Origin of the sequence: Aeromicrobium sp. 9AM, assembly GCF_902506105.1 — a bacterium.
GTDB lineage: Bacteria > Actinomycetota > Actinomycetes > Propionibacteriales > Nocardioidaceae > Aeromicrobium.
Window position 1 is genome coordinate 2,930,874 of sequence record NZ_LR733304.1, and the last position, 52,686, is coordinate 2,983,559.

At 68.7% G+C, this 52,686-nt stretch carries 57 protein-coding genes and 2 tRNA genes (1 of these 59 cut by a window edge); 30 read left to right on the forward strand and 29 right to left on the reverse strand.

Translation table 11 applies throughout. The annotated features are described in order from the left end of the window. Positions 1-744, reverse strand: the 5' end (the start) of a protein-coding gene (locus BOSE46_RS20985; RefSeq protein WP_159542425.1) for a hypothetical protein. Its footprint begins 1,131 nt before the window's first position; the window shows 744 of its 1,875 coding nt (coding positions 1-744); the start codon lies at positions 742-744; the stop codon falls past the left edge of the window. A gap of 144 nt (positions 745-888) precedes the next feature. Here BOSE46_RS20985 and BOSE46_RS20990 point away from each other — a divergent pair. Continuing rightward, positions 889-964, forward strand: a tRNA-Arg gene (locus tag BOSE46_RS20990). 64 nt (positions 965-1,028) lie between these two features. Here BOSE46_RS20990 and lepB read toward each other — a convergent pair. From lepB to BOSE46_RS21010, 4 genes are all read right to left on the reverse strand, one after another. Further along, positions 1,029-1,700 carry a signal peptidase I gene (gene lepB / locus BOSE46_RS20995; RefSeq protein WP_159542427.1) on the reverse strand — a complete coding sequence of 224 codons (672 nt, stop codon included), beginning with the start codon at positions 1,698-1,700 and terminating at the stop codon, positions 1,029-1,031. A 66-nt stretch (positions 1,701-1,766) separates the two neighbouring features. After that, the gene (locus BOSE46_RS21000) at positions 1,767-2,138 is read right to left on the reverse strand and encodes a TraR/DksA C4-type zinc finger protein (RefSeq protein ID WP_159542429.1); all 372 of its coding nucleotides are present in this window, start codon (positions 2,136-2,138) and stop codon (positions 1,767-1,769) included. 111 nt (positions 2,139-2,249) lie between these two features. Beyond that, entirely contained in the window at positions 2,250-2,681 is a 432-nt protein-coding gene (locus BOSE46_RS21005) for a hypothetical protein (RefSeq protein WP_159542431.1), read from the reverse strand. Between the two features lie 43 nt (positions 2,682-2,724). After that, entirely contained in the window at positions 2,725-5,109 is a 2,385-nt protein-coding gene (locus BOSE46_RS21010; protein WP_159542433.1) for an ATP-dependent DNA ligase, read from the reverse strand. A 213-nt stretch (positions 5,110-5,322) separates the two neighbouring features. Here BOSE46_RS21010 and BOSE46_RS21015 point away from each other — a divergent pair, with 213 nt between their 5' ends. Together BOSE46_RS21015 and BOSE46_RS21020 are read left to right on the forward strand one after the other, a co-directional pair. Then, entirely contained in the window at positions 5,323-6,090 is a 768-nt protein-coding gene (locus tag BOSE46_RS21015) for a sigma-70 family RNA polymerase sigma factor (RefSeq protein WP_159542435.1), read from the forward strand. A gap of 118 nt (positions 6,091-6,208) precedes the next feature. Next, entirely contained in the window at positions 6,209-6,427 is a 219-nt protein-coding gene (locus tag BOSE46_RS21020) for a hypothetical protein (RefSeq protein ID WP_159542437.1), read from the forward strand. Here the strand turns inward: BOSE46_RS21020 and BOSE46_RS21025 are convergent. Continuing rightward, positions 6,421-6,906: a hypothetical protein gene (locus tag BOSE46_RS21025; protein WP_159542439.1), complete on the reverse strand. Its 486-nt coding sequence runs from the start codon at positions 6,904-6,906 to the stop codon at positions 6,421-6,423. The two genes, BOSE46_RS21020 and BOSE46_RS21025, sit on opposite strands and share 7 nt — an antisense overlap. Positions 6,907-7,067: 161 nt before the next feature. Between BOSE46_RS21025 and BOSE46_RS21030 the strand changes: the two genes are divergently transcribed. Further along, a complete protein-coding gene (locus tag BOSE46_RS21030) occupies positions 7,068-7,784 on the forward strand; it encodes a GAF and ANTAR domain-containing protein (protein ID WP_159542441.1) in 717 nt (238 codons plus the stop codon). Here the strand turns inward: BOSE46_RS21030 and BOSE46_RS21035 are convergent. Next, a complete protein-coding gene (locus tag BOSE46_RS21035; protein WP_159542443.1) occupies positions 7,781-8,629 on the reverse strand; it encodes a Ku protein in 849 nt (282 codons plus the stop codon). The two genes, BOSE46_RS21030 and BOSE46_RS21035, sit on opposite strands and share 4 nt — an antisense overlap. Positions 8,630-8,706: 77 nt before the next feature. On the opposite strand from BOSE46_RS21035, the gene BOSE46_RS21040 reads away from it, so the two are divergent. The 4 genes from BOSE46_RS21040 to BOSE46_RS21055 all read left to right on the forward strand — a co-directional run bounded on the left by BOSE46_RS21040 (position 8,707) and on the right by BOSE46_RS21055 (position 11,085). Continuing rightward, positions 8,707-9,573: an SDR family oxidoreductase gene (locus tag BOSE46_RS21040; RefSeq protein WP_159542445.1), complete on the forward strand. Its 867-nt coding sequence runs from the start codon at positions 8,707-8,709 to the stop codon at positions 9,571-9,573. A 23-nt stretch (positions 9,574-9,596) separates the two neighbouring features. Then, positions 9,597-9,902, forward strand: coding sequence for an SAP domain-containing protein (locus BOSE46_RS21045; RefSeq protein ID WP_159542447.1), 306 nt, complete (start codon positions 9,597-9,599; stop codon positions 9,900-9,902). A 1-nt stretch (position 9,903) separates the two neighbouring features. Next, positions 9,904-10,362, forward strand: coding sequence for a DUF6328 family protein (locus tag BOSE46_RS21050; protein ID WP_159542449.1), 459 nt, complete (start codon positions 9,904-9,906; stop codon positions 10,360-10,362). A 78-nt stretch (positions 10,363-10,440) separates the two neighbouring features. Continuing rightward, positions 10,441-11,085 carry a methyltransferase gene (locus tag BOSE46_RS21055; protein ID WP_159542451.1) on the forward strand — a complete coding sequence of 215 codons (645 nt, stop codon included), beginning with the start codon at positions 10,441-10,443 and terminating at the stop codon, positions 11,083-11,085. On the opposite strand, the gene BOSE46_RS21060 is transcribed toward BOSE46_RS21055, so the two are convergent. The 3 genes from BOSE46_RS21060 to BOSE46_RS21070 are packed head-to-tail and all read right to left on the reverse strand — an operon-like array spanning position 11,078 to position 13,294. Further along, a complete protein-coding gene (locus BOSE46_RS21060; RefSeq protein ID WP_159542453.1) occupies positions 11,078-11,779 on the reverse strand; it encodes a GAF and ANTAR domain-containing protein in 702 nt (233 codons plus the stop codon). The two genes, BOSE46_RS21055 and BOSE46_RS21060, sit on opposite strands and share 8 nt — an antisense overlap. A gap of 2 nt (positions 11,780-11,781) precedes the next feature. Further along, positions 11,782-12,495 carry a GAF and ANTAR domain-containing protein gene (locus tag BOSE46_RS21065; RefSeq protein ID WP_159542455.1) on the reverse strand — a complete coding sequence of 238 codons (714 nt, stop codon included), beginning with the start codon at positions 12,493-12,495 and terminating at the stop codon, positions 11,782-11,784. A gap of 40 nt (positions 12,496-12,535) precedes the next feature. Further along, positions 12,536-13,294: an SDR family oxidoreductase gene (locus tag BOSE46_RS21070; protein ID WP_236551831.1), complete on the reverse strand. Its 759-nt coding sequence runs from the start codon at positions 13,292-13,294 to the stop codon at positions 12,536-12,538. 209 nt (positions 13,295-13,503) lie between these two features. Between BOSE46_RS21070 and BOSE46_RS21075 the strand changes: the two genes are divergently transcribed. Beyond that, the gene (locus BOSE46_RS21075; RefSeq protein WP_159542459.1) at positions 13,504-14,670 is read left to right on the forward strand and encodes a glycosyltransferase; all 1,167 of its coding nucleotides are present in this window, start codon (positions 13,504-13,506) and stop codon (positions 14,668-14,670) included. Here BOSE46_RS21075 and BOSE46_RS21080 read toward each other — a convergent pair whose 3' ends face one another. Next, positions 14,671-15,399, reverse strand: a complete 729-nt coding sequence (locus tag BOSE46_RS21080; RefSeq protein WP_201299703.1) for a CatB-related O-acetyltransferase — start codon at positions 15,397-15,399, stop codon at positions 14,671-14,673. A 70-nt stretch (positions 15,400-15,469) separates the two neighbouring features. Between BOSE46_RS21080 and BOSE46_RS21085 the strand changes: the two genes are divergently transcribed. From BOSE46_RS21085 to BOSE46_RS21095, 3 genes are read left to right on the forward strand one after another with little or no spacing between them, the layout of a single operon-like run. After that, positions 15,470-16,717 carry an FAD-binding oxidoreductase gene (locus BOSE46_RS21085; protein ID WP_159542461.1) on the forward strand — a complete coding sequence of 416 codons (1,248 nt, stop codon included), beginning with the start codon at positions 15,470-15,472 and terminating at the stop codon, positions 16,715-16,717. A 30-nt stretch (positions 16,718-16,747) separates the two neighbouring features. After that, entirely contained in the window at positions 16,748-17,326 is a 579-nt protein-coding gene (locus BOSE46_RS21090) for a hypothetical protein (RefSeq protein WP_159542463.1), read from the forward strand. Between the two features lie 25 nt (positions 17,327-17,351). Then, complete coding sequence (locus BOSE46_RS21095) at positions 17,352-17,966, forward strand: Pr6Pr family membrane protein (RefSeq protein WP_159542465.1); 615 nt, start codon at positions 17,352-17,354, stop codon at positions 17,964-17,966. Here the strand turns inward: BOSE46_RS21095 and BOSE46_RS21100 are convergent. Genes BOSE46_RS21100 through gabT form a run of 3 tightly spaced genes read right to left on the reverse strand, consistent with a single transcriptional unit; the run spans position 17,953 to position 22,088 of the window. Beyond that, positions 17,953-19,314, reverse strand: coding sequence for an NAD-dependent succinate-semialdehyde dehydrogenase (locus BOSE46_RS21100; protein ID WP_159542467.1), 1,362 nt, complete (start codon positions 19,312-19,314; stop codon positions 17,953-17,955). The two genes, BOSE46_RS21095 and BOSE46_RS21100, sit on opposite strands and share 14 nt — an antisense overlap. Positions 19,315-19,338: 24 nt before the next feature. After that, a complete protein-coding gene (locus BOSE46_RS21105) occupies positions 19,339-20,760 on the reverse strand; it encodes an NAD-dependent succinate-semialdehyde dehydrogenase (RefSeq protein WP_159542469.1) in 1,422 nt (473 codons plus the stop codon). Further along, the gene (gabT, locus tag BOSE46_RS21110; RefSeq protein WP_159542471.1) at positions 20,757-22,088 is read right to left on the reverse strand and encodes a 4-aminobutyrate--2-oxoglutarate transaminase; all 1,332 of its coding nucleotides are present in this window, start codon (positions 22,086-22,088) and stop codon (positions 20,757-20,759) included. Before gabT ends, BOSE46_RS21105 begins: the two co-directional genes overlap by 4 nt. A gap of 71 nt (positions 22,089-22,159) precedes the next feature. On the opposite strand from gabT, the gene BOSE46_RS21115 reads away from it, so the two are divergent. Beyond that, a complete protein-coding gene (locus tag BOSE46_RS21115) occupies positions 22,160-23,053 on the forward strand; it encodes a LysR family transcriptional regulator (RefSeq protein WP_159542473.1) in 894 nt (297 codons plus the stop codon). Positions 23,054-23,260: 207 nt separating this feature from the next. Here BOSE46_RS21115 and BOSE46_RS21120 read toward each other — a convergent pair whose 3' ends face one another. Beyond that, complete coding sequence (locus BOSE46_RS21120) at positions 23,261-23,605, reverse strand: DUF3817 domain-containing protein (protein WP_159542475.1); 345 nt, start codon at positions 23,603-23,605, stop codon at positions 23,261-23,263. 55 nt (positions 23,606-23,660) lie between these two features. On the opposite strand from BOSE46_RS21120, the gene BOSE46_RS21125 reads away from it, so the two are divergent. Further along, on the forward strand, positions 23,661-24,305 hold the full coding sequence (locus tag BOSE46_RS21125) for an amino acid-binding protein (RefSeq protein WP_159542477.1): 645 nt from the start codon (positions 23,661-23,663) through the stop codon (positions 24,303-24,305). An 89-nt stretch (positions 24,306-24,394) separates the two neighbouring features. On the opposite strand, the gene BOSE46_RS21130 is transcribed toward BOSE46_RS21125, so the two are convergent. Both BOSE46_RS21130 and BOSE46_RS21135 read right to left on the reverse strand, forming a co-directional pair. Further along, the gene (locus BOSE46_RS21130) at positions 24,395-25,276 is read right to left on the reverse strand and encodes an SDR family oxidoreductase (protein WP_159542479.1); all 882 of its coding nucleotides are present in this window, start codon (positions 25,274-25,276) and stop codon (positions 24,395-24,397) included. 58 nt (positions 25,277-25,334) lie between these two features. After that, positions 25,335-25,703, reverse strand: a complete 369-nt coding sequence (locus tag BOSE46_RS21135) for a DUF4180 domain-containing protein (RefSeq protein WP_159542481.1) — start codon at positions 25,701-25,703, stop codon at positions 25,335-25,337. Between the two features lie 44 nt (positions 25,704-25,747). On the opposite strand from BOSE46_RS21135, the gene BOSE46_RS21140 reads away from it, so the two are divergent. The 4 genes from BOSE46_RS21140 to pntB all read left to right on the forward strand — a co-directional run bounded on the left by BOSE46_RS21140 (position 25,748) and on the right by pntB (position 30,557). Further along, positions 25,748-26,653 carry a 1,4-dihydroxy-2-naphthoyl-CoA synthase gene (locus BOSE46_RS21140; RefSeq protein ID WP_159542483.1) on the forward strand — a complete coding sequence of 302 codons (906 nt, stop codon included), beginning with the start codon at positions 25,748-25,750 and terminating at the stop codon, positions 26,651-26,653. A gap of 245 nt (positions 26,654-26,898) precedes the next feature. After that, positions 26,899-27,501 (forward strand): VC0807 family protein, encoded by a 603-nt coding sequence (locus BOSE46_RS21145; RefSeq protein ID WP_159542485.1) that lies wholly within the window; start codon positions 26,899-26,901, stop codon positions 27,499-27,501. Positions 27,502-27,585: 84 nt separating this feature from the next. Further along, entirely contained in the window at positions 27,586-29,160 is a 1,575-nt protein-coding gene (locus BOSE46_RS21150) for a Re/Si-specific NAD(P)(+) transhydrogenase subunit alpha (protein ID WP_159542487.1), read from the forward strand. A gap of 5 nt (positions 29,161-29,165) precedes the next feature. Continuing rightward, positions 29,166-30,557 carry a Re/Si-specific NAD(P)(+) transhydrogenase subunit beta gene (pntB, locus tag BOSE46_RS21155; protein WP_159542489.1) on the forward strand — a complete coding sequence of 464 codons (1,392 nt, stop codon included), beginning with the start codon at positions 29,166-29,168 and terminating at the stop codon, positions 30,555-30,557. Positions 30,558-30,895: 338 nt separating this feature from the next. On the opposite strand, the gene upp is transcribed toward pntB, so the two are convergent. Then, complete coding sequence (gene upp / locus BOSE46_RS21160) at positions 30,896-31,537, reverse strand: uracil phosphoribosyltransferase (RefSeq protein ID WP_159542491.1); 642 nt, start codon at positions 31,535-31,537, stop codon at positions 30,896-30,898. A gap of 73 nt (positions 31,538-31,610) precedes the next feature. Between upp and BOSE46_RS21165 the strand changes: the two genes are divergently transcribed. The 5 genes from BOSE46_RS21165 to BOSE46_RS21185 all read left to right on the forward strand — a co-directional run bounded on the left by BOSE46_RS21165 (position 31,611) and on the right by BOSE46_RS21185 (position 35,429). Continuing rightward, a complete protein-coding gene (locus BOSE46_RS21165) occupies positions 31,611-32,078 on the forward strand; it encodes a tRNA adenosine deaminase-associated protein (protein WP_159542493.1) in 468 nt (155 codons plus the stop codon). Beyond that, entirely contained in the window at positions 32,075-32,530 is a 456-nt protein-coding gene (gene tadA, locus BOSE46_RS21170) for a tRNA adenosine(34) deaminase TadA (RefSeq protein ID WP_256366734.1), read from the forward strand. Before BOSE46_RS21165 ends, tadA begins: the two co-directional genes overlap by 4 nt. After that, positions 32,527-33,606: a GNAT family N-acetyltransferase gene (locus tag BOSE46_RS21175; protein WP_159542495.1), complete on the forward strand. Its 1,080-nt coding sequence runs from the start codon at positions 32,527-32,529 to the stop codon at positions 33,604-33,606. Before tadA ends, BOSE46_RS21175 begins: the two co-directional genes overlap by 4 nt. Before the next feature lie 84 nt (positions 33,607-33,690). Further along, positions 33,691-34,827 (forward strand): CE1758 family FMN-dependent luciferase-like monooxygenase, encoded by a 1,137-nt coding sequence (locus BOSE46_RS21180; RefSeq protein ID WP_159543054.1) that lies wholly within the window; start codon positions 33,691-33,693, stop codon positions 34,825-34,827. Beyond that, complete coding sequence (locus tag BOSE46_RS21185) at positions 34,824-35,429, forward strand: FMN reductase (RefSeq protein WP_159542497.1); 606 nt, start codon at positions 34,824-34,826, stop codon at positions 35,427-35,429. The genes BOSE46_RS21180 and BOSE46_RS21185 overlap by 4 nt, the downstream gene beginning before the upstream one ends. 142 nt (positions 35,430-35,571) lie before the next feature. Here the strand turns inward: BOSE46_RS21185 and BOSE46_RS21190 are convergent, their stop codons facing one another. Genes BOSE46_RS21190 through BOSE46_RS21230 form a run of 9 tightly spaced genes read right to left on the reverse strand, consistent with a single transcriptional unit; the run spans position 35,572 to position 44,938 of the window. Next, positions 35,572-36,210, reverse strand: coding sequence for a nucleoside/nucleotide kinase family protein (locus BOSE46_RS21190; RefSeq protein WP_159542499.1), 639 nt, complete (start codon positions 36,208-36,210; stop codon positions 35,572-35,574). Further along, positions 36,210-36,875, reverse strand: coding sequence for a bifunctional 2-polyprenyl-6-hydroxyphenol methylase/3-demethylubiquinol 3-O-methyltransferase UbiG (locus BOSE46_RS21195; RefSeq protein ID WP_159542501.1), 666 nt, complete (start codon positions 36,873-36,875; stop codon positions 36,210-36,212). Before BOSE46_RS21195 ends, BOSE46_RS21190 begins: the two co-directional genes overlap by 1 nt. Next, a complete protein-coding gene (locus BOSE46_RS21200) occupies positions 36,875-37,939 on the reverse strand; it encodes a dipeptidase (RefSeq protein ID WP_159542503.1) in 1,065 nt (354 codons plus the stop codon). The genes BOSE46_RS21195 and BOSE46_RS21200 overlap by 1 nt, the downstream gene beginning before the upstream one ends. Next, positions 37,932-38,585, reverse strand: coding sequence for a MurR/RpiR family transcriptional regulator (locus BOSE46_RS21205; RefSeq protein WP_159542505.1), 654 nt, complete (start codon positions 38,583-38,585; stop codon positions 37,932-37,934). Before BOSE46_RS21205 ends, BOSE46_RS21200 begins: the two co-directional genes overlap by 8 nt. Continuing rightward, on the reverse strand, positions 38,582-39,526 hold the full coding sequence (locus BOSE46_RS21210; RefSeq protein ID WP_159542507.1) for an LD-carboxypeptidase: 945 nt from the start codon (positions 39,524-39,526) through the stop codon (positions 38,582-38,584). The genes BOSE46_RS21205 and BOSE46_RS21210 overlap by 4 nt, the downstream gene beginning before the upstream one ends. Beyond that, positions 39,523-41,217, reverse strand: a complete 1,695-nt coding sequence (locus BOSE46_RS21215) for an ABC transporter ATP-binding protein (RefSeq protein ID WP_159542509.1) — start codon at positions 41,215-41,217, stop codon at positions 39,523-39,525. The genes BOSE46_RS21210 and BOSE46_RS21215 overlap by 4 nt, the downstream gene beginning before the upstream one ends. Beyond that, positions 41,217-42,110, reverse strand: a complete 894-nt coding sequence (locus BOSE46_RS21220; RefSeq protein ID WP_159542511.1) for an ABC transporter permease — start codon at positions 42,108-42,110, stop codon at positions 41,217-41,219. Before BOSE46_RS21220 ends, BOSE46_RS21215 begins: the two co-directional genes overlap by 1 nt. Continuing rightward, entirely contained in the window at positions 42,107-43,126 is a 1,020-nt protein-coding gene (locus BOSE46_RS21225; protein WP_159542513.1) for an ABC transporter permease, read from the reverse strand. The genes BOSE46_RS21220 and BOSE46_RS21225 overlap by 4 nt, the downstream gene beginning before the upstream one ends. Positions 43,127-43,129: 3 nt before the next feature. Then, on the reverse strand, positions 43,130-44,938 hold the full coding sequence (locus BOSE46_RS21230) for an ABC transporter substrate-binding protein (protein ID WP_159542515.1): 1,809 nt from the start codon (positions 44,936-44,938) through the stop codon (positions 43,130-43,132). Positions 44,939-45,138: 200 nt separating this feature from the next. On the opposite strand from BOSE46_RS21230, the gene BOSE46_RS21235 reads away from it, so the two are divergent. The 3 genes from BOSE46_RS21235 (at position 45,139) to BOSE46_RS21245 (ending at position 47,448) form a co-directional block, all read left to right on the forward strand. Next, entirely contained in the window at positions 45,139-46,497 is a 1,359-nt protein-coding gene (locus BOSE46_RS21235) for a M20/M25/M40 family metallo-hydrolase (RefSeq protein WP_256366742.1), read from the forward strand. 2 nt (positions 46,498-46,499) lie between these two features. Next, positions 46,500-47,306, forward strand: coding sequence for a serine hydrolase (locus tag BOSE46_RS21240; protein ID WP_159542519.1), 807 nt, complete (start codon positions 46,500-46,502; stop codon positions 47,304-47,306). A 55-nt stretch (positions 47,307-47,361) separates the two neighbouring features. Then, a tRNA-Ser gene (locus BOSE46_RS21245) sits at positions 47,362-47,448 on the forward strand. Between the two features lie 84 nt (positions 47,449-47,532). On the opposite strand, the gene BOSE46_RS21250 is transcribed toward BOSE46_RS21245, so the two are convergent. Continuing rightward, positions 47,533-48,468, reverse strand: a complete 936-nt coding sequence (locus BOSE46_RS21250; RefSeq protein WP_159542521.1) for an NADP-dependent oxidoreductase — start codon at positions 48,466-48,468, stop codon at positions 47,533-47,535. A gap of 113 nt (positions 48,469-48,581) precedes the next feature. Here BOSE46_RS21250 and BOSE46_RS21255 point away from each other — a divergent pair, with 113 nt between their 5' ends. Both BOSE46_RS21255 and BOSE46_RS21260 read left to right on the forward strand, forming a co-directional pair. Next, complete coding sequence (locus BOSE46_RS21255; RefSeq protein WP_159542523.1) at positions 48,582-49,085, forward strand: MarR family winged helix-turn-helix transcriptional regulator; 504 nt, start codon at positions 48,582-48,584, stop codon at positions 49,083-49,085. Next, positions 49,082-49,615: an SRPBCC family protein gene (locus BOSE46_RS21260; protein WP_159542525.1), complete on the forward strand. Its 534-nt coding sequence runs from the start codon at positions 49,082-49,084 to the stop codon at positions 49,613-49,615. Before BOSE46_RS21255 ends, BOSE46_RS21260 begins: the two co-directional genes overlap by 4 nt. A 6-nt stretch (positions 49,616-49,621) precedes the next feature. Here BOSE46_RS21260 and vanX read toward each other — a convergent pair whose 3' ends face one another. After that, positions 49,622-50,239, reverse strand: coding sequence for a D-Ala-D-Ala dipeptidase VanX (gene vanX / locus BOSE46_RS21265; RefSeq protein WP_159542527.1), 618 nt, complete (start codon positions 50,237-50,239; stop codon positions 49,622-49,624). A gap of 179 nt (positions 50,240-50,418) precedes the next feature. On the opposite strand from vanX, the gene BOSE46_RS21270 reads away from it, so the two are divergent. Both BOSE46_RS21270 and vanA read left to right on the forward strand, forming a co-directional pair. Then, a complete protein-coding gene (locus BOSE46_RS21270; RefSeq protein ID WP_159543057.1) occupies positions 50,419-51,426 on the forward strand; it encodes an NAD(P)-dependent oxidoreductase in 1,008 nt (335 codons plus the stop codon). Then, the gene (gene vanA, locus BOSE46_RS21275; protein WP_159542529.1) at positions 51,419-52,459 is read left to right on the forward strand and encodes a D-alanine--(R)-lactate ligase; all 1,041 of its coding nucleotides are present in this window, start codon (positions 51,419-51,421) and stop codon (positions 52,457-52,459) included. The genes BOSE46_RS21270 and vanA overlap by 8 nt, the downstream gene beginning before the upstream one ends. The last annotated feature ends 227 nt before the right edge of the window (positions 52,460-52,686 follow it).

The following is a 52,686-nucleotide window of genomic DNA, read 5'->3' on the forward strand; positions in this document are numbered from 1 at the left end:
TGCGACGGGGTCGATGTTGGTGGCCTCGGCCGCCGTCTGGAACGAGACCTTCTGGCCGGGCAGCTTCTTGGCGAGCGTGCGCGACTTCGCGGCCATCTTGGTCGCGTCCTTGCCGGGCGTGCCGACCGAGACGCGGGGGAGGGCGAGCTGGTGGATCGACGAGTAGTCCGACGCGGTGTCCGCTGCGGACTCGCTGGCAGCCGCCAACGACTTCGCCACGGCCTTCGGCACAGCAGCCGACTTCACGGCGGTCGCCGCTGCCGCCGGCTTGTCGATCGCGAGGATGTCGGTCGCGGGCGTGATGCCGGCGTAGTCGCTCGGAGCGCCACTGAACCCGTAGGAGACCGAGCCGATCAGGTTGCCGTCGGCGTCGTAGACCGGCGAGCCGGACATGCCGGCCCAGATGCCTGCGTCCACGCTGACGTCACCGGCGCTGTTGGTCTTGGTGATGCGGCTGCCGGCCATCTTGAACACCAGGATGTCCTTGTCACGCCCGGCGCCGTTCTTGAGGGTGTCGACGTAGGTGCCGGTGAACGCCTCGGGGGCGATGCCGTGCGTCGTGGTGAGACCGTGCACGGGCTGGCCGGGAGTGAAGCCACCGGTCCAGACGTCGGTGCCCGGGCATGTGGTCGAGTCGACGTCGTCGACGGCTTGGGCAACGCTGGTGGTGGCGGCAATGCCCGCAGCGACCAGCGCGAAAGTGGATGTGACGCTGGCGATGGTGCGCAGCGGGCGTGGCGACATGGCGGGATCCTCCGCGATCGGTGACAGGTTGTTGTCCGAGTCACAGTAGGGCACGCGGATGACGTACGGGCGAACTCAAAGGAAGTGCCCAGATTTTCTCTCTGCGCGCCGTCACGCTAGACTCGGCGAGGCCCTTCGGGGCATGCGCCCGTAGCTCAACGGATAGAGCATCTGACTACGGATCAGAAGGTTAGGGGTTCGAATCCCTTCGGGCGCGCCAGACATGAGAAGTCCCGCCTGAGCCAGTGCTCGGGCGGGACTTCTGTCGTTGCCGGGTGACCCGGTCAGGGGTTGAGGTCGGCGTCGAACGTGTCGGGTTTGTGGATGAACCCGGCGCGGCCGAGCGGCCACACGCGCAGCCAGGCCTTGCCGACGACACTGTCCTCGGCGATGAATCCGCCGCCGGGATCGCCCTGGTGGACCCGCGAGTCGCTGGAGTTGCCGCGGTTGTCGCCCATGACCCAGAGGTGGCCCTTGGGCACGACGACCTTGAACGGCTTGTCCTTCGTGGCGGTCTCGTCGAGGACGTACGGCTCGGTGATCTGCTTGCCGTTGATCGTGAGCTTGCCGTCGGTGCAGCACTCGATGGTGTCGCCGCCGACGCCGATGACGCGTTTGATCAGGTGGCCGCCGGTGGGGAACAGCCCGACGGTCTCGAGCGCCTTCTGGATCGGGTTCGACGCGTGCTTGGAGTCCTCTTCGGTGAGCCAGCCACCCGGATCGTCGAACACCACGATGTCGCCGCGCTTGACGTCACCGCCGCCCCAGTAGGAGACCTTCTGGACGAGGATCTTGTCGTTGACGAGCATCGTCGGCTCCATGGATGCCGACGGGATGTAGAACGCCTGGAGGAAGAACGTCTTGACGATGACTGCCATGACCATGGCAGTGGCGACCAGAAGGATCGACTCCTGCCACACCGGCAGCTGCTTCTTGGCCTTCTTCTGTTCCGTCACGGACAGAGCCTAGCCCGAAGGCGCCAAACGCCCCGTCGCAGGATTCGTACCGGCGAGCCGCCCGGGTCAGGCGGCGACACAGGTCATGCAGAGCGTGGCGCGGGGAAATGCCTCGAGCCGTTCGCGGGCGATCGACGCCGAGCACCCCTCGCACGTGCCGTAGAGCCCGAGGTCCAGCCTGGCCAGCACGTGCTCGGTCTGCTCGAGGATCGCGGCGGTGTTCTCGACCTGCACGGCGTCCTGCATCAGCTCGGCGCGATGCTCAGCGATGTCGATCTCGTCATGCAGCACCTCGAGCGTCGATGCCGACACGGCCTGCGCCGACGCGCTGTCCAGGATCGCGAGCTCCGCGCGGAGCAGCTCTGCGGCCAGCACCAGCCCGTCGCGAATCGAGCTCAGCTCCTCCGCGGTCCAGGCCGGATCGAGTTCTGTCGTCATGCGAGTGCCTCCGGGGCATCAGTGTCTCGACGGCATACCCCGTTGCCCCGGGGCTATTCACCCGCAGACGCACGAGTCCCCGGGACGCTGCCCGGGGACTCGTGCTGTGGCTCACGGCTTCTTGGCGGGAGCCTTCTTGGCCGGCTTCGGCGGGGTGACGTCCGCCGGTGCGGTCGGCTTCGGCGGTGCCGGGAACGGCTCGGGCGGAGGCGGCGGGGTGTTCGTGCGCCCCTTGACCGCGGCGACCGCGGCCGCGCCGGCACCCGTCAGGATCCCGAGAAAGGCCACTCGCTTGAGCTTCGAGCGCTTCTTCTTGGGCTTGACCTTGTCGGGCACCTTGTCGGCGACGCCGTCGGGCAGCCGCTCGAACAGGTCGTCGCGCAGGTCACGCAGCTGGTCCTTGTCGGGCAGCATGTCGACCAGCTGGTCGCGTACGCCGGGCGCACGATCGACGACCTGCTGACGGAGCTCCTCGGTCTGGCTCGCCAGGTCATCCAGACGGGCTTCGAGCTTGGTGCGGAACTTCTTCTTCTTGAACGGCATGGATAACTCCTCGTGTCGTGATGATGTCAGGTCGGGCGCAGCCTTACTCCAAGGCGACCTCCTGCGGCTTCTTGTCCGTGCGTATGCCCCGCCAGCTCGGCTGGCGCAGGTTGCCGCCGGAGGTCCACTCCGCGAACGACACCTCGCCGACGAGGCTGGGGGTGACCCAATGGGCGTCCCGGGCGATCTCGCGAGGCGTCTCGGCGAGCGGGCTGGTCTTGCGGGCGAGCTTCGCGAGTCGCTTCTGGAGGTCGGTCAGGGTGCGCTCGTCGAATCCCGTGCCGACCTTGCCGACGTAGCGGAGCCCGTCCTCGGTGGGGATGCCGAGCAGCAGTGCGCCGATCGTGCCGCTGCGTGCGCCCTGACCTTCGCGCCAACCGGCGACGACGACCTCCTGCATGCGCTGGTGCTTGACCTTGGTCCACGCCGTCGCGCGCTTGCCACCGAGGTAGCGGCTGTCCCGTCGCTTGGCGAGCACGCCCTCGAGGCCGAGCGTCTTGCTCGACTCGACGGCATCGGCAAGGGAGCCGTCGAACGCCTTGGGGACGTCGACGACGTCCGCGGCGATCTTCAGGCTGCGCAGCGCCTTACGGCGCTCGACGTATGTCGTGTCGAGCAGCGAGTCACCACCGGAGCGCATGAGGTCGAACACGAGGTACTTGACCGGCACGTCCCGTCGGGCCGCCTCGACATCGGCTTCCTTGGTCAGCCCCATCCGCTGCTGCAGCCGGCCGAAGTCGGGGACGCCCGCGGCGTTGAGCGCGACGATCTCGCCGTCGAGGACCGTGTCGTCGAGGCCCAGCTCGGCCAGCGCGTTGACGACCTCGGGGTAGCCGGCGGTGACGTCGTTCTCGTTGCGGGTGAACAGCCCGACGTCCTTGCCGTCGATCACCGCCACCGCGCGGATGCCGTCCCACTTCATCTCGAACGCCCAGCCTCGTCCTGAGCCTGTCGAAGGGTCGTCCTCGTCGCGGACGTCGTCGGCGGAGCCGAGCTTCGCCAGCATGGGTGCGACGAACCCGCGCTTCATCGAACGGGGTGCCGCCTTCTTGGCCGGCTTCGTGGGTAGCTCCATGAGATGGATCAGCCAGTTCTTGCCGGTCTTGATCAGTGCGAACTTGCGCGGGCCACCGAGGCCGCCGCCCTTGCGGCCGGTCAGGATCGCGATGACCTCCTTGCCGTCGCGCCACTTCTCGAGTTCGTACGTGCCGGAGTCCCAGATCGTGACGTCGCCGCCGCCGTACTCGCCCTTGGGGATCGTGCCCTCGAACGTGCCGTACTCCAGCGGGTGGTCCTCGGTCTGCACGGCGAGGTGATTCTTCTTGGGATCGGTCGGCACCCCCTTGGGCAGTGCCCACGAGACCAGCACGCCGTCGTGCTCGAGGCGGAAGTCCCAGTGCAGGCTGCTGGCGTGGTGCTCCTGGATCACGAACGACTGGCCGTCGGCGGCGCCCGGCGCGGCTTCGGGGACGGGCTCCGGCGTCTTGCTCGCGTCACGCATGGACCGATAGGTCGAGAGCTTGTCGCTCGTCGGGACCGGCCCAGCCAGGTCCGCCATCGGGTCCTTGCGTCGCTTCATGCGCTTGAGCACCTCGTCCATCGTGAGGTGCTGCAGGTCGTCGTTGAGCTCGCGCCACGTGCGGGGCGCCGCGACGTACGGCTCGGTCCTCCCGCGCAGTGAGTACGGCGCGATCGTGGTCTTGTTGGCGTTGTTCTGGCTCCAGTCGACCAGGACCTTGCCGCCGCGCAGGCTCTTCTTCATCGAGCTGACGACGAGGTCGGGCAGCTCGGCCTCCAGCACCTGCGCGAACTGCTTGGCGAACCGGTTGACGTAGTCGGCGTCGTGCGTGCCGTCGAGGCCGGCGTAGAGATGGATGCCCTTGCTGCCGCTCGTCACCGGGTACGCCTCGAGGTCGAGGTCGCGCAGCAGGGCGCGGGCCCGCTTGGCAACCTCGACGCACTCGGGCAGCCCGGCACCCGGGCCGGGGTCGAGGTCGAGCACGAGGTGGTCGGGGTTCTGCTTGCCGCCGCGGGGGCCGACCTTCCACTGCGGCACGTGCAGCTCCAGCGCGCCGACCTGACCGGCCCAGGCGAGGGCGGCCGCGCTGTCGAAGACGGGATAGGTGTTGACGTGGTCGCTGTGCTGGATCTCGACGCGCCGGATCCAGCTCGGTGCCGACGAGGGCAGGTTCTTCTCGAAGAACACCTCGCCGGGCTTGTCGGCGGTGCCGACGCCGTCGACCCAGCGTTTGCGGGTCACGATGCGGTCGGCCAGATGCGGGAGGAGGTAGGGCGCGATCTCCATGTAGTAGGCGATGACCTCGGCCTTGGTCGTACCCGTCGACGGATAGATGACCTTGTCGGGGTTGGTGAGACGAAGGCGCTGGCCGGCGACCGACACGGTCTGGGTGTCGTTCGTGCGCGCCATCTGGTCTCCTCTCGCTCACCGGCTCGTACCCGGGGGGAACCGGGCGAAACGCGCGTGACGCGCCGCACCGAGACGCTGAGATGGTTCGAACGAACCATATCGACTAGTCAGTAGCGACCACGAGCCTCTTGCACTTCAGGCTCCACAGTGCCATGGTTGGAGAGCCGGTTGAGCAGAAGCCGGTTGACGGATCGAGACCCCTGGGGGTTTTCCGTGAACGCTGCTCCCGCATTGGCGCAGAACGATGACACGCACGATCTGATCGAAGCGGCTCGCCACGCAAGCGATGCCGAACGCGCACTCCTCGAGGACGAAGTGGTTCGTCGTCATCTCGGGCTCGCGCACCACCTGGCCGGACGCTACTCAGGGCGGGGGGCCGACCGCGATGACCTCGCCCAGGTCGCCTGCTTCGCACTGGTCAAGGCGATCCGGGGATTCGACCACGAGCGCGGCGAGTTCGTGCCGTTCGCGACGGTCACGATCCTCGGTGAGATCAAGAAGTACTTCCGTGACTACTGCTGGGGCATTCGGCCACCGCGTCGTATCCAGCAGATGCAGGCCGACATCTCCAGCGCGACGGAGCGGTGCCTGCAGTCGGACTCGCGGCAGCCCGACCTCGTCACGATCGCCGGTGAGATCGATGCCGGGGTCGACGAGGTGCGCGAGGCCATGGCGGCCCGCAGCTGCTTCTCGCCGACCTCGCTCGACCAGCCCGTACGCGAGAGCGGCCGGCCCCTGGGTGAGTCGATCGCCGGTGACAGCTCGGACTACGAGTTCATCGACGACTGGGTCACGATCGAGCCGCTGTGCCGCGACCTCGACGACGACGAGCGGCAGCTGTTGCGGCTCAGGTTCGTCGAGGACAAGACGCAGCAGGAGATCGCCGAGATCGTCGGGGTCAGCCAGATGCAGATCTCGCGTCGGCTCGCCAAGCTCTTGGCGCGTCTCCGGGAGTCGGCAACGGCCGCGGACGCGGCCTAGGTCAACGCGCGGAGGGCGGTCACCGGCACACCGGTGGCCGCCCTCCCGTGTGCACGGATAGAGTTGTCTCACCGGTTCAGCAGCAGCCGCTTCACTTTGCTGACCCGAGGGGCCATTCTTGCGGCGCACCACCCTGACGTTCCGGCTGAGCGACCCCGCCATCCAGCGCGATCTGCTCCACGAGTTCGCCCTGCACCAGGACGTGATCGTGGCGGGGATCATCTCGAGCGGACATCCGACGATCACGGTCGAGACTCGCGACGCACCTGACGCGCTGTGGGACGTACGGGCGACCGTCGGCATGTTCGACGACCTCGCCGAAGAGGTCGATCACTGATGCGGGTCGACCTCGAGCGTCAGCGGTCGCGCCACGAACGACGGACCGCCGCCCGGCGAGTGGCCCACCATTTCGTCGGCGACACTCACGGCCAGGGCGGTGGCGGCGGCGCGGTTGACCGGCGCGTCGGCGCCAAGGGGGGTGTGCCAGATCAACGAGACGTCGTGGTGCGATCCGCAGGCCCGACACATCTCTCGCAGCCGGTCCGACTCAGCAGGGTCGATCTGCTCGGGGCAGACCGCGATGACATGGGATCGCGGCTCCGGCGTCTCGGCGAGCTCCTCGAGCGCAGCCGCACCCGCGGTGGTGTCCAGGCGCATGATGGCGTGCGTCGCGGATCGCAGCCAGCCGCTGGGCACCGTCACGAAGTGCGTCTTGCAGCCGCGCTGTCCGAGCTGGTTGCTCAGTGCCTCGTCGAGCAGATCACTGGCGCCGAACAGGGTGACGGTGGTGCCGGTGGAGCCCGTCGGTTTCGCCATCGGGCACCCCTTCCCGAGTGTCGGTGGGCAGCGGGAGCTGCGTTCCTTGATGACGCGCACGTACCCACCACATATCGAGGCAAACAGCGGACCCCGATCGCTATATATTTCAACCAGAGGGTGTGCTTCTCTTGAAAGATCCGGAGACGAGGAGTCAGTACGTGGACAGCTCTACGTTCTTTTCGCAGATGGCGCTCGACCTGCACGACGAGCCCACGGCGGAGCGCACGATCGAGCTGATCGCCGACTATGCCCGGATCGCCACGACGTGTGATGACGCCGGCATCATGTTGGTCCACGCCCGCAACCAGATCGAGACCGCGGCCGCCACGTCGCAGCGGGTCGGGGAGTCGCACAACCTGCAGATCGTCCATGACGAAGGCCCGTGCCTCGACGCGATCGAGGGCGAGGCGGTCTACCTGTCCTCCGACGTCACCGACGATCCGCGCTGGCTCAAGTGGGGTCCGGCTGTCGGCGAGCTCGGCATCCGCAGCGTCCTGAGCGTCAGGCTCGAGACGCGGTCCCGGCGCTACGGCTCACTCAATCTCTACGCCGACCACACCGGTGCGTTCGACGAGGACGACGTCGCGGTCGCCACGATCTTCGTCCGCCATGCCGCCGTCGCGTTGGCGAACGCCCACAACGAGGCCGGCCTGCAGGTCGCGATCGATGCCCGCAAGCTCATCGGCCAGGCGCAGGGCATCCTCATGGAGCGCTTCGACCTCGACGCCGATCGCGCGTTCGACTTCCTGCGCCGTCAGTCGCAGGCGCACAACGTCAAGCTGCGCTACGTCGCGGAGTGGGTCGTCGAGCACCGCAACTCCCCGGACGCCACGTTCGAGACGCCGGAGCTCTCCGGCGACCGCACGACTCCCTAGCCGGCCTTCTTCTTGGCCGCTGCCTTCTTCTTGGTGGTCTTCTTCTTGGCCGGAGCCTTGCTGGCGTTCTTGCGGTCGACGCTGCGCTTGAGCGCCTCCATCAGGTCGACGACGTCGGCGCTCTCCTCTTCCTCCTGCTTGCCGAACGTCGCCTCGGTGTCGAGTGATGCACCCTTCTCGATCTTGGCCTCGATCAACGTGCGGAGCTGCTCCTGGTAGTCGTCGGTGAACGCTGAAGCGTCGAAGTCCTCCGACAGCGAGTCGACGAGCTGCGCCGCCATGTCGCGCTCCTTCTGGCTGATGCGGGGCGTCGAGTCGAGCACGTCGAACGACGGCTTGCGCACCTCGTCGTCCCACAGCATGGTCTGGAGCACGAGCACGTTGTCGCGGACCCGCAAGGCCGCGAGCCTGGTCTTCTGCCGGAGGGCGAACTGCACGATCGCGGTGCGGTCGGAGTCCTCGAGCGCGCGACGCAGCAGCGTGTAGGGCTTGAGGGCCCGCTCCTCGGGCTCGAGGAAGTACGCCTTGTCGAGCATCAGGACGTCGACCTGGTCAGCGGGGACGAACTCCACGACCTCGATCTCGTGGCTGCGCTCGGCCGGCAGCGAGGCGAAGTCCTCGTCGGTCAGCACGACGGTCTTGTCGCCGTCGTCGTACGCCTTGTCGATGTCCTCGTAGGCGACGACCTTGTTGCACACCTCGCACTTGCGTTGGTAGCGGATCCGGCCGCCGTCCTTGTTGTGCACCTGGTGCAACGAGACATCGTGGCTCTCCGTGGCGCTGTAGACCTTGACGGGCACGTTGACCAGGCCGAAGCTGATGGCGCCCTTCCAGATGGATCGCATGCCTAAGTGAATCGCGCTTGCTCCGCTGACGCCAGTCATCTGCGTTTAATGGCCGAAGGAGTGGGCACGTCGTCGGCATGAGCCAAGACACCTCGCAGTCCTTCCCGCGCCAGCAGCAGGAGCCGCCCGGCCTGACGGGCGACATGCAGCCGCTGCCCGATCACGGCGAGGACTCCTACCAAGGCAGCGGCCGGCTCGAAGGACGGAAGGCGCTGATCACCGGCGGCGACTCCGGCATCGGCCGCGCCGTCGCCATCGCGTACGCCCGTGAGGGGGCGGACGTCGCGTTCACGTACCTGGCGGACGAGAAGGCCGACGCCGACGAGACGTCCGCTCAGCTCGAGCGGGCCGGCCGGGCGTACGTCGCGATCGAGGCGGACCTGCGCGATCGCGAGACGTGTGACCGGGTCGTGGCCGACGCTGTCCAGCAGCTCGGCGGTCTCGACATCCTGGTCAACAACGCCGGCTACCAGATGGCGCGCGAGGAGGGTCTCGAGGAGATCACCGACGAGACGATGGACCGGGTCTTCAAGACCAACCTGTACGCACTGTTCTGGCTGACCCGGGCCGCCGTCCCACACCTGCCGCGTGGCTCGGCGATCATCAACAACTCGTCGATCCAGGCGTTCGACCCGTCGAGCACGCTGCTCGACTACGCGGCGACCAAGGCCGCGATCAACAACGCCACGGTCAACCTCGCCGGGCAGCTCGGCGAGAAGGGCATCCGGGTCAATGCTGTCGCGCCGGGACCGATCTGGACGCCGTTGCAGCCTGCGACGCAGCCCGTCGAGAAGGTCGAGCAGTTCGGCCAGGACACTCCGTTGGGTCGCGCTGGGCAGCCCGCCGAGGTCGCACCGGCGTTCGTGTTCCTCGCCTCTGAGCGCGACGCGAGCTATGTGTCCGGCACCGTGCTGGGCGTGACGGGTGGCAAGCCCGTCTTCTGAGGAGCGACAAGGAAGGAGCAGCCATGCCAGGCAAGAAGAATCCCCCGCGCGCTAAGCGCACGGGAGGTGCCCCCACGAGTCTCAAGAAGCCCGACATGTACGAAGACCTGCGTGAGGACGGCGCCTCGAAGGAGAAGGCGGCACGCATCTCCAACGCGGCGGCGCAGAAGGGCCGGTCGAAGTCATCGGTCGGCCGCAAGGGTGGCGAGTCCGGCTCGTACGAGGACTGGAAGGTCCCTGACCTGCGCAAGCGCGCCAAGGAGCTGGGTCTGAGCAACTACTCCAACAAGAACAAGTCGGAGCTGGTCAAGGCCCTCCGCAACCACTGAGGTGGCCGCGCGGGACACAAGCCAGGACAAGATCGACCGCAACTGGCAGGAGCTGCTGCAGGAGCTGCGGGTCGCGCAGACCGCGGTCCAGATCCTCACCGGGTTCTTGTTGACCTTGCCGTTCACCCCGCGGTTCCACGAGCTCGAGGACTCGCGGCACGCGGTGTACGCCGTCGTCCTGTGCGCGGCGGTCGTGGCGACATTCCTGCTCATGACGCCGGTGGCGCTGCACCGCGCGTTGTTCGGGCACGATGCACGACCATGGCTGGTCGAGGCGGCCGACCGGGCATCCCGCTGGGGTCTCGCTGTCCTGGCACTGGCCAACATCGGGGCTGTGTGGCTGATCCTCGACGTCGTGACGACGATGTGGATCGCGTGGGTCGTCGCACTCCTGGTCGCCCTGTTCGTCGTCGTGGTCTGGGTCGTCGTCCCGGCCCGGGAGCTCAAGCTCGCCAAGTGAGCGAGCGGTTTGCGAACAGCCGCACCCGGGTAGTTCAGCGCGATCGTCCGCGCGGCGGACCGTGACGAAGGAGTCGCCGTGACGGTGGACGTCGAGCAGGTACGCACCGAGCTGATCGAGTTCGGATCGCTGTCGATCCAGTACGACGAGCGCGTGCTGCGACCGCGACGTTGGACGACGGCCCAGTCCGCTTGGGCGTCGGCATTGTTGCGGGACGCTCCGGACGGCCCGGTCCTGGAGCTCTGCTCTGGCGTCGGGCACATCGGACTGCTGGCCATGGTGGGCGAGTCGCGTCCGCTGGTGCTGGTGGACTCGTCCCGGATCGCGTGCGACCACGCCGCCGCGAATGCCGAGCGCTCAGGAATCGCGAGTCCGGTCGACATCAGGTGCGGCGCGATGGACGAGCAGATCGGCGAGGACGAACGGTTCGCCCTGATCATCGCCGATCCGCCATGGGTGCGAAGCGAGGACATCGCCGATCATCAGGACGACCCCGACCACGCGATCGACGGTGGAACGGACGGGCTGGACCTCGCTCGTACATGCCTCGACATCATCGGGACGCATCTGGCGGATCGTGGATCGGCCGTCCTGCAGCTCGGCAACCTCGCCCAGGTCGCGGCCATCAGCGATCACGTCGCGGACCGCCCCGACCTCGGCCTGCGGCTAGCGGAGCACCGCTCGTACGAGGACCGCGGCGTGCTGGTGCTGCTCGTCAGGTGACGCTTCCGCGCTCCGCCCCCTCGACGATGGCCCCTGCCACCGTCGTCAGGTGTCCTCCGTCCTGGGCGGCGCGGCGCAACAGCTCTTGGTAGGCCTCGCCCATGTCCACGTCGTCCTGCTCGGCGAGGACGCCCTTGGCCTGCTCGATGACGATGCGGGTCGCGAGAACCTCCTGGACGCGCTGCTTCACCTTGTCGAGGTCGACCTTGTCGGTCTGCACGATCAGCAACGTGGCGAGATCGGCGAACGCCTGGGCGACCGTCTCCTCCTCAGGAGTGAAGAGCTCGTCGGCGCTGCGGAACAGGCCCATGGCGCCGAGCGGCACACCGTGCCAGCGCAGCGGCGAGGCGTGAACGGCGGAGAAGCCGGACTCGATCATCGTCCGGCCGAACCGCGGCCACATCGCGACCAGGTCCGACGAATGAGCATTGACCGGCTCGCCCGACGCGTGGGCGTCGACGCAGGGGCCCTCGTCCAAGTGCGCCTGGTGCAGCTCGAGCTCGGTGGCGGTGTGGCTGGAGGCGGCGAGAAGGTCGAGACGGCCGTCGTCCTCGACGAGGATGCCGCTCGCATCGAGCCGCAGGACGTCAGCGCTGCTCGTGAGCAGGTCGGCCAGGAAACCGGCGATGTCGGCGTCGCCGACGAGTGCCGCTGAGGCCTTCGCGAGGGCGGCGGTCGCTCGTGATGCTTCCATGACTAGTCCCCCTCGATCGTGAAGTCACGAAAGTTGATCCTGCGGGCGACGATGTCCTGCGCCACCTCGAGCAACGGCATGTTGCGGGCGAAGGCCTGGGCACGCAACAGAGCCATGGCGTCCTCGCTGCGCACCCCGACCTGCGCGACGATCATGCCGGTCGCCTGGTGGATCTGGGAGCGAGTTGCCCAAGCTTCTCTGGCGAGCTCGTCGGGCCGGCCCACCCGCGGATCCTGCAGGAGTGCCGAGCTCACCGTCGCGCCGAGGAACTGCGCCGAGACAAGATCCACCTCCTTCTCGGGTCCGAACCTGTGCAAGGAGAGCACCCCGAGGGTGGTGAGCTCGGCGCGCATCGGCACCGAGACCAGTGTGCCGATGAAGCCGGTCGCGTTCAGACGGTCGGCGAACAGGGCCCAGCGTTCCGCTTCGCCATCGCCGACGCGCACGACCACGACTTCGCCGGTGTGGGCTGCCTCGAACGACGGGCCTTCACCGAGGACGTCCTGCAGGTCGTCGAGACGCGCTGACAGCTCGTCGGTGGCGTGGAGCAGCAGCCGGCCGCTGCCTTCGTAGTCCAGCGTCATCGAGGCGCCGTCGGCGTCCAGCATCTGGCGGCTGGCCTCGCACAGGCGAGCAGTCAGGGACTCCTCGTGGTTGAGGGAGGCCAGCACGGTGGCGAACTTCGCGAGCGCCCGCTGGCGTTCGGTCTCGGACATGCCTCGCCTCTCAGGACAGATGGTTCGTTGAACTCTACGCTCAGGAACTCTCGTGCGGCTCAGTCATCGACCGGTGGACCTTGGCCGCCATCGCGTCCGGCAGCACCCCGGCGGCCGCGGTCTGCAGCTTGTTGCGCCACCCGGTGACCACATGGTCATCGCCGGCCATCATGGCGGTGAAGCCGGCCTGGGCGACGTCGGCAGGGTCGTCCTTGGGTCCCTCCGCGACCTTGGTGTGGTCCATTCCTGCTCGATCGAAGAACTCCGTGTCGGTGGGTCCCGGCATCAGGGCCGTCACGGTCACACCGGTGTCGCGGAGCTCTTCGCGCAGCCCCTGCGAGAACGACTGGATGAACGACTTCGACGCGGCGTACGTCGTGTAGAACGGCCCGGGCATCTGCGAGGCCACGGACGACGTGAACAGCAGGCGACCTTCACCGCGCGCCACCATGTCCTTGGCCACGGCGCGGCCCAGGTGCACGGCGGAGACGATGTTGAGTGCGATGAGTCGGAGGTGGTCGTCGAGCTCCGTGTCGACGAGTCGCCCGTGGACGCCGATGCCGGCGTTGATCGCGGCCGCTGCGAGGGGGCGGCCATCCTGTGCCATGAGGTCGATGACCATCTCGTTGCCGGCGTGCGTAGCGAGGTCTGCGCGGACCGGGCGGACGTCGGCGAGGTCGCTGAGCTCCGCTGCGACGTCGAGGATCGCCTCGTCCTCGGCCACGATCATCAGGTCGAAGCCGTTCTGCACCATCTGGCGAGCGAGCTCCTCCCCGATCCCGCTCGATGCGCCGGTCACCAGGCCCCAAGGCCTTTCACCTGTTCCTTCAGCTGAATGCTCCATCTCCACTTCTCCCTCTGGTTGCGGTCCTCGCGAGAGTCCTACCCGGAACGAGATGAGGCATTCGCGACTCTGGCGCAGAGCGATTGTCTCGGCGCATTCTGGGTATGTTCGACGGTGGTGCAGCAGGTCGCCACTCCGAACTTCGTCGCTGGAGGGAGGCTCTGATGCCGACCGTGCGCTCCGTCCGACCCGAGCAGCCCAGCCGCGCTCGCTGGCACCGGAGGGGCCGCATCAAGATCGCCTCCGTGCCGGCGGCCCATCCATACGTCCAGCACCTCTCACCGGTGCGTGAGTTCCGTGACCTGCCGCGGATCGTCAGGCTCGCCGACCCGGACCCGGCCAACCCCAGTCGTACGACGCTCACCCGGTGGTGGCCGCCCGTCATGCTCGAGCCCGAGTGGGTGCGTCAGCATCACGGTGAGTTCGACCTGTTCCACCTGCACTTCGGGTTCGACAACGTCGACCCGGCCCGTCTCCACGAGTTGCTCGACACCCTGAGGTGGGCCGGCAAGCCGTTCGTCTTCACAGTCCACGACTTGCACAGCGCAAGGGAGCACGGCCGCGAGCTGCACGACGCGCGCCTCGACGCCCTGGTCCCGGCGGCCGATGCGCTGATCGCGCTGACCGAGGGCGCCGCCGACGAGATCAAGACCAGATGGGGCCGTGAGCCGAGGGTGCTGCCCCATCCGCACGTCGTCGACCTCGCGGCGATGGCCCGTATGCATCGTCGCCGGCAGACCCCCCTGCATCGCGACCGGCCGTTCACCGTCGGCCTCCGCGTGTCGAAGCCGCGGTCGGGCGATCACCCCTTCACGTTGCTGCCGGCACTGGTCCGGGCGGTCCGGTCGATCCCGGGCGCGATCCTGCAGATCGACGCGCATCCAGACGTGCTGGGCCCTGGTGGCGGACGCTTCAACGTCGACCTCGCGACCGAGATCGAACGCGAGAAGCACCGCGTACGCGTGCGGGTCCGTGAGTTCTTCAGCGAGGCGCAGATGTGGGACTACCTCGCCGGGCTGGACGCGTCGATCCTGCCCTACCGGTTCGGCCCGCACACGAGTTGGCTCGAGGCCTGCCGGGACGTGGGCACGGCGGTCATCGCGCCCGCCGGCAGGTACTTCGGCAATGACACGCCGGTGTTCGAGTTCAGGATGGACGGCAACAGCTTCGACGAGCAGTCCGTGATCGACGCGGTCTGTCGGGCGTACGAGCAGTCGCCGCTGGCGCCCGTCCCGGTCGACGAGCGCATCGAGCAACGGCAGCAGGTCGCCGAGGCGCACGCCCAGATCTATCTCGGCGCGCTGGCCGGCGAGTCGGCGCGCGTGGGGTAGTCAGCGGCGGAAGAAGCGGCGCGGCGCCGGCGCGGCGGGCTTGGGGATCTCGACGAGCTCGGGGGCGTACGCCTCGAGGCCGGCGTCGACCCTGGGGCGCAGCTGGCGTGCCGCTTCGACGGGGTCGTCGTACGGGATGCCGGTGAGCTGGTTGGGGGAGAACCGCCACCACTGCAGCGCCTGGAGCTCGTCGCGGAGGTCGTCCGGGACCCTCGGACGGATGACCTTGGCAGGGATGCCGCCGGCGATCGAGTAGGGCGGGATGTCCTTGGTCACGACGGCGTTGGCCGCGATGATCGCGCCGTCGCCGATCGTCACGCCGCGCAGCACGACGACGTTCGCCCCAATCCACACGTCGTTGCCGATCGTGGCCAGGTCACCCGCCACGCTGCGGAAGGACTGCCGCCCGCCGGCCTCGGGATCGATGACCTCGTTGGTGTCGGCGGACGGGTGCCATCCCCACGTCGACTCGCGGTACTGGAATGCCGAGACGCTCAGCCATGTGGTCGGGTGACCGGTCGCGCCGAGCAGGCTGCCGGGCCCGACCTCGCAGTAGCGGCCGAGCGTGGCGGCCTGTGCCTCGACCTCACGGCCGATCTCGGTGAAGGCGCCCACGCGAGTGTCGGAGCGGATGACGAATGGGCCGAGGAAGCGTACGGGTGGCTCGACGAACAGGCGTGACTTGCCGATGTGCTGCACATGCCCAGCACCGCGAGTGTGCTCGTCCACCTGTCCTCCTCCGGTCCGCCGTCAGGGTATCGAGTGCCCTCACTTGCCGCGGCACCCGCACAATGAAGCCATGACGAAAGGTCCCCAGCACGTGATCGTCGTGGGCGCCGGGATGGTCGGGCTGTCGACCGCCTGGTTCCTGCAGGCGGAGGGCGTACGCGTGACGGTCGTCGACCGCACCGGGGTTGCCGCCGGTTCGTCGTGGGGCAATGCCGGCTGGATCGCGCCGGCGCTGACGCTCCCGCTGCCGGACCCGGCGATCCTCGCAGGCGGCATCAAGGCGATGCTCAAGCCGTCGTCGCCGGTCTACGTGCCGGTGACGGGAAACCCGCGCCTCATGAGGTTCCTGCTCGACTTCGCCCGGCACTGCACCCCGGCGAGGTGGCGTGCCGCGATGACGGTCTTCGCTGAGGCCAACCGGCACGCGCTCGACGCGTTCGACGAGATCGCCGCCGAAGGGCTGGTCGAGCCGATCAAGGCGGCCGAGCCGTTCCTCGCCGCGTTCGCCTCCGAGAAGGACCGCGAGACGCTGCTCGAGGAGTTCGAGCACGTGCGCGAGCTCGGCGTCGACACTCCCGCCGAGCTGCTCGACCGCGCCGAGATGCACACGCTCGTGCCCGCGCTGGGCGAGGCGGTGACGTGTGGCGTACGCCTGAGGGACCAGCGGTTCATCAACCCCGGCAGGTTCGTCAATGCGCTGGCCGACGCGGTGCGCAGCCGCGGCGCGGAGATCCTGACCGACGTCGATGTCCGCGACATCGCCGAGTCACCGGACGGCGTACGCCTCGAGGTCGCAGGCGGTGCGCCGCTGGCTGCCGACGCCGTCGTGATCGCCACCGGCACGTGGCTCGGCGCGCTCGCGCGTGGCGTCGGCGTCACGACGATCGTCCAGGCCGGTCGCGGCTACAGCTTCACGGTGCAGCCGGAGCACATGCCCGTCGCCCCGATGTACTTCCCGGCGCAGCGGGTGGCGTGCACGCCCCTCGGGGACGGCCTGCGGGTCGCCGGGATGATGGAGTTCCGCAAGCCCGGGGCACCCCTCGACCCGCGTCGCATTGCGGCGATCATCGACGCGGCGACGCCGATGCTGACCGGCGTCGACTGGTCGGCGCGCACGGACGAGTGGGTCGGCTCGCGGCCGTGCACCGCGGACGGGCTGCCGCTCATCGGGCGTACGAAGTCGTCCCGGGTCTTCGTGTCGGGCGGCCACGGCATGTGGGGGATCGCGCTCGGACCATTGAGCGGCAAGCTGCTCGCCGCTCAGGTGGTTCGTGGTGAGACACCCGACTTGCTGGCGAGCTTCGACCCGCTGCGCTGAGAAGGCCCTCGTCTGGGGGAGGATGGGGTCATGACTGACGCCACGCAGCGCTACTCCCTGCGACAGAAGATCACCCTGATGGTCAACCGCTACGAGCTGCGGCCCATCGGCCCCGACGGCACGGAGGGCGCACTGGTCGCGTTCGCGGAGCAGAAGCGCATGGCGTTCAAGGAGCAGGTCACGTTCTTCACCGACGAGACCAAGACCCAGCCGGTCTTCGGCTTCAAGGCCCGTCAGCGCCTCGACCTCGGCGCGACGTACGACGTGACCGACGCGCAGGGCAACCCGATCGGTGAGTTCCGCAAGGACTTCAAGAAGTCGCTGCTGCGCTCGACGTGGCACCTCTCGACGCCGGACGGCCTGACCTCGATCGGCCAGGAGCGCAACGCGGCCGTGGCGATCATCCGCCGGTTCGTCGACATCCCGTTCCTGCTGTTCCACTTCGACTTCACCTCGAGCGACGGTCGCGTCATCCTGTCCTCGGAGCGTCAGCGATCGCTGCGCGACCGGTACGAGCTGACGGTGCCGGTGCTCGACAACGGCTGGCAGCTCGACTGGCGGGTCGCGGCGGCGATGGGTGTCGCGCTCGACGCGTTGCAGGCCCGCTGACGCTGCGCGGCGCTATCGTCGGGGCGTGACCCGACTCTGGCACGGCGCGATCGCGGCGCTGGCTGCGTTCGCGCTCGTCGGGCAGACCATCCTGACGATCGACCGGGACCGCTCGCTGGTCAACCAGTTCAGCTACTTCACGATCGAGTCCAACATCCTCGTGATGGTCGCGGCGGCGCTGATCGCGGTGCGGCCCGACCGTGGCGGCGAGACGTTCGGCATCCTGCGGCTCGGCAGCCTCGTCGCGATCACGATCACCGGCATCGTCTATGCCACGATCCTGGCCGGCAACGGCGCCTTCACGGGCATCGAGTGGTGGTACGACAAGATCTTCCACTACGTCGTCCCCGTGCTTTCGGTGCTGGGATTCGTGCTGTTCCGGCCGCGCACCAGGCTCGAGCGGAGTGCCCTCTGGTTCCTGGTCTGGCCGCTCGCCTGGCTGGCGTACACGCTGATCCGTGCTGCCGTGTCGGACCCGTCCTACGCCATCACGAGCGATCGGCAGGCCCCCGTGCCTTACGACTTCCTGGACGTCGAACGGCACGGCGGCTTCGCGGTCGCAGTGGCGAGCCTCATCGTGCTGGCTCTGGCTCTCGCGCTGGCGTGGGGCTACCGGAGGCTGTCCGTCAGTCAGCGATGAAGAACATCCGCTTGTTGACGAACTCGTCCATGCCGAGCGGGCCGAGCTCGCGGCCGAAGCCCGACCGCTTGACGCCGCCGAACGGGATCTCGGCGCCCTCGCCGGCCGTGGTGTTGACGTTGGCCATGCCGACCTCGAGCCGCTGGGCGATCTTCTCCGCGCGAGCCGGGTCCTTGGAGAACACCGCGCCACCGAGGCCGTACGTCGTGTCGTTGGCGAGCTCGAGCGCCTCCTCGTCGCTGCCGACCTTGTAGACCACGGCGACGGGGCCGAACAGCTCCTCGGAGTAGGCGCGCATGTCCTTGGTGATGCCACTCAGGACGGCGGGCGTGTAGTGCGCGTCGGGGCCGTCGCTCAGCACGCCGCCGGCATGCAGCGTCGCGCCCTTGCTCACGGCGTCGTCGACCTGCTCGGCGACCGCCTCGGCAGCCCTGCGGGACGACAGCGGCGAGAACGAGTCGATCGCGAGGGCCTTCTCGGTCAGCTTGGCGACGAAGTCGTCGAAGAGGTCGTCCATGACGATCATGCGCTTGTTGGAGTTGCAGGCCTGGCCGGTGTTGTACATCCGGAAGTCCCACGCGTTGTCGACGACCTCGTCGAGCTTGTCGCTGTCGAGCACGATCATCGGGTCGGAGCCGCCGAGCTCGAGCACGCACTTCTTGAGGTTCTTGCCGGCCAGTGCGGCGACGATCGCACCTGCGCGCTCCGAACCGGTCAGCGAGACGCCCTGGATGCGTGGGTCGCTGATGATCGTCTCGATCTGCTCGTGCGAGGCGAACACGTTGACGTACGCGCCCTCGGGCACGCCGGCGTCCTTCATGATCTGCTCGACGGCCAGCGCCGACTTCGGCACCGACTCGGCGTGCTTGAGGATGATGGTGTTGCCGAGCATCAGGTTGGGCGCCGCGAACCGGGCGATCTGGTAGTACGGGAAGTTCCACGGCATGATCCCCAGCAGCGGGCCGACCGGCAGCTTCTGCACGACGGCCTTGCCACCCGAGAACGTCTTGATCGGCTGGTCGGCGGCGAGCGTCGGGCCCTCGGTCGCGAAGTAGTCGAAGATCGCCTGGCAGAACTCGGCCTCCTCGACGCCCTCGCTGACCGGCTTGCCCATCTCCTCGTTCGCGATCGCCGCGAGGTCGTCGGCACGCTCGGCGAACAGCGCCGCGACCTTCTTGACGACCTCGCCGCGCTCGGTGATCGGCACGTCCTTCCACGACGCGTACGCCTGCGCGGCCCCGGAGATCGCCGCCTCGATGTCGGCATCCGAGGCGGTGTCGAACGTCTCGACGACCTCGCCCGTCGCGGGGTTGACGACCTGGTACGCGGGTCCTGATGTCGTGGTCATGTGCTTCTCCTCGGGTGGTGGGACCTAGGGCCAGTCGATGCTGAGGTACTGCGTCTCGGTGAACTCTTCGAGGCCGGCGCGGGCGCCCTCACGTCCGAGGCCGCTCTGCTTCATGCCGCCGAATGGTGCCGACGGATCCGAGACTAGCCCGCGGTTGATGCCGATCATGCCGGCGTCGATCGCCTCGCCGATCCGCATCGCGCGCTGGAGCTCGCCCGCGAACACGTACGCGGCGAGGCCGAACTCCGATGCGTTGACGAGCCGCAGCATCTCGGTCTCGTCGGTCCACGTCACGATCGGGGCGACGGGGCCGAAGATCTCGTTCGTGACGATGTCGGCGTCGGCCGGTACGTCGACGAGCACGGTCGGCGGGAAGTAGTAGCCCTTGCTCTCGGGCACGGATGCCCGGTGGCTGATGCGGGCGCCGGCGGCGACTGCCGAGTCGACCAGTGCGGTGACCCCGTCGACGGCCTTGGCCGAGATCAGCGGCCCGATCTGCGAGCCCTCGGTCGCGGGCCCGACGGTGAGCTTCTCGACCTCGGCGCCGAGCCTGGCCGTGAACTCCTCGGCGACGGCGGCGTGCACATACAGGCGGTTGGCCGCGGTACAGGCCTGGCCGCCACCGCGGAACTTCGCGATCATCGCGCCGGCGACGGCAGCGTCGAGGTCGGCGTCCTCGGTCACGACGAGCGGGGCGTTGCCGCCGAGCTCCATCGACGAGTTCACGACGCGGTCGGCGGCCTGCTTGAGCAGCACGCGGCCGATGCCCGTCGATCCGGTGAACGAGATCTTGCGGACCCGGGCGTCGGCCATCCAGGTCGACACGACGGCGGACGCGTCCGTCGTCGGCACGACGTTGACGACGCCGTCGGGCACGCCGGCCTCGACGAGCAGGCGGGTCACCGCGAGGGCCGTCAGCGGAGTCTCTGACGCGGGCTTGAGCACGACGGTGCAGCCCGCGGCGAGTGCCGGTGCGAGCTTGCGCGTGGCCATCGCGGCCGGGAAGTTCCATGGTGTGACGAGGGCAGCGATGCCGACCGGCTTGTGCGTCACGACGGTGCGGGTGCCGCCGGCGGGCGAGACACCGTAGTCGCCGCCGGTGCGCACGCCCTCCTCGGCGAACCAGCGGAAGAACTCAGCGGCGTACGTGACCTCGCCGCGCGCATCCGAGAGCGACTTGCCGTTCTCCGCGCTGATCATGGCGGCGAGCTCCTCGGTGTCGCGCACCATCAGCTCGTACGTACGGCGGAGAATCTCCGAGCGCTGTCGCGGCGGCATGGCGCTCCACGCGGGAAGTGCGGCAGCTGCCGCGTCGACCGCGGCGGTCGCATCGGTGGGTCCGCCGTCGGCGACCTGGGCGATGACCGAGCGGTCGGCGGGGTTCTCGACGTCGAACTCGCCGGCCGAGCCGGGCAGCCACTGTCCGCCGATGAAGAGGTCGTTCATGCGTTGTCCTTGAAGGCCGCGGCGACGACGTCGAGGCCCTCGTTGAGCAGCTCGTCGCTGATCGACAGGGGTGGCAGGAAGCGGAGCACGTTGCCGTAGGTGCCGCAGGTCAGCACGATGACGCCGGCGAGGTGCGCGGCAGCGGCGATCGCGCTGGTCAGCAGCGGGTCGGGCTCGTCGGTCCCGCTCTTGACGATCTCGACGGCGATCATCGCGCCGCGACCGCGTACGTCGCCGAGGCGGTCGTCGTCGGCCTGCAGCCGGTGCAGCCGGTCGAGCATGAGCCGCTCGATCTGTCGCGCCCGTTCGACGAGCCCGTCGGACTCGATCGTCTCGATCGTGGCGAGCGCCGCGGCGCAGGCGATGGGGTTGCCGCCGTACGTGCCGCCAAGGCCGGACACGTGCGCGGCGTCCATCATCTCGGCGCGGCCGGTGACTGCTGAGAGCGGGAGTCCGCCGGCGATGCCCTTGGCGGTGACGATCAGGTCCGGCACGACGCCGTCGTGCTCGCAGGCGAACAGCTCGCCCGTACGCGCGAAGCCGCTCTGCACCTCGTCGGCGATGAACACCACGTTGTTGGCGGTGCACCACTCGGCGAGCGCGGGCAGGAAGCCCTCGGCCGGCACGATGAAGCCGCCCTCGCCCTGGATCGGCTCGATCACGACGGCGGCGAGGTTGGCCGCGCCGACCTGCTTCTCGATGTACGTGATCGCCCGTCGTGCGGCGACGGCTCCGTCGACATTCTTCTCGTCGCGGTACGGGTAGGAGAGCGGTGCGCGGTAGACCTCGGGGGAGAACGGCCCGAAGCCGCTCTTGTAGGGCATCGACTTGGCGGTCATCGCCATCGTCAGGTTGGTGCGCCCGTGGTACGCGTGGTCGAACGCGACGACGGCCTGCTTCTTGGTGTGCGCGCGGGCGATCTTGACGGCGTTCTCGACCGCCTCAGCGCCGGAGTTGAACAGCGCCGACCGCTTGTCGTGGTCGCCCGGGGTCAGCCGGTTGAGTGCCTCGGCGACTGCAACGTAGCCCTCGTACGGCGTGATCATGAAGCACGTGTGCGTGAAGGCCTCGACCTGCTCCCGCACGGCGTCCACGACTCGAGGAGCGCTGTTGCCGACCGTCGTGACCGCGATGCCGGAGCCGAGGTCGATGAACGAGTTGCCGTCGACGTCCTTGACGATGCCGCCGCCGGCCTCGACCGCGAACACCGGCAGCGTCGTGCCGACGCCCTGGGCGACGGCGGACTTCTTGCGGGTCATCAGCTCCTGCGAGCGAGGACCGGGGATGGCGGTGACGAGGTTGCGGCGTTGCTCGAGCGAGGCAGACATGCTCCGATTCTCGCCGCGATCAGGGTATGCCGTCCAATACTCAGTTCTGATCGGGACTATGCTCTGCAGGCATGGAACTGCGAACGCTCGGATACTTCGTCGCGGTCGCCGAGACCGGCTCGGTCAGCGCGGCGGCTGATGTCGTGCACGTGACCCAGCCCGCGCTGTCCCGCCAGATCCGGCAGCTGGAGACCGAGCTCGGTGTCGAGCTGTTCACCCGGGCGGGTGGACGGCTGCAGCTCAGTGCCGCCGGCCGGCAGTTCCTGCCGCACGCGCAGGACGTCCTGCGCCGGGCCGACGGCGCCCGCAACGCCGCGCGCTCGTACGCCGCGGGGCGGCTCGAGCGGATCACGATCGCCGCACCGACGACGACACTGACCGATGTCATTGCGCCGTTCCTCGCCACGCTGGGGCGGGACGATCCCATGCCGACGGTCAGCGAGTCGGACCCCCGCGAGGCGTACGACGCACTGCGGCACGGCGCCGACCTCGCGATCGCGACCGAGCCGCCGCCGGCCCGGCTGGCGAGCACGGCGCTCGCGGTGCTGCCCGTGTGGGCGTACGTACGGGCAGATCATCAGTGGCACGACCGTGACTCCGTACGCCTCAAGGATCTCGCGACCGAGACCGTGCTCGCCCTGACACCGGCCTTCAAGCCGCGACAGATCCTCGATCGGGCGATGGAGCGGGCCGGTGTGTCGCCGGGAACCGTCGTCGACTGCAGCAATCCCCAGGTCGCGCAGGCCTTGGCCGCTGCGGGACGGGGTGCCGCGGTGGTGTCGGACGACCCGCGATTCGGGCTGCACCCGCTGGAGATCGTCGGCCGGGACGGCCCGCTGCGGATCGAGCTGTTTGCGGCGTGGGAACCCGGTCACCACGCGGCGGAGACGCTCGGTGAGCTGGCGGCGCGGCTGCGGTTGTTCTGCGTCGATCGCTACGGTGCGGACGTCGCACCGACGGGCTGATCGCTCTTGCGGTCTCCCGCAAGCTTTCCCGCAACACGATGACTCGGCCTTGAGCGCGAGCTACTTTCGGTTGTGGGAGATGCAAGAGGACGGTTTCCTCGTCAGACCCGTCCATTCGGCTGATCCGCAGTTGTGTCGCACGCATCGCTGCGTGTTTGTGTGCGACATGGTGCCCCTGGGTCCGAGCCCAGGGGCACCGTTGCGTTTCTACGCGCTTGCGGGCGCCTCGACCGGCTTGCTGAGCAAACCCTTGCGATCGGCGACGGTCTCGAACCAGTACGTGCAGAACGGCGGGATGCTCGACGCGAGCGCCAGCACGGTCGTCTTGGCGTCCCACTTGAAGCCGAGCTTGGCGACGATGCAGCTTGCGACGTACAGCATGAAGATGCCGCCGTGGATGGGGCCGGCAACCGGCACGCCACCCTCGTGGAGGCCGAACGGCTCCGACTCGAGGATCCACTTGCAGAACATCGCCGCGAGCAGGAGGGCCCACGAAAAGGCCTCGGCGATCGCGACGGTACGGAAGATGGTGCGGACGGTAGAGGGATTCACGCCTCCACGCTACCCGCGTAACGCAGGGGCAATGTGGGCCAGTGACAATGGTCATATGGCCTTCCTCCTGCGCGTCGAGCTGCCCGACGTACCCGGTTCCCTGGGTGCGCTCGCGACGGCGCTCGGTGGTGCCGGGGCCGACATCGAGGCGATCGAGATCGTCGAGCGCCGCTCGGACGGCCGGGTCGTCGACGACGTCCTGCTCGAGCTGCCGGCCCGGGTCATGCCGGACGCGCTGATCACGGCGTGCCACCAGCTCGAGGGGGTCAAGGTCGACTGGATCTCGCGCTACAACGCCGGCGCCAACCTGAGCATGGACCTCGAGGCGGTCGAGCGGTTCACCGAGGACCCGGCCAAAGCCATCGAGAACCTCGTCGAGGTCATCCCGTCGACGTTCCGCACGGACTGGGCGATGGCGCTGAACCGGGTCGACGGCCAGGCAGTGGTCATGGCGAAGTCGTCGACCGCGCCCAAGCTCGTCGACGAGGCCACGGCGTGGCTCGGCATCCGCAAGTCCAAGGTCCTGCGCGAGGTGCCGGAGTGGGACTCGACGGTGCTCGCGGCGTCGCCGGCGCGGGATCGTCGCGGCGACGGTTTCGTCGTGGTCGTGGGCCGGCACGGCGGTCCGGAGTTCCTGGCCTCAGAGCTCGCGAGGCTCGGCCACATGGTCTCGCTCGCCGCATCCGTCCAGTCCCGCTGACCGCGGTTTACCAGGAGAACCTGGTAAACCGCCACTTCGCCAGGCAAATTTGCCGGGAGGAGTGGCGGCTTGCCGGTCGAAGCGCGGACCTAGTCGGCGGGCTTGGTCTCCGGTACGTGTGAGTGGTGGAAGCGGCCGAGCGCGTCGACCTCCTTCTCCATCTGCGGGACGGTCTTGCGAGTCAGCCGCTTGAGCACGGGCCACACCAGCGGCGAGTTGGTCAGCGCCTTGCTCCAATTGGCGAGCAGGACACCCTTGGGCACGTAGACCCGGGACTTGCGCTTGGCGAAGCCGTGCAGGATCAGCTCGACGCACTCCTCGACGCTGGTCGTGCTGTTGGCGGGGTAGGGCAGCTTCTTGCGCACGTCGCGGAACGACGGCAGGTCCTTCTCGGCGTTGCGCACGATGTCGGTGTCGATCCACGACGGGTGGCACACGCCGACATCGATGCCGAGGTGCGCGACCTCCTGCTTGTACGCCAGCGCGAGCGACTCGGCACCGGCCTTGCTGGCGTTGTACGACGCCAGGCCCGCGAGCGCCGTGAACGAGGCGAGCGAGGCGACGACCAGGGCGTACCCGTTGGTCGCGGCGAGATGCGGCGTCGCGTACTTGAGCGTGCGGAAGACGCCGTTGATGTTGATGTCGACGACCCGCTCGAACGCGGCGTCGTCGATCTGGCGCACGGTGCCGTACGACGCGATGCCGGCGTTGGCGAGGACGAAGTCGATGCGGCCGAAGTGCTCGGCGGCGGCCGTGGTCGCGGCGGCGACGGCGAGCGAGTCGCGGACGTCCGCCTCCCACCACGCCGCGGAGTCGCCGAGCTCGTCGGACAGCTCGGAGAGGAGGTCGGGCTCGAGGCCCACGAGGGCGACCTTGCCGCCGCGCTCGACGAAGCCGCGTGCGACGCCGGCTCCGATGCCACGTGCGGCGCCGGTGATGAGCGCGACCTTGCCGGTGAAGTTGTCAGCCATCGGGCCAACATACCGCCGGTATCTGAAATAAGCCACTCCCGATGTCACATACGCGTGCTCAGGCCTGGAGGCGATCGACGAGGTCGTCGAGGGAGGGCACGAACCAGAGCTGCCGCCCACGGTTGGACTCGGTGATCCAGGCCCGCAGCGAGACGCTCTCGTCGACGCGAGCCGCGATGTCGCCGACGATCACGAGGTGCAGCCGATAGTTGACGAACTTCTGCGCGACCTCGCCGGCGAACCCGGTCTTGAGCTCGAAGAAGTCGTCGGTCAGCCGCGCGGCCGGGATCGCGACGACCTGGGCCTCACCCCAGGCGGCGTCCCCGACGATCCCGGTCGCGGCCTCGACCGTGGCGAGGGGCGCGCCGTCGTCAGGCATGACGAGGACAGGTGTCCCGTGGATCGTGGTCAGCTGGTTCTCGGGCATGCCAGGACGATATCGAGCCGTCGCTGCGCGATACCCTCGCCGTCATGACCGTCTCCGAGATCTTCGACCCCTCCGCCTGGCGCGAGGTGCCCGGCTTCGAGCAGCTCGAGGACATCACCTACCACCGCGCCGCCGACCACGGCACGGTACGCATTGCGTTCGACCGCCCCGAGGTCCGCAACGCGTTCCGCCCCGGCACGGTCGACGAGCTGCTGCGCGTCCTCGAGCACGCCCGCCAGTCCTCCGACGTCGGCTGCGTCCTGCTGACCGGCAACGGCCCGTCGCCCAAGGACGGCGGCTGGGCGTTCTGCTCCGGCGGCGACCAGCGCATCCGCGGCAAGGCCGGATACCAGTACGCAGAGGGTGAGTCCGCCGAGACCGTCGACAAGGCCAAGCTGGCTCGCCTCCACATCCTCGAGGTGCAGCGGCTGATCCGCTTCATGCCCAAGATCGTCATCGCCGTCGTCCCGGGCTGGGCCGCCGGTGGCGGGCACAGCCTGCACGTCGTCGCCGACCTCACGCTTGCCTCGGCCGAGCACGCGAAGTTCAAGCAGACCGACGCCGATGTCGGCTCGTTCGACGGCGGGTACGGATCGGCGTACCTCGCCCGCCAGGTCGGGCAGAAGTTCGCGCGCGAGATCTTCCTGCTCGGTGACGAGTACTCCGCAGCCGACGCGCACCGCATGGGCATGGTCAACAAGGTCGTGCCGCACGCCGAGCTCGAGGCCGAGGCGCTCGAGTGGGGCCGCAAGATCAACGCGAAGTCGCCGACCGCGCAGCGGATGCTGAAGTACTCCTTCAATCTCATCGACGACGGCCTCGTCGGGCAGCAGGTGCTGCTGGGCGAGACGACGCGCCTGGCGTACATGACGGACGAGGCCCAGGAGGGCCGCGACGCGTTCCTCGAGAAGCGCGACCCGGACTTCACGCCGTACCCCTGGTACTACTGAGCCTGCTGGCAGTTCTCAGGCAATTCATCTGGCGCGACGCGGTGACGCGCGTACAGTCGAAGAGCCGAGGATTTCCGAACGAAGAGTTCCACTCCGTCGTTTTCGGCGTACGTCAGTATCCGGCCTTGTCGTCGGGGACGGGCCGATGCATGGCACCGATTCACCAACCCCTTCTTCCTCCGCAGCTCTGCGACTCGCCGACGCTGCCCCGCCTGAGTGCCGTCCTCGCTCGTGTCGTAACGAGCGTGGCGACCGCGGTTGTCGCCCCGGCCGTCCTGTTCGCCGCGACGGCAGTCTTGGCGAACGTCGCCACGGCGATGATCGTGGCGCTCGGGTGGCTGGCCGGGGCCGTCCTGTGGCGCGGGTCGACCGGACGGCCCGTGTCGGGGCTTCTGATGCTCACGATCGTGATCATGTCGGTGAAGACCGCGATCACCTTCGCAACCGGCAACACGTTCATCTACTTCGTGCAGCCGGTCGTGGTCGATGCGGTGGTGGCGACCCTCTTCCTCGCCTCGTGGCAATCGGATCGACCCTTCGTCTCGCGTCTCGCGCCGGACTTCTGCCCCTTGAATGTCGCCGTCGCCGCGCGCCCTCGGATCAGGCAGCTCTTCAGAGGGCTGACCCTGATGTGGGGACTGGTCATCCTGGTCAAGGGAGTCGTCACCCTGTGGCTGTTGCTCACCCTGTCGACGGTCGACTTCATCGTGATCAAGGGCAGCGTGATTCTGGCCCTGACCTTGACGACGATCGCCGCGACGGTCGCGTGGTCGGTCGCGGTCTGCCGCAAGGACGGCCTGCTCGGCCCGACTCGGGACGCGCCCAGCATGAGTCCGCAATACACGTAGTCCCACGCTCACGACGTACTCGAGGGATGAGACGCGAGTCTCACAGGGTGGTCGCGCGTGTTGCGAACAGATAACGTTCGCCGAATGAGCGACGGACAGCAAGAGAGCCCGCCAGCAGCGGTGATCGGGGTTGTTGCCGAGTCCAGTCCCGGCGAGACCCGCGTCTCCGCGACACCGGCAACCGTACGCCAGCTGATCGACCTCGGCTACGTCGTGGCGGTCGAGTCGGGCGCTGGTGCCAAGGCGTCGTTCACCGACGAGGCGTACGTCGAGGCCGGCGCGGTGATCGCGCCCGCAGTCGACGTGTGGCACAGCGGCATCGTGTTCAAGGTCAACGCGCCCTCGACGTTCGAGATCGGCAAGCTCGCCGATGGCGCGACGCTCATCAGCCTCATCAGCCCTGCGCTCAACCCCGACCTCGTCGAGGCCCTCGCCCAGCGCCCGATCACGGTGCTGGCGATGGACGCCGTGCCGCGCATCTCCCGCGCGCAGTCGATGGATGTGCTGAGCTCGATGGCCAACATCGCCGGCTACCGCGCGGTCGTCGAGGCTGCCCACGTGTTCGGCCGGTTCTTCACGGGCCAGATCACCGCGGCGGGCAAGGTGCCGCCGGCCAAGGTGCTGGTCGCGGGTGTCGGCGTGGCCGGCCTCGCCGCGATCGGCACGGCCAACAGCATGGGCGCGATCGTACGTGCGACAGACCCGCGAGCCGAGGTCGCCGACCAGGTCGCGTCGCTCGGTGGCGAGTACCTCGCGGTCGACGTCGAGACCGAGCAGAGCACCGACGGCTACGCCAAGGCCACGTCGGAGGACTACGACCGGCGCGCCGCCGAGATCTACTCCGAGCAGGCCGCCGATGTCGACATCATCATCACCACGGCGCTGATCCCCGGACGCGCCGCACCGGTGCTCATCACCGCGGCAGATGTCGCGAGCATGAAGGCCGGCAGCGTCATCGTGGACATGGCCGCGTCCAACGGCGGCAACGTCGAGGGCTCGGTCGCCGGCGAGGCGGTCGTGACCGACAACGGTGTGACGATCATCGGCTACACCGACCTCGCGGGCCGGCTGCCGACGCAGGCCTCGCAGCTCTACGGCACCAACCTGGTCAACCTCATGAAGCTGCTCACGCCGGGCAAGGACGGCCAGCTCGTCCTGGACCTGGACGATGTCGTGCAGCGCACCATCACGGTCGTACGTGACCGGGAGACGCTGTGGCCGCCACCGCCGGTGCAGGTCTCGGCCGCGCCGGCTGCGGCAGGCGCTTCGACAGGCTCAACCGGCGTGGAGCCCAAGCCCGAGAAGCAGCCCATGTCGACTGAGCGCAAGCTGACGCTGATCGGCATCGGCGTCCTCGCACTGTTCCTCGTCAACGCGTACGCACCTGAGCCACTGCCGGAGCACTTCACGGTGCTGGTCCTGGCGATCGTGATCGGCTATTACGTCATCGGCAAGGTGCACCACGCGCTGCACACGCCGCTGATGTCGGTGACCAACGCGATCTCCGGCATCATCGTCGTCGGCGCGATGCAGCAGATCGCCGCCGATGACGCGGCGATCCGCACGCTCGCCTTCGTCGCCGTCCTGCTCGCCAGCATCAACGTCTTCGGTGGCTTCGCCGTGACCCGACGCATGCTCAGCATGTTCTCGAAAGGCTGATCGCGATGACTTCGCAAAGCGTTGCCACCGCGGCATACCTCGTCGCGGCGTTGCTGTTCATCCTCAGCCTCGCCGGGCTGTCCAAGCACGAGTCGTCCCGCCAGGGCGTGCTCTACGGCATCGTCGGCATGGCGATCGCCCTCGTTGCGACCTTCATCGTCGTCGCCGACGCCGAAAGCACAGGTGCGGCCGGGATCATCCTGCTGCTGATCGCCGTCGCGATCGGTGCGGCCATCGGCCTGTGGCGCGCCCGCGTCGTCGAGATGACCGGCATGCCCGAGCTCATCGCGCTGCTGCACTCGTTCGTCGGTCTCGCCGCCGTGCTCGTCGGCTGGAACGGCCACCTCGAGGACAACTTCCTCACCGGTTCGCTGGAGGACATCCACAACGCCGAGGTGTTCGTCGGCGTCTTCATCGGTGCCGTGACGTTCACCGGCTCGATCGTCGCGTTCCTCAAGCTCTCGGCGCGCATCAAGTCGGCGCCGCTGATGCTGCCGGGCAAGAACTACATCAACCTCGGCGCGCTGGCCGCGTTCGCGGGGCTGACGATCTGGTTCGTGGCGTCGCCCAACATCGGCCTGCTCATCGCGGTCACGATCGTCGCGCTCGCACTGGGCTGGCACCTCGTCGCGTCGATCGGCGGCGGCGACATGCCGGTCGTGGTGTCGATGCTCAACTCGTACTCCGGCTGGGCCGCGGCGGCATCGGGCTTCCTGCTCGACAACAACGCGCTGATCGTGACGGGCGCGCTGGTCGGCTCGTCAGGTGCCTACCTGTCGTACATCATGTGCCAGGCGATGAACCGCTCGTTCATCTCGGTCATCGCCGGCGGCTTCGGCATGGAGGCCGCCACTGCCGACGACACGGACTATGGCGACTACCGCGAGATCAATGCCGCCGACACCGCGGAGCTGCTCAAGAACGCCTCATCCGTGATCATCACGCCGGGCTACGGCATGGCCGTCGCGCAGGCGCAGTATCCGGTCGCCGACCTCGTCAAGAAGCTGCGTGAGCGCGACATCGAGGTGCGCTTCGGCATCCACCCCGTCGCCGGTCGCCTGCCCGGGCACATGAACGTGCTGCTCGCCGAGGCCAAGGTGCCGTACGACATCGCGCTGGAGATGGACGAGATCAACGACGACTTCGACGGCACGTCGGTCGTGCTGGTCATCGGCGCCAACGACACCGTCAACCCGGCCGCGACCGAGGACCCCAGCAGCCCCATCGCCGGTATGCCGGTGCTGCGGGTGTGGGAGGCCGACAACGTCGTGGTGTTCAAGCGGTCGATGGCCGCGGGCTATGCCGGCGTCCAGAATCCGTTGTTCTTCCGCGATAACGCCCAGATGTTGTTCGGCGACGCCAAGGAGCGGGTCGAGGACATCCTGCGCGAGCTCTGACCCCGGCGTGACGCCTGTGCCCGACATTCGTTGAGTATGGTGACCCGATCCTTTGGAGGACCCGTGGACAAGCCTGAGTACGACCGGCCCGAGGACAAGGAATCGGCGGGGAGCAAAGCCCTCGTGTTCCTGGTCCTGGCGATCGTCGTCGTCGCCATCTTCTACTTCGGCATCTACCGCTGAGCGAGCCTGTAGCCGTACGCCCCTTCGCTTCGCTCCCGCGACTCGCAGAGCTCGTCGCTAGGGGCCGGAGACTCGCTCGCTAACGAGGCCGCCCGCGGCCGACTGGGAGCGAGCGAGGAACGAGCGAGCGAAGCGTCGTGAGCCGAAAGGCTCGCTCAGCCCACGACGCCGTACAGGCGATCGCCGGCGTCGCCGAGGCCCGGGACGATGTAGCCCAGGTCGTTGAGCTTCTCGTCGAGGCCGGCCGTCACGAGCGTCACCGGCACGTTGATCGCCGCGAGCTCTGACTCCAGGCGCGCGACGCCCTCGGGGGCCGCGAGCAGCGTGATCGCCGTGATGTCGTCGGCGCCACGCTTGACCAGGAACTCGATCGCCGCGGCAAGGGTGCCGCCGGTCGCCAGCATCGGGTCGAGCACGTAGCACTGACGCCCGGTGAGGTCGTCGGGCAGCCGCTCGGCGTACGTCACGGCCTCGAGCGTCTCCTCGTTGCGCACCATGCCGAGGAACCCGACCTCCGCGGTCGGCAGCAGCCGCTGCATGCCCTCGAGCATGCCCAGGCCCGCTCGAAGGATCGGCACGACGAGCGGCGGCGGGTCCGACAGGCGTACGCCCTTGGCCGGCGCGACCGGCGTCGTGACGTCGACCGTCTCGACCCGGACGTCGCGCGTGGCCTCGTACGCGAGCAGTGTCACGAGCTCGTCGGCGAGCCGCCGGAACGTCGGTGAGTCGGTGCGTTCGTCGCGCAGCACCGTCAGCTTGTGCGAGATCAACGGGTGGTCGGCGACGTGTACCTGCATGTCATGAGACTAGCGGTGCCCACGACAGGTCTGTCACCATCGCTAGGGAGCCCGTCCGACAGGAGGTGCACGCATGGCAGAAGACGATGTCGACTTCGCCGTCGCCGCCTACCGCGACGAGGGCGAGTGGCAGGTCGTCGAGCTCAATCCGCGCCTCGGCGAGGACGTGGAGCAGCTGAGTCACGCGCTGAGCCGGTTCCCGTCCGACGACGGGGTGCTGGGCCTGGTGTCGATGAACGACGACTTCTTCGTGATCCTGCGCCGTTCGGGCACCCGCGTACGCGCGATGCTGTCGGACATCACCGCGGTGACGGACTGGCCGCTCGCGGTCGCCGTGGCCGACCTGCTCGACCTGCCCAACCTCGATGACGACGACGAGCCGCAGGCAGCCGGCGACCTCGAGCTGCTGAGCGACCTGGGCATGCCGGCGATGGACCTGGGCGTGCTGTGCGACGACGACGACCTCTATCCCGAGGACATCCTCCGCGATGTCGCGGAGCGTCTGGGGTTCGGCGACGAGTTCGAGGCCGTCATCGGGTGACGTACGAACACGAGATGGAGCAGGCGCTGCTCCTCGCCGAGTCCGCTCTGGCCGACGGTGACGTACCGGTGGGCGCGCTCGTCATCGATCCGACCGGCGTGGTCATCGGGCGAGGCCGCAACACCCGTGAGCGCGACGGCGACCCGACGGGCCACGCCGAGATCGTCGCGATCCGCGAGGCGGCGGCGGTCCGCGGCGAGTGGCGGCTCGAGGGCTGCACCCTCGTCGTGACGCTGGAGCCCTGCACGATGTGCGCCGGAGCGATTGTGTCGGCACGTCTTGAAAGACTGGTCTTCGGCGCGTTCGACGACAAGGCGGGCGCTGTCGGGTCGCTCTGGGACGTCGTACGCGATCGCCGGCTCAACCATCGGCCGGAGGTCGTCAGCGGGGTGCTCGCCGAGCGATCGACGACCATGCTCCAGCAGTTCTTCGCAGACCATCGAAAGGGTTGAGCAGCATCAGCTTCACGATCGAGGAGATCCAGGTCCCGGAGTCGATCGAGGGTCCGGGTTGGGAGGTCTTCGAGGAGTACGTGACCGTCCGCAACGCGGTCGAGACCCACACGATGGGGACGGACCTGCTGGAGATGTCGCTGCCCGACGTGTGGTCGGAGTATCGCGACAACCCGCACCGCACGCGTCGGCACTTCGCCGTGTGGCAGGACGGCGCGATCATCGGCCGGGGCATCGTCACGCTGCGACCGCAACAGCCCGAGACCGGCGCGCACCTGATGGCCGACATCCTGCCTGAGCATCGCCGCAGGGGCACCGGCTCGGCGCTGCACGAGGTCGTCGAGCGGGTCGCGCTCGAGGCCGGAGCCCCGGTGCTCAAGGTCAACCTCCCGCACGTTGCCACGGCTGGCGGGCCGCGTGTCGCGTCGGCCACAGGCTTCGGTGACCTGCCGGCCGACGACGACGGGGTGCGATTCCTCCGCGCCCGGGGCTATGTGCTCGAGCAGATCAACCGCATCAGCCTCCTCGACACCGCCGGCCTCATGCAACGCGCGGAGCCCTTGCGCGAGGCGGCGGTCAGGGCTGCTGGAGACGACTACCGGGTCCTCACCTGGGCCGGCCTCACCCCGGATCGCTGGGCCCGGGACCTCGCTGAGCTGCGCACGCGGATGAGCACCGAGGCCCCTTACGCGGGACTGGTCATGACGGTCGACGAGTGGGACGTCGCCCGGGTGCGTGAGCACGATGCCCGGGTCGCCGAGAGCGGCCGGACGATCCTGACCGCCGCGGTGGAGCACGTGCCCTCCGGGACGTTGGCAGGCTTCTCCGAGCTCGTCCTGTCCGAGGGCAGGCCGCTCGCAACCCAGGAGGACACATTGGTGCTCCGCGAACACCGCGGCCATCGACTCGGCACGTTGGTCAAGATCGCGGCGGCCGACCTGCTGCTCGAGCGGGCGCCGGAGCGCGAGGCGATCGTCACGTGGAACGCCGAGGAGAACCGGCCGATGCTCGACGTCAACGAGGCGATGGGCTTCCGTGCGATCGGCTACGAAGGTGCGTGGCAGAGGAAGGTGTGACGGGAATAGGGAGTGTGGTAATCTAGTTGAACATTCAACAAGGTCATGGAAGGACCTTGGCGAAGGAGAAACCAGATGACCAGCATGCAGTTCGGACTCTTCACGGTCGGTGACGTCACACCCGATCCCGTGAACAAGACGATCCAGACCGAGCACGAGCGCATCAAGAACACCATCACGATCGCCAAGAAGGCCGAGGAGATCGGCCTCGACGTGTTCGCGACCGGCGAGCACCACAACCCGCCGTTCGTGCCGTCCTCGCCGACGACGACGCTGGCCTACATCGCCGCGCAGACCGAGAAGCTGATCCTCTCGACGTCGACGACGCTCATCACGACCAACGACCCGGTCAAGCTCGCCGAGGACTACGCGACGCTGCAGCACCTCGCCGACGGCCGCATGGATCTGATGCTCGGCCGCGGCAACACCGCCCCGGTCTACCCGTGGTTCGGCTACGACGGCAGCAAGGCTGTCGAGCTGACGATCGAGCACTACCAGCTGCTGCGCCGCCTGTGGGACGAAGAGGTCGTCGACTGGGAGGGCCAGTTCCGTACGCCGCTGCAGGGCTTCACCGCGACACCTCGCCCGCTCGACGGCGTCCCGCCATTCGTGTGGCACGGCAGCATCCGCACCCCCGAGGTCGCCGAGCTCGCGGCTTTCTACGGCGACGGCTACTTCGCCAACAACATCTTCTGGCCCAAGGAGCACTACATCCGGCTGATCAACTTCTATCGCCAGCGCTACCAGCACTACGGCCACGGCGAGCCGGAGCAGGCGATCGTGGGGCTCGGCGGCCAGTTCTTCATCCGCAAGAACAGCCAGGACGCGATCAACGAGTTCCGTCCCTACTTCGACAACGCCCCGGTGTACGGTCACGGGCCGTCGCTCGAGGACTTCACGGCACAGACGCCTCTGACGGTGGGCAGCCCCCAGGAGTTCGTCGAGAAGACGCTGGCGTTCGCCGACTACTTCGGCGACTACCAGCGCCAGCTGTTCCTCGTCGACCACGCCGGTCTGCCGATCAAGATCGTCCTCGAGCAGCTCGACCTGCTCGGCGAGGTGTTGCCGACCCTGCGCGCCGAGTTCGACGCACGCCGGCCGGCGAACGTACCGGATGCCCCGACGCACGCGGCTCGCGTCGCGGCCCGGAATGCAGCGACCGAGGCGGCTGTTGAGACTGACAGCTCGCTCCTTGAGCCTGTCGAAAGGACCAGCGTATGACGAGGATCGTGGCAATCTCCGCCGGGCTGAGTGACCCCTCGACGACGCGCATGCTCGCCGACCGCCTGGTCGAGTCGGCCCAGCAGCAGTCGGGCGACGTGTCGGTCGAGGTCGTGTCCCTGCGGGAGCTGGCACACGAGATCACTGACGCGACGCTGACCGGTTTCGCCCCGCCGCGCCTGCAGGATGCGATCGACAAGGTCGTGGCGGCCGACGGCCTGATCGCGGTCACGCCGATCTTCAAGGCGTCCTATCCCGGGCTGTTCAAGTCGTTCATCGACGTGCTCGAGGCGGACTCGCTGATCGGCAAGCCGGTGCTGCTCGCGGCTACGGGCGGCACGGCTCGCCACTCGCTCGCGATCGACCACGCGCTGCGGCCGCTGTTCGCCTACCTCCAGGCGCTGGTCGTGCCGACGGGTGTCTTCGCGTCGCCCCACGACTGGGGCACTGACGGCACGAACGCGCTCGGCCAGCGGATCGACCGTGCCGCCGGTGAGCTCGTCAGCCTGCTCAAGGGTGCCGGCACCGGCCGCGCCCCGTCGGACGACATCGACCTGTTCAGCGACACCTTCCTCTCGATCTCCCGCCCCTCCGTTCCCTAAGGAGGCCGCCTGCGGCCGACTGGGAGCGAGCTCTGCGAGCGAAGGGCCGTGAGGTGACATGCTCGCCCGAGCCTCTCGTCGTATGCCCCTTCGCTTCGCTCCCGCGGCTCGCAGAGCTCGCCGCTAGGGGACGGGGTAGCCGTCAGATCAGGGTGCCGTCGACCACCAGGTCGGCGGCACTTTGTCGTGAGATGACCCGGCGGGCGTTCGGCTCGTCGACCTGCGCGACCCAGGCACGTGCATCCGCCTCGGGCTTGCCGAACTCGACGTGCCGCCGCACGAGCCGCTCGACGCGTACGTCGTCGGGGACGTCGACGAACCACACCTCGCCAAGTGCGGCGCGCACGTCGGACCACCCGCCCTCGTCGTCGAGCAGGTAGTTGCCCTCGCTCACGACGAGCCGGTCCTCCGGACGTATGGTGATGGCGCCGGCGATCGGCTGCTCCAACGTACGTTCGAAGTCGGGCGCGAGCACCTCGTGCTCCAGCTCGGTGCGCAGCCGCCGGAGCAGCGCGAGATAGCCGTACGCGTCGAAGGTCTCGATCGCACCCTTGCGGTCGAGGATGCCGCGCTCGGTCAATGCCGCATCGGCGAGGTGGAAGCCGTCCATCGGCACGTGCGCGACGCCGAGACCCTCAGCGCGCAGGCGTTCGACGAGGACCGCAGCGAGGGTGGTCTTGCCGGCACCGGGCGCCCCGGTGATGCCAAGCAACGCGCGGCCCTCAGCGGCAACGAGGCCGCGGGCCCGCGCGGCGAGCTCGTCGAGCAGAGCGGCCTCCATCAGCCGGCTTCGCGGACGAGCTCTGCGGCCCACCGGCTGATGCTGGGGTCGACGGCGTCGGTGATGCGCTCCAGCGAACGTACGACCAGCCCGTCGCCGAAGGACTCGATCTCCGCGCGATCAAGCGGCCACGGCGGACCGTCGACCGCTTCGCCGTCATCGCGCGCCACCGCCATGACGAACAGCGTGCCATCCGGAGCCACAAGACTGCGGACCCCGGCGATCGCGGCGGCGCGGACCGCGGCAGGCAGCGCCTGCACGTTCATGCTCTCGACGACGAGATCGAAGGCGCCGAGCCACTCCTCCGGCAGCGCCAGCAGGTCACCTACCTGGTAGTCGACCGGCGACCCGGCATGCCGTTGGCGAGCCGCCTCGATCGCGGTCGGTGCGATGTCGAAGCCGAGGGTGCGATAGCCGTGCCGCGCGATCAGCTCGGCATCGCGACCGTAGCCGCAGCCCACCACGACAGCAGAGCGACCGGCACCGTCGGACGTACGCGACCCGATCCAGGCCTCGACCAGCTGCGACGGCGCATCCCGGTCCCACGGCACGACGGCGCGGCCCTCGGACGCCTCGGCGTAGAGGTCCTCGAACCAGGCCGTCGGATCGTCCGCGGCGAGCCGCTGGGCCGCCAGGTCGCGCGTGTGCTGGTCGGGATCCGCCATCAGCGTCCCTGAGCCGTGGCGTCGAGGACGCGCAGGACGTTGTCGCCCATGAGCTTGGCGAGGTCGAGGCTCGACCAGCCGCGCTCGGCGAGCCGGTCGATCAGGAGGGCGTGACCCGTGACATCGCCCATCCCCTCGGGGAACGAGGCGACACCGTCGTAGTCGCTGCCGAGGCCGATGTGGTCGACGCCGGCGACCTCACGGGCGTGCTCGACGTGTGCGACGACGTCGTCGACGGTCGTACGCGGTGCGGGCGTCGAGCGATCGCCGAACGACCAGTCGGCCGAGTCCTGGTTCACGAAGTAGGGCACGTACGCGACCATGAGGACGCCGCCGTTGCCGGCAAGCCGCTGGAGCACGTCGTCCGGGACGTTGCGCGGATGGTCGGTGACCGCCCGGCACGACGAGTGGCTGAAGATCACCGGCGAGGTCGTCACGTCGAGCGCGTCGTGCATCGTCGTGGCGGCGACGTGCGACAGGTCGACCAGCATGCCGAGCCGGTTCATCTCCGCGACGACCTCGCGGCCGAAGTCGGTCAGGCCGTCGTGCTCGGGATCGTCGGTGGCCGAGTCGGCCCACGGCGTGTTGTCGTTGTGCGTCAGCGTCATGTAGCGCACGCCGAGCCGGGCGAAGTCGCGCAGCACCGCGAGCGAACCGTCGATGCTGTGCCCACCCTCGGCGCCGAGCAGCGACGCGATGCGTCCGCTCCGCCAGGCGCGGCGTACGTCGTCGCCGCTCCAGGCGTACGCGAGCTGATCGGGATAGCGGTCGATGAGGCGCCGGACGAAGTCGATCTGCTCGAGCGTGTAGGTGACCGCGTCGGCGCCCTGCTGCTCGCACGGCGCGTAGACCGACCAGAACTGCCCGCCGACCCCGCCACGACGCAGCCGGGGGAGGTCGGTCTGGTAGACGCCGGTCATGTCGGCGTCGAGGCCGTCGACGGAGTAGGCGCGCTGGTCGCGCGCCTCCCACGCGAGGTCGTTGTGCCCGTCGATGAGGGGAGCGAGGCTCAGGGCCTCGATCGCGGCGGGCTGGCCGACGAGGACGGACGAGTGGTCAGTCACGGTAGAGGCCCAGCTCCGACGCGAGCCGCTGGCGCTCGGCGAACCGCCGGTTGGCGCCCTTGGCGCTGGCGGTCGACAGGGTGGCCAGGAGGTCGATGACCAGCGCGACGACGGGCGGGGAGACCTCGGGTGTCTCGGGGTGCATGCTCAGGTCCTCGTCGACGTGGGCGTAGCCGGCGGTGTCGTCGGGGCCGATCACGATCACCTCGGTGGCGCGCTCGGCGAGCGGGTTGTTGTCGGAGTCGGTGATCAGCACGAGCGAGCCGCCGGCGTCGACGAACGGCAGGGCGGTGTCGATCGTGTAGCTGCGGAACCGGCGGAACGACAGCACGATCATGACGTCGCTCGCGCGTACGTCCGACAAGATGTCGAGCGGCCGCACGATCGTGCCGTCGACCAGGGTCACCTGGGCCAGCGAGTTGCTGAGCTTGGCGGCGAGCAGCGACGCGTACGTGAACGAGGTGGCTGCGCCGAGCACGAACCGCCGCCGTGCCCCGGTGATGCGTGCCGCCGCGGCCTCGATCATGGGGTCGGACAGCGCCCACTCCAGGCCCGCCTCGAACTCCTGGCGATGCGCGTCGATCAGCCGCGACTTCAAGATCGTGGCCGAGCGGGGCGCTCGGCTGGTGTCAGGACGTACGGTCATCTGCCCAGCCTTCCGGACGAGGTGAGGGAGTGCGTGCGCGGGTCCTCGGGCGGCCCGAGCCGGAGCGTGGGGGAGGCGTCGGCACGCAGCACACCGGGCACGCCGAGCGGGATGCTGTGCGCGCCGGGGCCGTGGCCGAAGCCGAGCTCACCGACCATGGGTACGCCCAGGGGCCCGAGCACCTCGAGGCAGAGGTCGTGGATCTGCTCGACCGGCGAGCACTTGGCCCAGCTGCCGAGCGCGATGCCGGTGACGCCGTCGAACCAGCCCGAGCGGAGCAGGGTCTGGAGGTAGCCGTCGATCCGGTACGTCGCCTCGGTGAAGTCCTCGAGCAGCGCGATGCAGCCGGAGTTGTCGAGCGGTGGCCGGTTGCGCGCGCCCGTCGTGAGCGACAGCAACGAGAGGTTGCCGCCGATCAGCGTGCCCTCGGCCTGGCCCTCGACGAGGGTGACCGCCTGCGGCGAGGTCCACGCGCGTACGGACTCCGGGCCGAGCACGGCGGTCCGCAGGGCGTCGCGCGCCACCGGGTCCTGCGTCAGGCTCGCGGTGCTGATCATCGGGGTGAACCAGGTCGGCACGCCGAGCTGCTCGCGGATCCACTCGTGCAGGGCCGTGATGTCGGAGCTGCCGAACAGCGGCTTGGGCTCGGCGGTCGCCATGGCGTCGCGGTCGAGCAGGTCGAGGATGCGTACGGCGCCGTAGCCGCCGCGGATGCAGAAGATCCCGGCGATGTCGGGGTCGCACCACGCCTGCTGCACGTCGTCGGCGCGTACGCGGTCGTCGCCGGACAGGTAGGCAGCGCGCGGGTGGACCGCGGTCGCGCTGGGATAGGTGACGGGTTGCAGGCCCCACGACTCGACCAGGCCGACGGCCACGGCCAGGTCGTTCGCCGGTGCCGGGCCGGCCGGTGCGACGAGCGCGACCCGGTTGCCCGGCCTCATCGCGCACCCAGCTTGGACGGCACGACCTCGAGCAACGACTTGGTGTAGTCGTGTTGGGGGTCGAGCAGGACCTGTTCCACCGGGCCATTCTCGACGATGCGGCCCTGGTGCATCACGACGACGCGGTCGGCGATGTTCCAGGCGAGGCCGAGGTCGTGCGTGATGACGAGCGCGCCGAGCCCGAGGTCGCGCCGCAGCTGCAGCAACAGCCCGAGGATCTCGCCGCGCACGGAGGCGTCGAGGCTGGCGACCGGCTCGTCGGCCACGAGGTAGGTCGGGTCGAGCGCCAGCGCTCCGGCGATCACGACGCGCTGCCGCTGCCCGCCGGAGAGCTCCTGCGGGATCGCGGCGAAGAACTTCTCCGGCGGCGTGAGCTCGGCACGCGTCAGCGCCCGGATCACGCGCTCCCGCTCGTCGCCGAGCCGGTGGATGCGGGTGCCTTCGGCGACCGCCTCGTAGACGGTGTGCTTGGGGTTGAGTGAGGCGCTCGGGTCCTGCAGGACGTACTGGACCTTGCGCCGGTATGCCTTGAGGGCCGCGCGCCGGTGCGGCAGCGGCTTGCCCTCGTGCAGGACGTGACCGCTGGTCGGCTTCTGGAGGCCGAGGATCGTACGCGCGAGGGTCGTCTTGCCCGAGCCGGACTGGCCGACGAGAGCGACGATCTCCCCGGAGCCGCAGGTCAGGTCGACGTGGTCGACCGCGCGTACGTGCTGGCCGCGCGACCGGAAGTCGACGGTGAGGTCGCGGACCTCCAGGACTGCCTCGCCCGTTGAGCCGCCCACCCCGCCCGTTGAGCCGCCCACCCCGCCCGTTGAGCCTGTCGAAGCGTCTCCTTTCGACAAGCTCAAGGAGCGGGGGTCGGGTTCCGATGACAGTCGCCCGACGACGAGGCGCGATGCCGGGTCACCGATGACGGGGAACGCGGCCGCCAGCTCGCGGGTGTGCTCGTGCACCGGAGCCGTGAGGATCTGCTGCGCCTTGCCCTGCTCGACGATGCGGCCGTTGCGCATCACGACGATCCGCTCGCAGACCGCGGCGAGCACCGCGAGGTCGTGGCTGATCATCACGAGAGTCAGCTCACGATCGCGGACGAGCCCGTTGAGCACGTCGAGCACCTGTGCCTGCACCACGACGTCGAGCGCCGTGGTCGGCTCGTCGGCGATGATCAGCTCGGGATCGCAGGCCAGGGCCATCGCGATCATGACCCGCTGCCGCTGGCCTCCCGACAGCTCGTGCGGATACGCGTGGCCCTTCGCGGGTGTCAGGTCGACCAGCGCCAGCAGCTCGTCGACCCGGCGCAGCCGTGATGCCGAGTCGGGGAACTCCTTGGTGCTGTGCAGCGCGAGCGCCTCGGCGACCTGATGGCGTACCTGGCGGACGGGGTTGAGCGAGTGCATCGCGCCCTGGAAGACGATCGCCGCCTCGGTCCAGCGCACGGCGCGGAGCCGGCCCCAGGTCATGGCGGCGACGTCCTCGCCCTGCAGCAGGATGCGCCCGTCGATGTGCGCCGTACGTGGCAGCAGCCGGAGCACCGACATCGCCAGCGTCGACTTGCCGCAGCCGGACTCGCCGGCGAGCCCGACGGTGCCGCCGCGCTCGATCTCGAGGCTGACGCCGTCGACCGCGACGGTGCCGCCGGCGTACGTGATGCGTACGTCGTCCCACGCGAGGGTCGGTGCCTGCTCGGTCATCAGCGCGCCCTCAAGGTCGGGTTGAGGATCGCCTCGAGCGCACGACCCACGAGCGTGAAGCACAGCACGACGATGACGATCGCGATGCCGGGCGCGAGGACGAACCACCAGTAGCCCGCCGTCGCGGCGCCGGTGTCGAGCGCGGTCTTGAGCATCGAGCCCCACGAGAACGTCGTCGGATCGCCGAGTCCGAGGAACGCCAGCGTCGACTCGAGGATGATCGCCTGCCCGACCACCAGCGTCGTGTTGGCCATGACGAGCGGCAGCACCGACGGGAACACGTGCTTGCCGATGATGTGCCGGTCGCCGGCGCCGAGGGCGCGGGAGCGCTCGATGTAGGGGCGGGTCTCGATCGTCAGGGTCTGGGCTCGTACGACGCGGGCGGTGTGCGCCCAGCACGTCACCCCGATCGCGATGATGATCGTCGACAGGCCACGGGACAGCACCGCCGAGAGCACGATGGCCAGCACGAGGCTGGGCACGACCAGGAAGAAGTCGATGATGCGCAGCACCACCGCGCGCACGATGCCGGTGAAGTGTCCCGCGGCCATCCCAAGCGTCGTGCCGATGATCATCGCCATCGCCGTGGCGGAGAAGCCCACCAGCAACGAGGCGCGCGAGCCCCAGAGCAGCAGTCCGAGCACGTCGCGCCCGGACGGATCGGTGCCGAGCCAGTGGCCGCCGCTGGGCGACTCGTTGCCCCGCGCGGTCACCTTGGTGACGTCGAGCCGGTCCATCGGCATGAGCAGGGGCGCGAGCAGTGCGAGGACGATGATGAGCAGCAGCAGCCCGGCGCCGATCAGCGCCGACGGGTGCGAGGCGATCTCGCGGACGACCTCTTTGAACCGTGCGCGACGGCGGGCGCGGATCGCCGCGCTTCCCGAGGTGGTCATGAGGCCTTCAGACGGGGGTCGAGGACGCGGTAGAGCAGGTCGGCGATGAAGTTCATGATGATGACCGCTGCGGAGAACACGACGAACGTGCCCTGCACGAGCGGGAAGTCCGGCGCGCTCAGCCCCTTGTAGGTCAGGTAGCCGAGGCCCGGCCAGGAGAACACCGTCTCGACCGTCACGGTGCCGGCGATCAGCAGGCCGAGGGTCAGGAAGATCAGCGTCACCGTCGGCAGCAGCGCGTTGGGCACGGCGTGCCTCGTACGTACGAGGTCCTCGCGCAGGCCCTTGGCGCGGGCGGTCGTGAGGTAGTCGGCGGACATCTCCTCGAGCACCGAGGCGCGCATGACCATGAGGTACTGCGCGTAGATCACCGCGACCATCGTCGTCACCGGCAGCACCAGGTGGTGGGCGACGTCGAGGACGTGCGCGACCCCGGTGTCGGTCGACGCGGCGGTGCTCATGCCGCCGGTCGGGAACCAGCCCAGGCCGCCGCCGAAGATCAGCAGCAGCAGGAGGCCCAACCAGAACGTCGGCACCGACCAGAAGACCAGCGCGACACCAGTGTGGATCTTGTCGAACCAGCTGCCGCGGCGCCAGGCCGCCTTCTGGCCCAGCCACAGCCCGAGGGCGACGGAGATCAGCGCGGCGGTGCCGGTCAGCAGCAGGGTGGGCCCGACGTAGTCGCCGATGAGCTCGGTGACGGGTCGCCGGTAGACGTACGAGGTGCCGAGGTCACCCGTGAACAGGTCGCGGACGAAGCGCCAGAACTGGACGAGCAACGGCTGGTCGAGGCCCATCTCCTTGCGGAGCCGCTCGACCTCGCCGGGGCTGACCTGACGGCCGCGGGTCATGTTGATCGCGGGGTCGCCGGGCATGATCCGGAACATGAAGAAGCCGAGCACCACGACCAGCGCGAGGCTGATGAGCGAGCCGCCGGCCTTGAGCGCGAGGTACCGCGGCAGCGAGGACCCCCTCGTGTCCTCGCTGTCCGCGGGGACCGTCTCGATGACGGTCATGTCTCACTCCCTGTCTTCACCCGTGCTGCGCCGGCGCGAGGCGACGACCGCGCCGCCGATCGCTGCGAGCACCACGATGGCACCCACGGGGATGACCCAGCCGGGCAGCCCTCCGTCGTCGGACGAGCTGTCGGAGCTGACCGGCTTGGCGCCGTAGAGGCCCCAGTAGCCGTTCTGGTTGAGGATCACGCCGCCCTTCTCGGGCTGCAGTCCGAAGCCGGTGAAGTGGTCGCTGCGGTAGGCCTCGAGCGGCTTGATGTACCAGATCGGGTCGCTGACGTACGCGTCGTAGAGGATGCTGAACGCCTTCTTGACCAGCTCCTGCCGCTTGGCCTCGTCGAGCTCGGCGTGCTGCGCCTTGAACGCCGCGTCGAACTCCGGCGAGCACCAGTTGTTCTCGCTGGTGTTGCCCGAGCCGTCGGCGTTGGGGCGCGAGGCGCAGGTGTTCATCGCGAGCTGGTTGTCGGGGTCGGGGCCGAGGCTCCAGCCGGTGAAGTAGAGGTCGTACTTGCCGAGCGTCGAGTCCTCGTTGACCTTGTCGGGCGTGACCATCGAGACGTCGAGGCCGATGCCGATGTCCTTGAACCAGCTCGTGAGGAAGTCGGCCATCTGTGCGTGCGCCGGCTCGGTGTTGCGGCCCATGAGGCGGAACCTGAGCGGCTTGCCGTCCTCCTTCTTGCGGATGCCGTCGGGGCCCTTCTTGTAGCCGGCGTCCTCGAGCAGCTTGTTGGCGGCGTCGAGGTCGAACGGCACCGCTTCGTGGCCGTCGGCGAAGCCGAAGTAGTTCGCGTACGACTTGGGCACCTCGGTCTCACCCTCGTCGCCGAGTCCCTGGAGGACGCGGTCGAGCAGGGTCTTCTTGTCGACCGCCATGAAGATCGCCTTGCGCACGATGGGGTCCTTGAGCGCGGGGTTGCCGTCGCCCATGGGCTTGCCGTCGATGTCGATCGCGCCGGGGTTGATCGCGAGGGCCTGGTAGCGACGGCCGATGCCGGCGTGGCGGGTGATGTTCTTGGCGCCCTTGAGCGAGTCGTACTGCGCCGGCGTCAGCCCGTCGGCGATGTCGACCTCACCGGACTTGAGCGCCTGCACCGCGGCGTCGGAGTTCTTGTAGGCCACGTACGTGATGCCGGAGACCTTGGGCTTGCCGCGCCAGAAGTTGGGGTTGGCCTTGAGCGAGACCGACTGCCCGGTCTTGAAGGTGGTGATGGTGAAGGGGCCCGAGCCGACGACGTCCTTGTCGGCCGCGAACTTGGCGGCGTCTTCCTTATCCCAGATGTGCTTGGGGACGATCGGGATCTCCTGGCCGGGGTTGGGCGCCTGGGCCGACTTCAGCGTCATGACGACGGTCTGCGGATCGGTGGCCTTGACGTCGGCGATGTTGGTGACGAGGCCGCCGTTGGCCGCCTGCAGCGCGGTGGTCTCGATGATCGAGGTGTACGTGTACGCCACGTCGTCGGCGGTGATCGCCTTGCCGTCGGACCACTTGCGGTCCCCGGGGATGTGGAACGTCCAGGTCTTGCCGTCCTCGCTGGTCTCCCACTTGTCGGCGATGCCGGCGTCGGGTTCGCTGTTGCGGCCGTAGCCGACCAGCGCCTCGTACTGGTAGCGGTTGATGCCGGTGCTCTGCAGCAGGACCGCCGTGAACGGGTTGAACGTGTCGACGTCGTTGAACATCGCGACCTTGATCGGCTTGGAGGCGTCGGCGGCATGGGCCGGCGTGGAGACGGTTGCGCCGGCGAGGCTCAGCAGGGCGGCTGTCGCGACACCCGTGAGTGATCGCCAGAGGCGAGAGCGAGACGTGGTGATCATGGGTCCCCGATCGTGGAGTGCTGTGCGGCCGAGTCGTCCCGGCACCCTTCGCACTGTTCAGCAGGGCTGAGTCGATGTCAATGATTTTTGCGAGATACGTAACACAACTTTCACATGCCGAGCGTATTCGCGCGTAGAACTGGACCGATCTGCTCGCCGTGGTGCACAGTGGGCTGCCTGATGTGTTCCGCAAATCGGCGGTGCGCTCACCATCGCCTGAAACGGAGACTGTCGTGGCCGAACGCGCGGACGTCGTCTCCCTGCTGCAGACCCTGGTGCGCCACGACACCACGAACCGCGCGCCCGGTGATGCCGAGGGCGAGCTCGCGGCGGCGACCTGGATCCACGACCTGCTGGCCGAAGCCGGCCTCGAACCCGTGCTGCTGGCCCGCGACGACGCACCGCACCGGGCCAACGTCGTCGTACGGGTGCCGGGCACCGACCCGTCGCTGGACGGCCTGCTGGTGCACGCGCACCTCGACGTCGTACCGGCCGAGCCCGAGCAGTGGAGCTTCGACCCGTTCGGCGGTGACGTGGTCGACGGCTATGTGACGGGCCGCGGGGCGATGGACATGAAGGACATGTGCGCCATGACCTTGTCGGTCCTGCTCGACTGGGCTGCTTCGGGTGAAAGGCCGCGCCGCGATGTCGTCGTCGCATTCGTCGCCGACGAGGAGACCGACGGGGCGTACGGTGCGCAGTGGCTCGTCGAGGCGCACCCCGAGCTGTTCGCCGGCGTGACCGTCGGCATCGGTGAGTCCGGCGGTGTCGTCGAGTCGCACGTCGGTGCCGACGGATCGCCCGTACGTCTTGCCCGTATCGCGGCCGGCGAGCGTGGCACCTTGCACTTACGCCTGACCGCGACCGGCACGTCCGGGCACGCGTCGCGGCCGACGGAGGGTGGCGCCGTGCTCGCCCTCGTCGATGCGCTGCACCGCATCGGCCATCACGACTGGCCGCTGCACGTGTCGCCGCTGGTGCGGGCGCAGCTCGAGCAGACCGCCGCAGCCCTGGGACACAAGGCCGACCTGACGACCGACGACGGGGTGATGCGCACGATCGCCGAGCTGGGCGACGCCGCCGACGTCGCGATGTTCACGGTCCGTGCGTCGACGACACCGACGGTCGTCCGCGCTGGCTACAAGGTCAACGTCATCCCCGGCGTGGCCGAGGCGGAGATCGACGTGCGGTGCCCGCCCGGGTTCGAGGACGAGCTGCTCGCCGCCCTGCCTGCCCTGGTCGGCGACGGTGTCGCGTTCGAGCACTCGGTGCGGGAGCCGTCGGTGCAGGCGCCGATCGACGGTCCGTGGTTCGAGGCGATGGTCGCGTCCGTCCAGCACGTCGACCCATCTGCCGTGGTGGTGCCGGGCTGCCTCGGCGGGGGCACGGATGCCAAGGCATTCAGCCTGCTCGGCATCGCCTGCTACGGCTTCGCGCCGGCGACGGTCGACCCCGACGGACGCCGCCGGTCGGGCATACACGGGGTCGATGAGCGGGTGCCGGTCTCGTCGTTGCTCGGCGGCCGGGAGATTCTCGGGCACTTCCTCGCTACGGTGTGACAGTGCGTCTTCCGCCGCTGTCTCCCGACGTCGAGTGGTCGGTCTGCGTCCGGGACGCGATGACGTCCGAGGTGTTGGCGGCGGTTTCTCCTGAGCTCGTCGTGCGTACGGCCAGCATCGGCAAGCTGTTCCTGCTGATCGAGATCGCGCGCCAGGCCGGGGCTGGTGAGCTCGATCTCGGCGAGGAGCTCGGGCGTACCGCTGAGGACCTGGTCGCCGACTCCGGGCTCTGGCACCTGATGCGGCGCAACACGTTCACAGTCGAGGACCTCTGCTGGCTGGTCGGCGGGTTCAGCGACAACCTCGCGACCAACGTGCTGGTGCGACGGGTCGGCATTCCGGCCGTCGGCGCTACATCCTCATCTCTGGGTTTCGTACGTTCTGCGCTGCTCGACAGAGTGCGCGACGATCGCGGGCCCGATGACCCGTGGACCTTGTCGGCCGGCAACGCCGACGAGCTCTCGGACCTCATGGCTCGCCTCCACCGCGGCGACATCGTCTCGCCAGAGGTCAGCGCGCGCGTACTGCGCTGGGTCGCCGCCAACGCCGACCTGTCGATGGTGGCGTACGCGTTCGGTCTCGACCCGCTCGCGCATGCCGAGTCCGATCGCGGCATCACGCTGGTCAACAAGACCGGCACCATCAGCACGGTGCGCGGCGACGTCGGTGTCGTCGCCGGGCCCGGGGGGTCGGTGGCGTACGCGGTGTTGGCGAGCTGGCCCGAGATCCCGATCGAAGATCCGCGCGACCGCGTGCTCGCCGAGATGGCCTCGATCGGTGCCGTGATCCGCGCCCGCATCGGCGCCTGACCGCCAGCCCGGGGCGGATTCGGCCAGCGCCCGGGGTTCCGGTAACCTCGTCCGCGGTGGCGTGTCCGAGCGGCCGAAGGTGCATCACTCGAAATGATGTGTGGGGTCAAACCCACCGTGGGTTCAAATCCCACCGCCACCGCATGATGAAGACCCCCGATTTCCACTGGAGTTCCAGTGATATCGGGGGTCTTCGCTGTGCCGACGGGATTGACCCGCACCGCAATCAGGGAACCACCACGATCTTGCCGTGGAGGGAGCCGGCGGCTGCGGCCTTGTGGATGGCGGGCAGCTCGTTGAGCGGGACCCGACGAGCGACGTCGACGGTGAGGTTGCCGCTGTCGATCCGGTCGACGAGACCGGCCAGCTGGTCGCGGTCGTTGTTGACGTAGAGGTCGATGCCGCGCACGCCGCGCTCGTCGTCGCTCGGAGCAGGCATCCACACAGTGGTGCTGACCACGACTCCGCCATCGCCCACGCGACCCGCCAGAGCCGCGAACGTGTCCGGGTCGATCGGGGCCAGGTTGAGGAGGACGTCGATGGGCTCGGTCACCGCGCCGACCACGTCGGTGGTGGTGTGATCGATGACCTCGTCCGCTCCCTTGGCCCGAACGTCGTCACTGGTGTGCGAGCTCGCCGTGGCGATCACGTACGCACCGGCTGCCTTGGCCAGCTGCACCGCGTAGCCGCCCACGGCCCCGTCGGCACCGTTGACCAGGATGCGCTGCCCAGCCTTGAGGTCTGCGTGGTCGAAGAGCGCCTGGTACGCGGTGAGGCCCACGATCGGGAATGCAGCCGCGTCAGCGAGGGGGATGGTCTCCGGCGCAAGCGCCAAACCGCTAGCCGCCGCAACGACGTACTCGGCCGCGGCGCCGTCGTCGCCGAACGGGAGGAAGCCGACCACCTTGTCGCCGACCTTCAGCTCGGTCACGCCCTCACCGATCTCGTCGACCGTGCCCGCGACGTCGAGGCCCGGGATGTGGGGGAGTGAGAGCGGCATCGGCCCCTGCATCAGTCCCGCGCGGATGTTGCCGTCGACGCCGTTGAACGACGTGCCGGCGACGCGAATCCTGACCTGCGCCGGACCCGGCGCGGGGACGTCGGTGTCCTCGTAGCGCAGGACGTCGGCTTCGCCGTACTCGTGAAATCGGATGGCCTTCATGATGTTCTCCCTTTGTCAGAGTGCTTCGAATGTGAAGCACAAGCGTGACGATAGCAGTGCTTTGAATATGAAGCAAGTGCTTTGAAAGTGAATCATCGCGATAGGATTGCGGTATGAATCAGACGTCACTGGACGCGGAGCAGCTCCGTGCGTATTTCGCCCTCACGGAGGTGGCAGGGTTGCTCAAGCACGCGGTCGAGCAACAGCTGCGCGAGGTCGGCGACCTCAGCTTCGTCCAGTTCCAGCTGCTGGCGCGCCTGGGACTCGGGTCGGACACGGGGAGCGCGCGCATGACCGATCTTGCCGACGGTGTCGTGCTCAGCCGAAGCGCACTGACCTATCAGGCCGGGCTGCTCGACAAGGCGGGCCTCGTCACGCGCAGCCCGTCGGAGGACGACGATCGGGGCGTGACGGTGACGATCACCGAGGCTGGGCGGGAGCGCCTCGAGAAGGTACTCCCGGGACACACCGAGGTCATCAGCCACCAGCTCTTCCAGCCGCTGTCAGCGAAGGACGTGCGGACTCTCGCCGACCTGCTCTCGCCGGTGCGGGACCACATGCGCTCGGCGCCGCCCCGCTCGGCCGCCCCTCGCCGCCGGCGTCGTGATCCTGAATGAGCCGCTCGGTCCGGGCCACCGATGCGGAGCGCAACGCTGCGATGGCAGGCGACGAGATCGTGGCGGACGCCGACGCCGTGATGGATCGTGCGTTCACCGTGCCCGGTCCCCCGGAAGACGTATGGCCGTGGATCCTCCAGCTCGGCAAGCGACGGGCTGGGTGGTACCTGCCCAAGGCGGTCGAGCGCTGGATACCGCGATCACGACGAGCCCTCCGCTCCGTCGATGACCTGTGGCTGCACCTGGGTGTCGGTGACGTCATCCCCGACTACGGCGGACAGGACGCGACGTTCACCGTCGCGCAGATCGCCGCCCCGCACACCCTCGTCTATCGGTCGCAGCGTGGCTCGGTGTCCGTGAGCTGGTCGATCGCGCTGAGTCCCGCGGGTGCGGGCGCCACCCGCGTACATCTGCGACTCAGGCTCGGACCGGTCAAGAGGCTCTGGCTGGTCAACACGGTTGGCGAGATGTTCGACGCCCTCACGATCGCCGGTCTCGCCGCCGGCCTGAGAGAACGTCTCGCTCCGTAGGCCGACCTACGTGATCGGGAAGTCGAAGTACGTGTCCGGGTACGGCTCGTCGGCCAGCGTGTAGTGCCACCACTCCGACTCGTAGCGGTTGAAGCCGCAGGCCTCCATGAGCGAGCAGAGGTGGTGCCGGTTATGGGTCTCCGCGGCGGTGATTCCGCTGGCGCCGTGGTGTGAGATCGGGTCCATCAGGTCGTGGCCGCCACCCATCGGCGCGAGCTCGCCGCTGGCCAGGTCGAAGATCGTCAGGTCGACCGTGCTGCCGCGGCTGTGGCCGGACTTGGTGGCGACGTAGCCCCGCTCGAACATCTCGGCGCGGTCGATGTGCGGATAGTGACGCGCCTTCGTGAGGCCGTCCTCGGGCTGGCCGGCCCATCGCAGGAAGCAGTCCACCGCGCGTTGCGGCCGGTACGCGTCCCAGAGCAGCAGGCCGAAGCCCAACGCCGCTGCCTTTTCCCGTGCCTGCTCGAGCGCCAGGCACAACGCCCTGGTGCCGATCATGCGGTTCGCGGCGTAGCCGTCGACGGGCTTGCCGGTGAAGTTGTCCCACGTCGCGTACTTGGCGTCCCAGCGGATTCCGGGCACCCACTCGTCGACGTAGACGAAGTCCTCGTGGTTGCTGTTCATGCCCCCAGTCAAGGAAGAACGGTGTTGTCAGCACGTATGCGAGAGCGCATATGTGGGCGATACACAACCCGCGAGTTGTGTATCGCCGGCGTATCGGAATCCACATACGTACCGGCAACGCCCTCGCGCCTTGACTGGTCCGCATGGTCTACGGAGAGCTCGGCATCAGCTGCAGCGAGATGGTCGCGGCTCGCCGCGCCCGCGCACTGGCCCCCTTGCCGTCCGCGGCTCTGGGGCTGACGGTCTACGGCTGCGAGCCCCACGAAGCCGCGTTGTTCCGTGAGCTGGCGCCGCGTCTCGGCGTGACGCTGACGATCACCGAGGCGCCGGTCTCCGAGCTCAATGCCGGTCTCGCAGCCGGCACGAGGTGCATCAGTGTGGGGCACAAGACCCAGGTCACCGCCGAGACCTTCCGCGCACTCAGCCGCGCAGGCGTCGAGTACGTCTCGACGAGGAGTATCGGCTTCAACCACATTGACGTGGCGTACGCCGAGAGTCTCGGCATCACGGTCGAGAACGTCGCGTACTCGCCCGACAGCGTCGCCGACTACACGTTGATGTTGATGCTGATGGCCGTACGCCATGCGCAGTCCGTCATCCGCCGCACGCAGTCGCACGACTACCGGCTGCACGACACCCCGGGCCGTGAGCTCCGCGACCTGACCGTCGGAGTTGTCGGCACCGGTCGCATCGGGTCCGCCGTCATCGACAGGTTGCGGGGCTTCGGCTGCCGAGTCGTGGCGCACGACACCCGCCCCGGCACCTCCGCCACGTACGTCGCCCTCGACGAGCTGCTCAGGGTGAGCGACATCCTCACCCTGCACACGCCGCTCGACGCGGACACGCATCACCTCCTCGACCGCCGACGCATCGGGCTGATGAAGCCGTACGCCGTCGTCATCAACACCGGCCGCGGTGCTCTCGTCGACACCGAGGCCCTCGCCGACGCGTTGGAGGACGGCCGCCTCGGTGGCGCTGCCCTGGATGTCATCGAGGGCGAGGAGGGGATGTTCTACGCCGACTGCCGGACCACGCCGATCACCGGTACGCCACTGGCTCGCCTGCACGAGCTGCCGAACGTCCTGATCAGCCCGCACACCGCCTACTTCACCGACCACGCGCTCGGTGACGCCGTCGAGAACTCCATCCGCAACTCCCTGACCTACGAGAGCAGACACCATGGATAAGTTGAAGATCGCCGTCATCTTCGGAGGCTCCTCCGAAGAGCACCCCATCTCCGTCAAGTCGGCGCAGGAGGTCGCAAAGCACCTCGACGCCGAGACGTACGAACCGTTCTACGTCGGCATCGCGACGAGCGGTGAATGGCGGCTCTGCGACGGCCCCGGCGAGAACTGGGAGAACGGCACCAGCCGCTCGGCCGTGCTGTCGCCCGACCCCGCGACCCACGGCCTCCTCGTGCTGGCCGAGGGGCGGCACGAGGTGATCCGCCTGGATGTCGTGCTGCCCGTCCTGCACGGCAAGCACGGCGAGGACGGGGCGATCCAGGGCCTGCTCGAGCTCTCCGGCATCCCGTACGTCGGCTGCGACGTGCCAAGCTCGGCGCTGTGCATGGACAAGTCGCTCGCGTACGTCGTGGCGGCGAGCGCAGGAATCGCCACGCCCCACCACCGCGTCGTCGCGGCCAACGAGAGCATCGACCTGGACGGGCTCGCCTATCCCGTCTTCGTGAAGCCGGCTCGCTCGGGTTCGTCTTTCGGCGTCAGCAAGGTGTCGCGGCAGGAGGACCTGCTGGACGCAGTGGTCGTCGCGAAGCAGTACGACTCCAAGGTGCTGATCGAGGAGGCCGTCGACGGCAGCGAGGTCGGCTGCGCGATCCTCGGTGAGCGATTCGGGCTGGTCGTCGGTGAGGTGGACCGCATCGCCCTGTCGCACGGCTTCTTCCGGATCCACCAGGAGGCGTCGCCCGAGACCGGCTCCGACAACTCCACGCCCATCGTCCCGGCCGACATCCCGGACGAGGCACGGTCGCTCGTGCAGGAGACCGCGAAGGCGATCTACCGCGCCCTGGGTTGCAAGGGCCTGGCCCGGGTCGACATGTTCCTCAAGCCGGACGGCACCGTCGTGCTCAACGAGGTCAACACGCTGCCGGGCCTGACGTCGTACAGCCGCTATCCACGCATGATGGCCGCCGCGGGACTGCCTCTCGGCGAGGTGATCGACCGGCTGGTCGACCGCACCCTGCAAGGGAAGAGGCGTTGAGCATCCTGCTCGGCCTCGTCGTCCTGGTCTTCGTCGCCAGCGTCGTGCTGACCGCCGTGATCGTCACGGTCCTGGGCGACCTGGCCGGTCGCTTCCGCCGCTAGCTGTGATGCCCAGGCACGTTGGTCGAGATCGTGTGACGTCTCGATCTGATCTGTAGACGGGTGAAGACCTCCCGGTGTGGAGTGGAGCTGTTGAGAAACCGCTTCACGACCAGGAGGTCTTCA

Excerpts from the sequence above, each read along its gene's own strand:
- BOSE46_RS21210 (WP_159542507.1), bottom strand. The coding sequence starts at position 39,526 with ATGAGGCCGGGCAACCGGGTCGCGCTCGTCGCACCGGCCGGCCCGGCA.
- BOSE46_RS21005 (WP_159542431.1), bottom strand. The coding sequence starts at position 2,681 with ATGCCGTTCAAGAAGAAGAAGTTCCGCACCAAGCTCGAAGCCCGTCTG.
- BOSE46_RS21185 (WP_159542497.1), top strand. The coding sequence starts at position 34,824 with ATGACGAGGATCGTGGCAATCTCCGCCGGGCTGAGTGACCCCTCGACG.
- BOSE46_RS21125 (WP_159542477.1), top strand. The coding sequence starts at position 23,661 with ATGGCCTTCCTCCTGCGCGTCGAGCTGCCCGACGTACCCGGTTCCCTG.
- BOSE46_RS21250 (WP_159542521.1), bottom strand. The coding sequence starts at position 48,468 with ATGAAGGCCATCCGATTTCACGAGTACGGCGAAGCCGACGTCCTGCGC.
- BOSE46_RS21105 (WP_159542469.1), bottom strand. The coding sequence starts at position 20,760 with ATGAACGACCTCTTCATCGGCGGACAGTGGCTGCCCGGCTCGGCCGGC.
- BOSE46_RS21165 (WP_159542493.1), top strand. The coding sequence starts at position 31,611 with ATGGCAGAAGACGATGTCGACTTCGCCGTCGCCGCCTACCGCGACGAG.
- BOSE46_RS21255 (WP_159542523.1), top strand. The coding sequence starts at position 48,582 with ATGAATCAGACGTCACTGGACGCGGAGCAGCTCCGTGCGTATTTCGCC.
- upp (WP_159542491.1), bottom strand. The coding sequence starts at position 31,537 with ATGCAGGTACACGTCGCCGACCACCCGTTGATCTCGCACAAGCTGACG.
- BOSE46_RS21115 (WP_159542473.1), top strand. The coding sequence starts at position 22,160 with ATGGAACTGCGAACGCTCGGATACTTCGTCGCGGTCGCCGAGACCGGC.
- BOSE46_RS21100 (WP_159542467.1), bottom strand. The coding sequence starts at position 19,314 with ATGACCACGACATCAGGACCCGCGTACCAGGTCGTCAACCCCGCGACG.
- BOSE46_RS21270 (WP_159543057.1), top strand. The coding sequence starts at position 50,419 with ATGGTCGCGGCTCGCCGCGCCCGCGCACTGGCCCCCTTGCCGTCCGCG.
- BOSE46_RS21260 (WP_159542525.1), top strand. The coding sequence starts at position 49,082 with ATGAGCCGCTCGGTCCGGGCCACCGATGCGGAGCGCAACGCTGCGATG.
- BOSE46_RS21180 (WP_159543054.1), top strand. The coding sequence starts at position 33,691 with ATGCAGTTCGGACTCTTCACGGTCGGTGACGTCACACCCGATCCCGTG.
- BOSE46_RS21060 (WP_159542453.1), bottom strand. The coding sequence starts at position 11,779 with ATGGAAGCATCACGAGCGACCGCCGCCCTCGCGAAGGCCTCAGCGGCA.
- gabT (WP_159542471.1), bottom strand. The coding sequence starts at position 22,088 with ATGTCTGCCTCGCTCGAGCAACGCCGCAACCTCGTCACCGCCATCCCC.
- BOSE46_RS21085 (WP_159542461.1), top strand. The coding sequence starts at position 15,470 with ATGACGAAAGGTCCCCAGCACGTGATCGTCGTGGGCGCCGGGATGGTC.
- BOSE46_RS21135 (WP_159542481.1), bottom strand. The coding sequence starts at position 25,703 with ATGCCCGAGAACCAGCTGACCACGATCCACGGGACACCTGTCCTCGTC.
- BOSE46_RS21140 (WP_159542483.1), top strand. The coding sequence starts at position 25,748 with ATGACCGTCTCCGAGATCTTCGACCCCTCCGCCTGGCGCGAGGTGCCC.
- BOSE46_RS21215 (WP_159542509.1), bottom strand. The coding sequence starts at position 41,217 with ATGACCGAGCAGGCACCGACCCTCGCGTGGGACGACGTACGCATCACG.
- BOSE46_RS21090 (WP_159542463.1), top strand. The coding sequence starts at position 16,748 with ATGACTGACGCCACGCAGCGCTACTCCCTGCGACAGAAGATCACCCTG.
- BOSE46_RS21025 (WP_159542439.1), bottom strand. The coding sequence starts at position 6,906 with ATGGCGAAACCGACGGGCTCCACCGGCACCACCGTCACCCTGTTCGGC.
- BOSE46_RS21045 (WP_159542447.1), top strand. The coding sequence starts at position 9,597 with ATGCCAGGCAAGAAGAATCCCCCGCGCGCTAAGCGCACGGGAGGTGCC.
- vanX (WP_159542527.1), bottom strand. The coding sequence starts at position 50,239 with ATGAACAGCAACCACGAGGACTTCGTCTACGTCGACGAGTGGGTGCCC.
- BOSE46_RS21220 (WP_159542511.1), bottom strand. The coding sequence starts at position 42,110 with ATGACCACCTCGGGAAGCGCGGCGATCCGCGCCCGCCGTCGCGCACGG.
- BOSE46_RS21225 (WP_159542513.1), bottom strand. The coding sequence starts at position 43,126 with ATGACCGTCATCGAGACGGTCCCCGCGGACAGCGAGGACACGAGGGGG.
- BOSE46_RS21010 (WP_159542433.1), bottom strand. The coding sequence starts at position 5,109 with ATGGCGCGCACGAACGACACCCAGACCGTGTCGGTCGCCGGCCAGCGC.
- BOSE46_RS21150 (WP_159542487.1), top strand. The coding sequence starts at position 27,586 with ATGAGCGACGGACAGCAAGAGAGCCCGCCAGCAGCGGTGATCGGGGTT.
- BOSE46_RS21035 (WP_159542443.1), bottom strand. The coding sequence starts at position 8,629 with ATGCGATCCATCTGGAAGGGCGCCATCAGCTTCGGCCTGGTCAACGTG.
- pntB (WP_159542489.1), top strand. The coding sequence starts at position 29,166 with ATGACTTCGCAAAGCGTTGCCACCGCGGCATACCTCGTCGCGGCGTTG.
- vanA (WP_159542529.1), top strand. The coding sequence starts at position 51,419 with ATGGATAAGTTGAAGATCGCCGTCATCTTCGGAGGCTCCTCCGAAGAG.
- BOSE46_RS21205 (WP_159542505.1), bottom strand. The coding sequence starts at position 38,585 with ATGACCGTACGTCCTGACACCAGCCGAGCGCCCCGCTCGGCCACGATC.
- BOSE46_RS21130 (WP_159542479.1), bottom strand. The coding sequence starts at position 25,276 with ATGGCTGACAACTTCACCGGCAAGGTCGCGCTCATCACCGGCGCCGCA.
- BOSE46_RS21230 (WP_159542515.1), bottom strand. The coding sequence starts at position 44,938 with ATGATCACCACGTCTCGCTCTCGCCTCTGGCGATCACTCACGGGTGTC.
- BOSE46_RS21075 (WP_159542459.1), top strand. The coding sequence starts at position 13,504 with ATGCCGACCGTGCGCTCCGTCCGACCCGAGCAGCCCAGCCGCGCTCGC.
- BOSE46_RS21000 (WP_159542429.1), bottom strand. The coding sequence starts at position 2,138 with ATGACGACAGAACTCGATCCGGCCTGGACCGCGGAGGAGCTGAGCTCG.
- BOSE46_RS21040 (WP_159542445.1), top strand. The coding sequence starts at position 8,707 with ATGAGCCAAGACACCTCGCAGTCCTTCCCGCGCCAGCAGCAGGAGCCG.
- BOSE46_RS21065 (WP_159542455.1), bottom strand. The coding sequence starts at position 12,495 with ATGTCCGAGACCGAACGCCAGCGGGCGCTCGCGAAGTTCGCCACCGTG.
- BOSE46_RS21190 (WP_159542499.1), bottom strand. The coding sequence starts at position 36,210 with ATGGAGGCCGCTCTGCTCGACGAGCTCGCCGCGCGGGCCCGCGGCCTC.
- BOSE46_RS21195 (WP_159542501.1), bottom strand. The coding sequence starts at position 36,875 with ATGGCGGATCCCGACCAGCACACGCGCGACCTGGCGGCCCAGCGGCTC.